Source organism: Enterobacter cloacae complex sp. 2015409, from assembly GCF_041365315.1.
Classification (GTDB): Bacteria; Pseudomonadota; Gammaproteobacteria; order Enterobacterales; family Enterobacteriaceae; genus Enterobacter; species Enterobacter pseudoroggenkampii.
The window spans coordinates 2,741,771-2,796,902 of the sequence record NZ_JBFTVM010000001.1; the positions used below are offsets into that span (position 1 = coordinate 2,741,771).

General features: G+C 54.3%; 52 protein-coding genes, 3 tRNA genes and 1 rRNA gene (1 of these 56 only partly in view). 19 read left to right on the forward strand and 37 right to left on the reverse strand.

Translation table 11 applies throughout. From position 1 onward, the window contains the following. A protein-coding gene (locus ACDO57_RS13365) for a LysR family transcriptional regulator (RefSeq protein WP_370884091.1) crosses the window boundary here: on the reverse strand, window positions 1-388 show its 5' portion. Its footprint begins 512 nt before the window's first position; only the first 388 of its 900 coding nucleotides appear in the window; the start codon lies at window positions 386-388; its stop codon lies beyond the left edge, outside the window. A gap of 109 nt (window positions 389-497) precedes the next feature. Here ACDO57_RS13365 and ACDO57_RS13370 point away from each other — a divergent pair, with 109 nt between their 5' ends. After that, window positions 498-1,703: an L-dopachrome tautomerase-related protein gene (locus tag ACDO57_RS13370; protein WP_370884092.1), complete on the forward strand. Its 1,206-nt coding sequence runs from the start codon at window positions 498-500 to the stop codon at window positions 1,701-1,703. Here ACDO57_RS13370 and ACDO57_RS13375 read toward each other — a convergent pair. Then, complete coding sequence (locus ACDO57_RS13375) at window positions 1,700-2,104, reverse strand: helix-turn-helix domain-containing protein (protein WP_048990412.1); 405 nt, start codon at window positions 2,102-2,104, stop codon at window positions 1,700-1,702. The two genes, ACDO57_RS13370 and ACDO57_RS13375, sit on opposite strands and share 4 nt — an antisense overlap. Window positions 2,105-2,227: 123 nt before the next feature. Continuing rightward, window positions 2,228-2,872, reverse strand: a complete 645-nt coding sequence (locus ACDO57_RS13380) for a TetR/AcrR family transcriptional regulator (RefSeq protein ID WP_157188660.1) — start codon at window positions 2,870-2,872, stop codon at window positions 2,228-2,230. 179 nt (window positions 2,873-3,051) lie between these two features. On the opposite strand from ACDO57_RS13380, the gene ACDO57_RS13385 reads away from it, so the two are divergent. The 8 genes from ACDO57_RS13385 to catA all read left to right on the forward strand — a co-directional run bounded on the left by ACDO57_RS13385 (window position 3,052) and on the right by catA (window position 13,026). Beyond that, window positions 3,052-4,548 (forward strand): efflux transporter outer membrane subunit, encoded by a 1,497-nt coding sequence (locus ACDO57_RS13385; protein ID WP_370884093.1) that lies wholly within the window; start codon window positions 3,052-3,054, stop codon window positions 4,546-4,548. Between the two features lie 48 nt (window positions 4,549-4,596). Further along, window positions 4,597-5,739, forward strand: coding sequence for an HlyD family efflux transporter periplasmic adaptor subunit (locus ACDO57_RS13390; RefSeq protein WP_032646109.1), 1,143 nt, complete (start codon window positions 4,597-4,599; stop codon window positions 5,737-5,739). A 13-nt stretch (window positions 5,740-5,752) separates the two neighbouring features. Further along, a complete protein-coding gene (locus ACDO57_RS13395; RefSeq protein ID WP_228117533.1) occupies window positions 5,753-7,297 on the forward strand; it encodes a DHA2 family efflux MFS transporter permease subunit in 1,545 nt (514 codons plus the stop codon). 489 nt (window positions 7,298-7,786) lie between these two features. Further along, entirely contained in the window at window positions 7,787-8,860 is a 1,074-nt protein-coding gene (locus ACDO57_RS13400; RefSeq protein WP_370884094.1) for a catalase family peroxidase, read from the forward strand. Further along, complete coding sequence (locus ACDO57_RS13405) at window positions 8,857-9,444, forward strand: cytochrome b (RefSeq protein WP_370884095.1); 588 nt, start codon at window positions 8,857-8,859, stop codon at window positions 9,442-9,444. The genes ACDO57_RS13400 and ACDO57_RS13405 overlap by 4 nt, the downstream gene beginning before the upstream one ends. A gap of 397 nt (window positions 9,445-9,841) precedes the next feature. Continuing rightward, a complete protein-coding gene (locus tag ACDO57_RS13410) occupies window positions 9,842-10,336 on the forward strand; it encodes a molybdopterin-dependent oxidoreductase (RefSeq protein WP_048990400.1) in 495 nt (164 codons plus the stop codon). Between the two features lie 17 nt (window positions 10,337-10,353). Then, on the forward strand, window positions 10,354-12,285 hold the full coding sequence (locus tag ACDO57_RS13415; RefSeq protein WP_032646104.1) for a bifunctional diguanylate cyclase/phosphodiesterase: 1,932 nt from the start codon (window positions 10,354-10,356) through the stop codon (window positions 12,283-12,285). Between the two features lie 63 nt (window positions 12,286-12,348). Further along, on the forward strand, window positions 12,349-13,026 hold the full coding sequence (gene catA, locus ACDO57_RS13420) for a type A chloramphenicol O-acetyltransferase (protein WP_370884096.1): 678 nt from the start codon (window positions 12,349-12,351) through the stop codon (window positions 13,024-13,026). Between the two features lie 49 nt (window positions 13,027-13,075). On the opposite strand, the gene ACDO57_RS13425 is transcribed toward catA, so the two are convergent. Then, entirely contained in the window at window positions 13,076-13,432 is a 357-nt protein-coding gene (locus ACDO57_RS13425; RefSeq protein WP_230581871.1) for a hypothetical protein, read from the reverse strand. A 341-nt stretch (window positions 13,433-13,773) separates the two neighbouring features. On the opposite strand from ACDO57_RS13425, the gene ACDO57_RS13430 reads away from it, so the two are divergent. Next, window positions 13,774-14,583 carry a DUF4225 domain-containing protein gene (locus ACDO57_RS13430; protein ID WP_024909473.1) on the forward strand — a complete coding sequence of 270 codons (810 nt, stop codon included), beginning with the start codon at window positions 13,774-13,776 and terminating at the stop codon, window positions 14,581-14,583. Here the strand turns inward: ACDO57_RS13430 and ACDO57_RS13435 are convergent. From ACDO57_RS13435 to proB, 4 genes are all read right to left on the reverse strand, one after another. After that, window positions 14,580-14,894: a hypothetical protein gene (locus ACDO57_RS13435; RefSeq protein ID WP_020882780.1), complete on the reverse strand. Its 315-nt coding sequence runs from the start codon at window positions 14,892-14,894 to the stop codon at window positions 14,580-14,582. The two genes, ACDO57_RS13430 and ACDO57_RS13435, sit on opposite strands and share 4 nt — an antisense overlap. A 638-nt stretch (window positions 14,895-15,532) precedes the next feature. After that, window positions 15,533-15,605: transfer RNA gene (locus ACDO57_RS13440), tRNA-Thr, on the reverse strand. Between the two features lie 111 nt (window positions 15,606-15,716). Further along, window positions 15,717-16,970, reverse strand: a complete 1,254-nt coding sequence (gene proA / locus ACDO57_RS13445; RefSeq protein ID WP_048990118.1) for a glutamate-5-semialdehyde dehydrogenase — start codon at window positions 16,968-16,970, stop codon at window positions 15,717-15,719. Between the two features lie 11 nt (window positions 16,971-16,981). Then, the gene (gene proB / locus ACDO57_RS13450) at window positions 16,982-18,085 is read right to left on the reverse strand and encodes a glutamate 5-kinase (protein WP_061715910.1); all 1,104 of its coding nucleotides are present in this window, start codon (window positions 18,083-18,085) and stop codon (window positions 16,982-16,984) included. Window positions 18,086-18,389: 304 nt separating this feature from the next. Here proB and phoE point away from each other — a divergent pair, with 304 nt between their 5' ends. Beyond that, window positions 18,390-19,442 (forward strand): phosphoporin PhoE, encoded by a 1,053-nt coding sequence (gene phoE, locus ACDO57_RS13455; RefSeq protein WP_148769531.1) that lies wholly within the window; start codon window positions 18,390-18,392, stop codon window positions 19,440-19,442. Between the two features lie 162 nt (window positions 19,443-19,604). Here phoE and crl read toward each other — a convergent pair whose 3' ends face one another. From crl to gpt, 3 genes are all read right to left on the reverse strand, one after another. After that, window positions 19,605-20,006 carry a sigma factor-binding protein Crl gene (gene crl / locus ACDO57_RS13460; RefSeq protein ID WP_024909470.1) on the reverse strand — a complete coding sequence of 134 codons (402 nt, stop codon included), beginning with the start codon at window positions 20,004-20,006 and terminating at the stop codon, window positions 19,605-19,607. A gap of 57 nt (window positions 20,007-20,063) precedes the next feature. Further along, window positions 20,064-21,308 (reverse strand): esterase FrsA, encoded by a 1,245-nt coding sequence (gene frsA, locus ACDO57_RS13465; protein WP_045909843.1) that lies wholly within the window; start codon window positions 21,306-21,308, stop codon window positions 20,064-20,066. 104 nt (window positions 21,309-21,412) lie between these two features. Then, window positions 21,413-21,871, reverse strand: a complete 459-nt coding sequence (gene gpt, locus ACDO57_RS13470; RefSeq protein ID WP_010427903.1) for a xanthine phosphoribosyltransferase — start codon at window positions 21,869-21,871, stop codon at window positions 21,413-21,415. A 260-nt stretch (window positions 21,872-22,131) separates the two neighbouring features. Between gpt and pepD the strand changes: the two genes are divergently transcribed. Continuing rightward, window positions 22,132-23,589 (forward strand): cytosol nonspecific dipeptidase, encoded by a 1,458-nt coding sequence (gene pepD / locus ACDO57_RS13475; RefSeq protein ID WP_208763525.1) that lies wholly within the window; start codon window positions 22,132-22,134, stop codon window positions 23,587-23,589. 76 nt (window positions 23,590-23,665) lie between these two features. On the opposite strand, the gene dinB is transcribed toward pepD, so the two are convergent. The 8 genes from dinB to ACDO57_RS13515 form a co-directional block, all read right to left on the reverse strand. Next, on the reverse strand, window positions 23,666-24,724 hold the full coding sequence (dinB, locus tag ACDO57_RS13480; protein WP_008500252.1) for a DNA polymerase IV: 1,059 nt from the start codon (window positions 24,722-24,724) through the stop codon (window positions 23,666-23,668). Between the two features lie 107 nt (window positions 24,725-24,831). Then, window positions 24,832-25,035 (reverse strand): (Na+)-NQR maturation NqrM, encoded by a 204-nt coding sequence (nqrM, locus tag ACDO57_RS13485; RefSeq protein ID WP_023615899.1) that lies wholly within the window; start codon window positions 25,033-25,035, stop codon window positions 24,832-24,834. Continuing rightward, complete coding sequence (gene nqrF, locus ACDO57_RS13490) at window positions 25,035-26,258, reverse strand: NADH:ubiquinone reductase (Na(+)-transporting) subunit F (protein WP_370884097.1); 1,224 nt, start codon at window positions 26,256-26,258, stop codon at window positions 25,035-25,037. Before nqrF ends, nqrM begins: the two co-directional genes overlap by 1 nt. A gap of 10 nt (window positions 26,259-26,268) precedes the next feature. Then, window positions 26,269-26,865 carry an NADH:ubiquinone reductase (Na(+)-transporting) subunit E gene (gene nqrE / locus ACDO57_RS13495; RefSeq protein ID WP_023334613.1) on the reverse strand — a complete coding sequence of 199 codons (597 nt, stop codon included), beginning with the start codon at window positions 26,863-26,865 and terminating at the stop codon, window positions 26,269-26,271. 6 nt (window positions 26,866-26,871) lie between these two features. Beyond that, window positions 26,872-27,510 carry an NADH:ubiquinone reductase (Na(+)-transporting) subunit D gene (locus ACDO57_RS13500; protein ID WP_024909466.1) on the reverse strand — a complete coding sequence of 213 codons (639 nt, stop codon included), beginning with the start codon at window positions 27,508-27,510 and terminating at the stop codon, window positions 26,872-26,874. Next, window positions 27,503-28,297 carry a Na(+)-translocating NADH-quinone reductase subunit C gene (locus ACDO57_RS13505; protein ID WP_061715913.1) on the reverse strand — a complete coding sequence of 265 codons (795 nt, stop codon included), beginning with the start codon at window positions 28,295-28,297 and terminating at the stop codon, window positions 27,503-27,505. The genes ACDO57_RS13500 and ACDO57_RS13505 overlap by 8 nt, the downstream gene beginning before the upstream one ends. Continuing rightward, complete coding sequence (locus ACDO57_RS13510) at window positions 28,290-29,525, reverse strand: NADH:ubiquinone reductase (Na(+)-transporting) subunit B (RefSeq protein ID WP_370884098.1); 1,236 nt, start codon at window positions 29,523-29,525, stop codon at window positions 28,290-28,292. Before ACDO57_RS13510 ends, ACDO57_RS13505 begins: the two co-directional genes overlap by 8 nt. Window positions 29,526-29,528: 3 nt before the next feature. Next, window positions 29,529-30,872, reverse strand: a complete 1,344-nt coding sequence (locus ACDO57_RS13515; RefSeq protein ID WP_061715915.1) for a Na(+)-translocating NADH-quinone reductase subunit A — start codon at window positions 30,870-30,872, stop codon at window positions 29,529-29,531. A gap of 298 nt (window positions 30,873-31,170) precedes the next feature. Here ACDO57_RS13515 and dpaA point away from each other — a divergent pair, with 298 nt between their 5' ends. Next, the gene (gene dpaA / locus ACDO57_RS13520; RefSeq protein ID WP_024909462.1) at window positions 31,171-31,911 is read left to right on the forward strand and encodes a peptidoglycan meso-diaminopimelic acid protein amidase; all 741 of its coding nucleotides are present in this window, start codon (window positions 31,171-31,173) and stop codon (window positions 31,909-31,911) included. Here the strand turns inward: dpaA and ACDO57_RS13525 are convergent. Together ACDO57_RS13525 and lpcA are read right to left on the reverse strand one after the other, a co-directional pair. Then, on the reverse strand, window positions 31,882-32,649 hold the full coding sequence (locus ACDO57_RS13525; protein ID WP_008500262.1) for a class II glutamine amidotransferase: 768 nt from the start codon (window positions 32,647-32,649) through the stop codon (window positions 31,882-31,884). The two genes, dpaA and ACDO57_RS13525, sit on opposite strands and share 30 nt — an antisense overlap. 46 nt (window positions 32,650-32,695) lie before the next feature. After that, window positions 32,696-33,274 carry a D-sedoheptulose 7-phosphate isomerase gene (lpcA, locus tag ACDO57_RS13530; RefSeq protein ID WP_010427884.1) on the reverse strand — a complete coding sequence of 193 codons (579 nt, stop codon included), beginning with the start codon at window positions 33,272-33,274 and terminating at the stop codon, window positions 32,696-32,698. Between the two features lie 239 nt (window positions 33,275-33,513). On the opposite strand from lpcA, the gene fadE reads away from it, so the two are divergent. Continuing rightward, window positions 33,514-35,958, forward strand: coding sequence for an acyl-CoA dehydrogenase FadE (fadE, locus tag ACDO57_RS13535; protein WP_370884099.1), 2,445 nt, complete (start codon window positions 33,514-33,516; stop codon window positions 35,956-35,958). 108 nt (window positions 35,959-36,066) lie between these two features. Further along, the gene (locus tag ACDO57_RS13540) at window positions 36,067-36,837 is read left to right on the forward strand and encodes an amidohydrolase (RefSeq protein ID WP_267217181.1); all 771 of its coding nucleotides are present in this window, start codon (window positions 36,067-36,069) and stop codon (window positions 36,835-36,837) included. 475 nt (window positions 36,838-37,312) lie between these two features. On the opposite strand, the gene ACDO57_RS13545 is transcribed toward ACDO57_RS13540, so the two are convergent. The 9 genes from ACDO57_RS13545 to dnaQ all read right to left on the reverse strand — a co-directional run bounded on the left by ACDO57_RS13545 (window position 37,313) and on the right by dnaQ (window position 46,407). Beyond that, window positions 37,313-38,914: a gamma-glutamyltransferase family protein gene (locus ACDO57_RS13545; RefSeq protein WP_370884134.1), complete on the reverse strand. Its 1,602-nt coding sequence runs from the start codon at window positions 38,912-38,914 to the stop codon at window positions 37,313-37,315. 9 nt (window positions 38,915-38,923) lie between these two features. Beyond that, the gene (locus ACDO57_RS13550; RefSeq protein WP_370884100.1) at window positions 38,924-39,799 is read right to left on the reverse strand and encodes an ABC transporter permease; all 876 of its coding nucleotides are present in this window, start codon (window positions 39,797-39,799) and stop codon (window positions 38,924-38,926) included. A gap of 2 nt (window positions 39,800-39,801) precedes the next feature. After that, window positions 39,802-40,743, reverse strand: a complete 942-nt coding sequence (locus ACDO57_RS13555; RefSeq protein WP_370884101.1) for an ABC transporter permease — start codon at window positions 40,741-40,743, stop codon at window positions 39,802-39,804. Window positions 40,744-40,761: 18 nt separating this feature from the next. Next, window positions 40,762-42,276: an ABC transporter substrate-binding protein gene (locus tag ACDO57_RS13560; RefSeq protein ID WP_370884102.1), complete on the reverse strand. Its 1,515-nt coding sequence runs from the start codon at window positions 42,274-42,276 to the stop codon at window positions 40,762-40,764. A 2-nt stretch (window positions 42,277-42,278) separates the two neighbouring features. Beyond that, complete coding sequence (locus tag ACDO57_RS13565; protein WP_267214416.1) at window positions 42,279-43,361, reverse strand: ABC transporter ATP-binding protein; 1,083 nt, start codon at window positions 43,359-43,361, stop codon at window positions 42,279-42,281. Then, a complete protein-coding gene (locus tag ACDO57_RS13570; protein WP_048990097.1) occupies window positions 43,358-44,371 on the reverse strand; it encodes an ABC transporter ATP-binding protein in 1,014 nt (337 codons plus the stop codon). Before ACDO57_RS13570 ends, ACDO57_RS13565 begins: the two co-directional genes overlap by 4 nt. Continuing rightward, window positions 44,368-45,087, reverse strand: a complete 720-nt coding sequence (locus ACDO57_RS13575) for a FadR/GntR family transcriptional regulator (RefSeq protein WP_024909454.1) — start codon at window positions 45,085-45,087, stop codon at window positions 44,368-44,370. The genes ACDO57_RS13570 and ACDO57_RS13575 overlap by 4 nt, the downstream gene beginning before the upstream one ends. A gap of 379 nt (window positions 45,088-45,466) precedes the next feature. Next, window positions 45,467-45,543: transfer RNA gene (locus ACDO57_RS13580), tRNA-Asp, on the reverse strand. A gap of 132 nt (window positions 45,544-45,675) precedes the next feature. After that, window positions 45,676-46,407, reverse strand: a complete 732-nt coding sequence (dnaQ, locus tag ACDO57_RS13585) for a DNA polymerase III subunit epsilon (RefSeq protein ID WP_055726119.1) — start codon at window positions 46,405-46,407, stop codon at window positions 45,676-45,678. On the opposite strand from dnaQ, the gene rnhA reads away from it, so the two are divergent. After that, window positions 46,361-46,939 carry a ribonuclease HI gene (gene rnhA / locus ACDO57_RS13590; protein ID WP_175557791.1) on the forward strand — a complete coding sequence of 193 codons (579 nt, stop codon included), beginning with the start codon at window positions 46,361-46,363 and terminating at the stop codon, window positions 46,937-46,939. The two genes, dnaQ and rnhA, sit on opposite strands and share 47 nt — an antisense overlap. Here rnhA and ACDO57_RS13595 read toward each other — a convergent pair. Further along, a complete protein-coding gene (locus tag ACDO57_RS13595; protein WP_024909452.1) occupies window positions 46,936-47,655 on the reverse strand; it encodes a class I SAM-dependent methyltransferase in 720 nt (239 codons plus the stop codon). The two genes, rnhA and ACDO57_RS13595, sit on opposite strands and share 4 nt — an antisense overlap. A gap of 32 nt (window positions 47,656-47,687) precedes the next feature. Between ACDO57_RS13595 and gloB the strand changes: the two genes are divergently transcribed. Both gloB and mltD read left to right on the forward strand, forming a co-directional pair. Next, entirely contained in the window at window positions 47,688-48,446 is a 759-nt protein-coding gene (gloB, locus tag ACDO57_RS13600; protein ID WP_248163432.1) for a hydroxyacylglutathione hydrolase, read from the forward strand. Window positions 48,447-48,514: 68 nt separating this feature from the next. Beyond that, entirely contained in the window at window positions 48,515-49,879 is a 1,365-nt protein-coding gene (gene mltD / locus ACDO57_RS13605) for a murein transglycosylase D (protein ID WP_032645479.1), read from the forward strand. Window positions 49,880-49,931: 52 nt separating this feature from the next. Here mltD and ACDO57_RS13610 read toward each other — a convergent pair whose 3' ends face one another. The 3 genes from ACDO57_RS13610 to ACDO57_RS13620 form a co-directional block, all read right to left on the reverse strand. Beyond that, window positions 49,932-50,705: a class I SAM-dependent methyltransferase gene (locus tag ACDO57_RS13610; RefSeq protein ID WP_048990296.1), complete on the reverse strand. Its 774-nt coding sequence runs from the start codon at window positions 50,703-50,705 to the stop codon at window positions 49,932-49,934. A gap of 75 nt (window positions 50,706-50,780) precedes the next feature. Then, window positions 50,781-51,581: an endonuclease/exonuclease/phosphatase family protein gene (locus tag ACDO57_RS13615; protein WP_024909448.1), complete on the reverse strand. Its 801-nt coding sequence runs from the start codon at window positions 51,579-51,581 to the stop codon at window positions 50,781-50,783. A 136-nt stretch (window positions 51,582-51,717) separates the two neighbouring features. Further along, window positions 51,718-52,893: an MFS transporter gene (locus ACDO57_RS13620; RefSeq protein WP_208763514.1), complete on the reverse strand. Its 1,176-nt coding sequence runs from the start codon at window positions 52,891-52,893 to the stop codon at window positions 51,718-51,720. Between the two features lie 104 nt (window positions 52,894-52,997). On the opposite strand from ACDO57_RS13620, the gene yafC reads away from it, so the two are divergent. Then, the gene (gene yafC / locus ACDO57_RS13625) at window positions 52,998-53,927 is read left to right on the forward strand and encodes a DNA-binding transcriptional regulator YafC (protein WP_370884103.1); all 930 of its coding nucleotides are present in this window, start codon (window positions 52,998-53,000) and stop codon (window positions 53,925-53,927) included. A 2-nt stretch (window positions 53,928-53,929) separates the two neighbouring features. Here the strand turns inward: yafC and dkgB are convergent, their stop codons facing one another. The 3 genes from dkgB to rrf form a co-directional block, all read right to left on the reverse strand. After that, a complete protein-coding gene (gene dkgB / locus ACDO57_RS13630; RefSeq protein WP_048990301.1) occupies window positions 53,930-54,733 on the reverse strand; it encodes a 2,5-didehydrogluconate reductase DkgB in 804 nt (267 codons plus the stop codon). Between the two features lie 160 nt (window positions 54,734-54,893). Continuing rightward, window positions 54,894-54,970, reverse strand: a tRNA-Asp gene (locus ACDO57_RS13635). Between the two features lie 56 nt (window positions 54,971-55,026). After that, a 5S ribosomal RNA gene (rrf, locus tag ACDO57_RS13640) occupies window positions 55,027-55,132 on the reverse strand; the annotation flags it as partial.

The window sequence follows — 55,132 nt, forward strand, 5'->3', positions numbered from 1 at the left end:
TCAGCTCCACCTGTACGCGCGGGTAACGTTGATTATAGTGCGCCAGCAGCGGCGGCAGGCGGTAGTGGGCATAGGTGGTCGGGACACTCATTCTCACGCGACCGGTCAGATCGCCCTCCTGACCCCGGCCAACGCGTTCGGCGTCATCGAGCAGAGAAAACGCTGAGCGCGCCTGCTCAAGATAGACGCGTCCGGCTTCAGTCAGCCCCACCCGGCGGGTCGTGCGCTGTAATAGCTGCCGTCCAAGACGCGCTTCCAGACGGGTGACCGCGCGGCTCAGTACCGAAGGGGTGGTTGAAAGGGCAACCGCTGCGGCAGTAAATGAGCCGTGCTCAACCACAGCAATGAAGACTTCAACGTCGCCGAGGTAATCGAATTTCCGGCTCATTTTGCTCTCTCAGGAACAAATGTTTTTCAATTTGGCTAATTTATCTCCCGTTGGGCGATGAGTAAAGTGGCCAGCATTCATCACCTGAACGTTCCACTGGAGCCTGTCAATGTTCAACCGTTCCCATATTCTGCCCGCCATCGCAATGGCGGCGTTGTTCTCTTTCACGAGTGTTGTCAACGCGGCGAACCACCCGCCTCTGGAGCGCTGGCGAAGCTACGCCGGCGTGAGCTGGGATACCACTCAAGACGGAAAGATGCCTGCGGCGTTTTCCGGTTCGGTCAATGCCCCTATTGCAGGTATCCACTTTGATGCAATGGACCGTGCCTTTGTCAGCACGCCCCGGCTGGTTTCCGCCGCAGCACCCGCCACGTTAAGCATTCTGGATACGACGGCGCAGTCTGGCCCTGCCCGCCTGAACGCATTTCCCTCCCGCGAGGGGAATGCGGTGAACACCGATCCCGCTCAGAGCCTGCGCAACGTGCTCGGTTTTTATATTGACCGTAAAAACGGCTGGCTATGGGCGCTGGACATGGGGTTTGTTGCAGGCGAAACAGAGTCCCCCGCGGGGGCGCAGAAACTGGTTGTACTGGATCTCCTCTCTGGCCGCACCATCAAACGCATCGCCCTGGACGGCGTAGCGGACCGCAAGGCCAGCTTTCTGAATGATGTGGTGGTCGATGAGAACCGCCGTGTCGCCTATATCTCCGACAGCGGCTCGCGGAGTGCGCCTGAAAACCAGGTGGGACTAATTATCGTCGATTTCGCTACCGGTACAGCCCGGCGCGTGCTCGATCGTCACCCTGCGCTGCAGATTGAACCAGGCGTTAACGTCGTCTCGCACGGGGTTGAAGTCTGGCCTGGTAAACCATTACTGATTGGTATCAATGGCATTGCGCTTTCACCCGATGCGGGCACGCTGTACTGGACGGTGACAACCGGCACGCGCGCCTATGCGGTACCGACTGCGATACTGAGGCAGCCTGCGTCAACCAATGCGCAAATTGCCGGGCAGATCCGCGATCTGGGTCGCGTGGGGGGCAACACCGACGGAATGGTGACAGATGTAAAAGGTAACCTCTACATTACCGATGTCACACGCAATGGTATCGTCAGATACGATCCTGAAACCCATTCCATGTCGCTAATTGCGGCAAGCGAAGAGGTGCGCTGGCCAGACACGCCGGCAATCCGTCCGAACGGGGAGATGGTATTTACCTCAAGTCGCCTCAATGACCACTTCGCGGGAGCCGTTAAACCGGGAGAAGAACGCTATGATTTGTGGCGATTGCGTCTCGATGCTTCAAAGGATTAGTCGCGCGTCACCTCAGTAATCAATATCGACAAGCCATTCATGTCATGACTTTTTTTAGCCATCTCACGGTATTTGGTTGGGGAGAGTCCATATTGATTCGAGAACGCTCTGCTGAACGTTGACGGCTCTTCGTAGCCTAACATTGTAAATATATCTGAAACAGAGAGCTGCGTATGTCTGAGCATATGCGCGGCTTTTTCAAGTTTCCGGCTTCGAATATAGAGACCGATACTTATGCCACACTCCTGGCGAAAGTTTCGTTGAATATAAGCCAATGAATAACCGGATTTTCGCGCCACATCCAGAACGGTAATAGGTCTATATAAATTCGAGTCAATCCAGTGAGTCAGGGACTTAATTACAGCTTCACGATCTTTTAAGAGAGTAAACTTTATACACATAAGTATCCACGAAATTTTATTTACAAGAAGGCCGCTGGCAACGTCATCCAATGACAATTGAAAATAATATTTCCTAAAAGAAAAATCACCCTAATAATAGGGTGAGAGAATGCTTACTGTATTTTAGTGAGATGTCTTTGCAACATTCTCATTTTGTTCAGGACCATACAGTTTCATAAACGCATTAACGGAGGCCTGCGCTTTCATGACAATTTCACTTTCGTCCGGCTGATCCTTTCGCGCTTTTAAAAGCAAGGGTTCAAGGATACCGGCCTGGAGAAGAGAGCGAAAATACTCAGCGGCCAGCACAGGGTCATCTTTTCTTAAGATATTTTGATTCATTAAATCGGTGAAAAGCGCCGATACGTTTGAACGCAGTTTTTGCATTCGCTCATAATATAATTCTCCGATTCCCGACCTTCCGGCTTCGGAAATCATTAATCTTTGCAAATCCACAATATCCGGTGAACAAATATAGCGTAAAAAGGCAACGGCAAATTGCTCGATGACCAACTGTGGTGATTTTCTGAAAAGGCGCACCTGCCCTGCAGTTTCAATAGTCATGCTCTTTATATACTGTTCAGTTTCTGAAGACATGCATTCTACAAATAGCTCTTCTTTCGAAGAAAAGTGACTGTAAATTGTCGATTTTGAGCCACCCACAATCGCGTTAATCTCTGAGATAGACGTGGCATCAAATCCCTTTTGTCGAAACAGTCCGGATGCGACTTCCAGAATCTGTTGCCGTTTAAGCGCTCTTTTATCCATATGTTTCCTCGTTAGTTTAGGTGTCTGACCGGGGCCAACACTTTTTGTTCTCTGATTTCGGAATCACGTCTGGTAGTAGGGTTCGTAATCGTACTGACGAGTACATTTTCATTTGACGACGCTCAGAAGTCAAGATATAAAGTGTACCGTACTGTACGGTACTGTATTTGGACTTCTCTATGAACAGCATGACGAGCGTACTGATGAAAGGTTTTCAGGAGACACTGCTGGGGTGTCGTATTTCCGGTTTAACCCGGTCCAGAATAGTGATGGGCTGTGTTGTCATTTCCGCCATCAGTATGAGCGGATGCGCCATGATCCCCGACCTTGGCACCCCACCGCCTATGAAGACGGTCACACAACTTAAAAGCGATCAAAGTTTCCCACATCAGAACGGCCAGTGGCCGAAAGATGACTGGTGGAAGAAATACGGTGACGAGCAGCTCAACGGGCTGATTGATGACGCGCTTAAAAATTCCCCTACGCTTAACATCGCCGAAGCTCGCGTGAAACAAGCGCAGGCGATGACGCAAAGTGCGAGCGGTTCGCTTTTCCCTGAGGTCACCGCAAACGCCAGCTTTATGCGGGACAAAATGAGTTACAACTATGTGACGCCTGAAAGCGCAACGCCTCAAAACTGGAACAGCTATGGTCGTACCACGCTGGATATGAGCTGGGAAATAGATTTTTGGGGTAAAAACCGCGCCGCGCTCGCGGCTGCAACGTCAGGTGAAATGGCGGCTGTAGCGGAAGAAGCGCAAACAAGGCTGGTGCTCTCTTCTTCTATTGTTACCGTTTACGCGGAGCTGGCGCATTTATACACCGTACGCGAAACGCTTAACGATACCCTCACTATACGAACCAGTACGCTCGCGTTGTTCCAGCAACGACATGATGCGGGGCTTGAAGATTTATCCAGCCTTCAACAGGTTGAGACGCGTCAACTCAACGCAAAAGCAAATCTGGTGGCAATAGAGGAAGCGATTGCGATCAAAAAACATGCCCTCGCTGCACTGATCGGTGATGGGCCCGACAGATCGCTGGCCATAACCGCGCCTAAGGCAACGCTTTTAGCGCATGAGGAACTTCCTCCCAATATTGCGCTGGATCTGATTGGTCGACGTCCTGATATTGTCGCGGCACGTTTACGCGCAGAGGCTGCAGCAGAGCAAATCAAACAGAAAAAAGCCGGTTTTTACCCCAGCGTTAATCTGGTTGCCTTTGCCGGGTTCCAGTCACTGGGTATTAACAACCTTACCCGGAGTGGCTCAGCAATTGGCAGTTTTGGTCCGGCCATATCGTTGCCAATATTTAATACGCAAAAGCTACAGGGTGATTTGAAATACGCCAGCGGTGAATATGATATTGCGGTGAACGTTTATAACGCCACGTTAACGAATGCACTTCGTGAAGTGAGCGATGCACTCACCAGCAGAGCCTCTCTGAAAGACGAGATGCTTTATTCTCAGGGTGCAGTCACGTCGGCAGAAAAAGCGTATTCGCTCACCAGACAAAGGTATGAAGGAAAGGTCGCTGATTATCTCGACGTTTTATCCTCGGAAGATGAGCTGGTTGCGGCCCGCAGAAAATTAGCCGATGTAAATTCCCGTGCCTTTACGATTGACGTCGCATTAGCGCGTGCATTGGGCGGCGGATATACCTCGAGCAAACAGTGATTTTTAACACCAGGTTAATTACTAAATAGTGGAAAGAAAGGAAATAAAATGAGTCATTCTGCAGCTATTGAAAATCAAAATATTGAATCATCCGATATCAAAAAGAAAAAAAGAAAACGTTTATTCTCTTATCTTGCATTAAGCATCGCGCTGGCTGGCGCAGGCTCGTTCGCATATTGGGAATTAGTGGGTTCTCGCTATGTTGAGACCGATAACGCCTATACCGATGTCGAGTCCGCTCAGCTCTCTTCCGCGATCACCGGTACGGTAAGTGCCATCCTCGTCACGGATTCTCAGGTGGTAAAAAAAGGCGATGTTCTGATCCAGCTGGATCCTACTGATGCAGAGTTAGCCCTTAATCAGGCGGAAGCAAACCTGAACCTGTCCATTCGGCGGGTAAATGGATATAAGGCCACCGACACAAAACTCGGCGCTGAAGTTGTGGCAAATGAAAAAGAGCAAAAACGTCTGCTGGCCCAGGTTGATGCCGCAAACGCTGACTTCCAGCGCGCGACGGTTGACCTCAAGCGACGCGAGGCGCTCATGCAGACAGGTGCGATTTCAGGCGACGAACTGACGCGTATTCAAAACGTTTATGCTTCCGCTCTGGCAAACCTGAATGCCGCTAAAGCCGCTGTGGCGCAAGCCGATGCAGCAAGACAGGCGGCAGTGGGTGCAAGACAGGCGAATGCCGTAATGATTGAGGATGCAAATACCGAGACCAACCCAGAAGTCGCTCTCGCCAGAGCAAAGCGCGATCAGGCCAGACTGGATCTGGAAAGAACCGTGATCCGTTCGCCAGTTGATGGCGTGGTTGCTCGTCGCCAGGTCGAGCTTGGGCAACGTGTCCAGCCTTCCACGCCGTTATTGTCCGTGGTGCCGGTACAGCAAATTCACGTCAATGCCAACTTCAAGGAAGTTCAGCTCCAGCATGTGAAAGTGGGGCAGAAAGTGGAACTGGTGAGCGATCTGTATGGCGACAACGTTCCTTTCCATGGAACGGTAGAAGGCTTTGATGGCGGCACCGGCGCAGCGTTTTCAGTTATTCCTGCGCAGAACGCAACGGGTAACTGGATTAAGGTTGTTCAGCGTTTGCCCGTGCGCATCAAACTCAATGCTGATGAGCTTGCAGCACATCCGTTGCGGGTTGGGCTGTCCATGAAAGCGACAGTTAATTTAAAAAGTGAATAACGGAAACCAGGCCATGTCTACATTCGTTATCGATAACCAGCCGCCTTCGCTGAAGGGCGGTATGTTATGGGTGGGTGCCCTGGTTCTTGCAATGGCAAACTTTTTAGCCGTACTCAATATGACCATTGCAAACGTCACTCAGCCCAACATGGCTGGCGCCCTGGGCGCAGGAACCAGCCAGGGAACCTGGATCATCACGGCCTATGCCGTGGCTGAAGCCATAACGGTGCCGCTATCAGGATGGTTAACCACCCGGTTCGGCGGCGTGCGCGTTTTCTGCATTTCCGTGTTCATGTTTGGCATTTTTTCTTTGCTTTGCGGCCTTTCCACTTCTCTGGGAATGCTGCTGATGATGAGGGTTTTTCAGGGCATGGCGGGAGGTCCCCTGATGGCCCTATCACAAACGTTGCTCCTGCGTATTTTCCCGAAAGAAAAATCCATGCAGGCGACGGGATTATGGGCAATGACGACATTGCTGGCGCCCGTTATAGGCCCGGTTCTCGGTGGCTGGATTTGCGATCATTACAGCTGGTCGTGGGTGTTTATCATCAACGTTCCGATGGCTATCGCTTTTTCAGTCATCGCGTGGTCAGTATTAAAAATCTTCGAAGATGAGCTGGTTAATAACGCTATTGATATCGTTGGGTTTGTTTTACTGGTTATCTGGGTTGGCGCACTGCAGATCATGCTGGATGAAGGGAAAGACCTTGACTGGTTTGCCTCAGAAGAAATTTGGGTTCTGGCGATTGTGGCCTGTATCGGCTTTTTAAGTTTCTGCATCTGGGAGCTGACCGCTGACCATCCGATTGTCGATATCAGCGTTTTTCGCCATCGTGGTTTTTCGGCCAGCATGTTTGTGCTCGCGCTTGCGTTTGGATGCTTTTTTGGTCTGAATGTTCTCACGCCGTTGTGGCTACAATATAACTTAGGGTATACAACAACATGGGCAGGGATTGTGGTTGCCTGGGGCGGCCTTCTGCAGGTGGTCTTCTCTCCGGTTGCCGCTAACCTTTCCAACAGAATCGATCCGCGCATTCTTATCTTCTTTGGCTGTGCCTGGCTCGGTCTCGATACCTTCTGGCGCTCCTATGCAACGACCGATATGGATTACTGGTCCATCTGTGTCCCTTTGTTATTCATGGGCGTTGGCATGCCGTTGTACTATGTCCCGATTACGGGGCTTGCAATGGGCTCTGTAGATGAAGCGGAAATGCCCTCGGCGGCCGGGTTAATGAACTTTGTTCGAACGTTATCAGGCGCGTTTGCCACATCGCTCGTGACAACGTCCTGGCAAGACCAGCGCTATATTGCGCATGACAGGCTGGCGTCCGTTGTCGATCCTACCGGCGATCTTTCACAGTACATCAACTCGGCACCTCAGCAAGGTGGGCAATTTGTGCGCGAGCTTTTTGACAAGATGGTTAACAGCCAAAGCATGATGCTTTCAACCAATAATCTGATGATGTCGATAGGCGTCATATTCTTTATCGCTGCTTTTGCTATTGCTTTAGCACCGAAACCCTCTCGCGTTGTTGATGCCGCATCTGTAGGACATTAATCGTTATTCAGCACAGGGATGTGAGCGTCAAATAAAAGAGAACATTTAATGGAAGAAATACCAGGACTTTCTGTACAGGAAAAGCGTTGCTTAATATCAGAAATATATTTTTCAATATATAAAAAAGTGGACGCTTCCCAGTGGAAGAAGCGTCCTAAATCAGGCAATTATTCAGACACAGATTGAAACCGTTAACTGACGATCTCAGCGATAATATCGCATACTCCCTTCTGTTCATTATTTACATTTTCTGCCATCGCCTACCTGTTTCGCCACTCTTTCTCGCTGGGTCACCGACTCGGTCACAACTTCCGACACGATGAGTAACCCGGCCTTTTTGACAGCGGAAAGGTTTAAACTTTTCGTGATATTCTTTCTTTACGCCCCTTAGTTCCTATACTCGAGCCATATTCGCCACTGTATTAACACCTGTCACGCGCAATACGTTGCGCATGACAGGTGAAGATATTTTTTTCTGGGAAAACGTCTATGTCGAAACTGGATTTGAGGTCCAAAAAAACCTGGGGCGCGCTGGCAGCGATCGCCGTTGTCGCCGGTACGCTGGCATCTGCTTTTGCATGGACGGCGGGCTGGCTTGGTTCACGCACGGTCAGCCAGGCACTGGTAGGGGAAACACCGAAACCCTTCCCACCGGGTTTTCGCCGCGCGCATGGAAAAGGCATCTGCTTTGCCGGCACCTTTACGCCAAACGGCTCGGCGGTTTCTATTTCTACCTCCCGCCTCTTCTCGCAGCAGGAAGTACCCGTGGTGGGTCGATTCTCTATTGGTACTGGCGATCCGCATGCCCCGGATAGTACGACCAAAACCCTGAGCATGGCGCTGCTGCTGAAGACAGATGACAAGCAACAATGGCGGATGGCGATGAACAACGAGCCTTTCTTCGCCACGCACAGCCCGGAAGGTTTTCTGGCCTTGCGAAAAGCCACGGCCGTTGATGCGGCCACCGGAAAACCGGATCCGCAGCGTCTGGCAGACTTTTTAAAAGCGTACCCGGAGGCGGAGAAATACCTTAAATGGGCGGCACAAAAACCCGCGCCCGGCAGCTTCGCAGGCGCGACGTTTTACAGCATTAACGCCTTTTACCTTGTGAACGCGCGGGGGGATCGCCAGGCCGTTCGCTGGATGATGCATCCGCACGAGCCTTTCCTGTCGATAAGCGATGAGCAACGACAGAAAGTCGATGACAACTTCCTGTTCGAAAACCTGCGTCAGCGCCTGGCGCAGAAGCCACTCTACTGGGATTACGTTTTGCAGCTCGCACAGTCTGGCGATCCGGTGGATGATCCTTCCCAGCCATGGCCGGACGATCGCAAAAAGGTGGTAGCCGGCACGCTGGAAGTGACGCGGGTCGAAGCACAATCCACAGGCGCGTGCCGCGACGTTAACTTTGATCCTTCTGTCGTTCCTGCAGGCGTTGCGGTGTCTGATGATCCCATCTTAAACGCCCGCTCCGCTGCCTACTCCCACTCTTTCAGCCGCCGTGAGCGGGAAATCGGCTACGGCAAAGCCACCGAAGCCGTGCAAAAGCAGGAGGTAAAATGAACTCAAATAAAGATATGCGAGCGCACGCGCCGCAGCATTTCAATACCCTGGCGCGAAGCCTGCACTGGCTGATGGCGGTGATGATCCTGTCCATGCTTTTCATCGGTGCCGCGATGATGACGTCGTTACATCACCGGATTTGGCTAATCGACCTCCACCGGCCGCTGGGGATCGCCATTTTACTGCTGGCACTGGTTCGTCTGGTCAACCGGCTCCTGAGCCGCACGCCCCCACTTCCTGCCGATTTGCCCGCCTCGCAGGTGCTTGCCGCAAAGGCATCACACTGGATGCTGTATGGGTTAATGCTGGCAATGCCGCTGCTGGGCTGGGCGCAGCTGTCGGCAGCGGGCCTGCCAATTGTCATGTTTGATGGCGTCAACCTGCCGGCGATTGTCCCGACCAGTCCAGCACTCTATGCCTGGTGCCACGACGCCCATAGCCTTCTGGCAAAGTTGCTTTTTGCCGTGGTGCTGGTCCATCTCTCCGCCGCACTCGTTCATGCGTGGATCTACCGGGACGCAGTGTTTGCCAGCATGGCGAAAGGAGGTAAGTCGGCGTCAGCCATCCGGGATGACGTGAAGTAAGGCAAGCGGTAGGGGACACGCACAATCAGAATGTTCGTGTCCTCGCTTATCATCATCCTGAAACAGCGCACACAACCGGGGCGCGTATTTCGTCGCCAGATTCGCGCGCCAAAAAGCCACGGACACCCCGCAATTATCGTGGAAGATAATATCTCTCAATTAAAGCGATTATTTTTTAAACAGAAGAGCATTTATGCCCGCAATTTTAGCTTTTATCAAAAAGTTAAGCGTCGCTCTAGTATCAAACACCCAGACACCCGCAACACCTAACTCATTGATTAAAATGACTTTACATCAATAAAAACGATAAAACCCCCTACTCCCCAACAAAATATATCAACTCGTGTGATATCTAAATTATAATTCTTATACTTCTGTTAAAAAGGTGGAGGTCAAAATGCGATTAACCCTACTGCTGTTATGCTGTCTGGTACAAAGTGTAACCTGGGCTGGCGACCTGCCAAAACCAGTTGGTAAACCCATTTTAACGATTTACGGTAATATAGAAAATACCAATGAAAATGGAAAAGCAGTGTTTGATCTCGCCAGTCTTGAAAAACTCGGAGTAGTGAGTTTCGAGACGACTTCCCCCTGGTATAACGGTCGTACGAAGTTTGAGGGTGTCCCAATGAGCAAGCTCATGGATTATGTGGGTGCAAAAGGTACGAACATTAATGTTATTGCGCTCAATGATTACTCAACCGTCATCCCTCTCAGCGACTTTAAAAAATACAACGCCATACTTGCCTTAAAGGTCAATGGCGAATATATGCGCATCCGCGATAAAGGCCCATCGTTCATTGTATACCCCTATGACAGTCTTCCTGAGTTGAATAATCAGATTTATTACTCACGATCAGCATGGCAGGTAAGCAAAATGAAGATTGAGTAGTCGTTCAGGAGAACATAATGAACAGGATACTGGTTGGTATCATTTTTTCTCTTTTTATCACGACAGGATATATTGCATACCTTGTTTATGATCGACAGCAGGAATTGCAAAAACTGACTCAATACACTGAGTCCTGGTCCGTGGCACAACTGGTATCAGAGTATTACCGTTTTGAATCATGGCTTGGTCTATACGCAACCGATACTGATGACGTTACGATAGACCAGGTCCGCATGCGCCTCGAAATTATGCTCAGTCAGGGCGATTTAATGAAGGGAGGCGATTTAGGTCGCTACATTGACAGCGATAAAACGCATCAGGAGCTCGCTTTACGCTTAGAAAAAATACTGGCCTATCTGGATAGTCATCTTGAAAAAATGAGCCACCCGGAGTTACAGGCATACCTGACAAATATGCATGAGCTCGATGCACCGCTCAGCCAGCTGTCTGCAACGGCATTAACAAAAGATATTAACACGGTTAATGAATCCAACAACAAAATACAAATTCTGTATTATATTTACTCCGCACTTTCTTTGCTTCTGGTGATTTTAAGCTTTATTCTTGGCTTCTTAATGATCTACCAGAATAAAAACATTCTGAAAGCACACATGCAGGTTAAAAGCCTGGCTGACGAACTTCAAATATCAAAAGAAAAACTGCAAATTCAGAACTCGAAGCTGGAATATGATGTTTATCATGACTCCCTCACCGGCATGAAAAACCGCCTTTTCTTCTGGGACGATCTCAACAAAATTAATCTTCAAGCAGATAAAAACCACGTCCCCGTCACGGTGATGTTATTTGATTTAGACCGCTTCAAAGAGGTCAACGATACCTATGGCCATGATACGGGAGATTTGCTGCTGAATCAGGTATCCCGACGGCTGACCTCGATGAGCAGCGCAACGGATACGTTTTACCGTTTAGGCGGCGATGAATTCGCCCTTCTCTCCAGCGGACTCACGGAAACCGCCGCCGTTTCGCGCGCCAAAGAAATCAGCGATCATATCAGCCAGCCCTATACGATTAATAACCAGCTGATAAAAATTGCCACCTGCGTGGGCATCGTTTTATCAGATAATGAACGACGCTCTGATTATCTTTACAAATTTGCCGACCTGGCCCTCTACGAAGCGAAAAAAGAAGGTTCGCAGCAGATCAAAGTCTTCCGGCAGTGGATGCTGCAAAGACTGCAGGAAAGCAGGACCCTTGAACATGATATGGCTCTGGCGATCGATCACAATGAATTCGTTGTGTATTACCAGCCTATTGTCGATGCATTCAGCAATGAAATTTACGGCTATGAAGCGCTTATTCGCTGGATACACCCGGTGAAAGGGATACTCGCGCCAGATTATTTTATTTCCGTCGCTGAAAAAACGGGGATGATCAATGAGATCGGCAAGTCGGTGCTTGAGATGGCCTGCCGGGAAGCGGTGTCCTGGGCGGTGCCGGCCAGGATCTCGGTGAATGTCTCACCCGTTCAGCTAGGCACTAAATCGTTTACCACGATGGTGCAGTCCATTCTGAAAGAGACGGGGCTACCGGCCAACCGACTTGAGTTAGAGGTAACAGAGTCTTCGCTCTTCAGTGACAGCAACATGCCGATCACTATTCTCAAAAAGCTCCGGGCACTGGGCGTAAAAATTTCCATCGATGATTTCGGAACGGGATATTCCTCGCTTTCACGACTGAGTGAACTTAATTTTGATAAAATTAAAATCGACAAATCCTTTGTGAACCCGATATCCACGCAGGATGATGCCCTAAATATCGTTAAGTTGATTACCGGCATGGCGAAGAGCCTCAATATGCGGGTCATTGCTGAAGGTGTTGAAACCGAAGCGCAGCTTGAACGTCTTCAGGCGCTTGGCTGCGATCTCGTGCAGGGATACCTGTTCGGAAAACCACAGGCTGAGATTGACAGGAAGATTAGATACGGTTGAAATGGTTGTGCGGTTGTTTCTGGCCCAAAATCATGTAGACGATTGATAATCAAAGGTTAAACAATGAAAAAAACAGCCCCGGCCTATACGCCTGTTGATTTATCTCGTTGGCCAAGGAAGGAGCATTTTGAAATCTTCCAGTCATTTGCTGAGTGCACAATTAACCAAACCGTTCTGATCGACATTACCGCGCTGCGAAAACATATCAAAGCGGTGGGTTGGAAGTTTTACCCCACGATCATTTTTCTCCTGTCTAACATCATGAACCGGCATCCGGAATTCCGTATGGCCATGAAAGATGATGAGCTCGTCGTCTGGAATGAAATTCATCCAAGCTATACGATTTTCCATCCCGAAACGGAGACGTTTTCGTCGCTATGGAGCCATTATGACGGCAATATTCATCACTTTCAGAACACGTATGCAGAAGATACGGCCCGCTATGGAAATAGCCTTTCTTACTGGCCGAAGGAAGAGTCCCGGGAAAATGTCTTTTTCGTGTCGTCGATTCCGTGGGTAACGTTTACGAACTTTAATATGAACATTGCGCACATGAAGAACTTCTTTTCGCCTATGTTCACGTTTGGAAAATACTACGAGCAGGATGGAAAAGTGCTGCTGCCGCTCGCGGTGCAGGTCCATCATTCGGTGTGCGATGGCTTCCATGTGGCAAGGATGTTTAATGAGTTGCAGGAGATGTGTGATGGTTTGTCGGGGCTGTCAGAGGAACCTGGCGCATGATGCCTAAGAAGTGTTGATGTTTTCCTTCTGTCAGGAGTGAGTGAGAAGCCTACCGGCCTTTCATCATTTTATGCGCTTTCCATGTGAGGCCAAGTGGAATCAGATACCAGACCGCAATAACGCCAATAATTGCAACAGGTAAGTAATATAACAGCAGCGAGGGCGTATAAAAGATGGGAAGGAAAATCAGCGGTGCAAGGATAAGCATCAGACAGATAATCCCTCCATAAAAACGCTTGCTCAGTTCATCTATTAATGTTGAAAGCGTTTCGCCAGTATTTTCATTACTACTCAATACCTCTTTCAGACGAGACAATTGCTTATTCGAAAAACCATTATCCAGTAGATCTTTTTCCGTTAGTTCACTGGTCATTTGCTCGCCTATCTTCATGGTAGTTATGTTCATGCAAGAATACCCTTAAGATGTGCTTTTTTAAACACTAGCCCAACTGAGGAATTACCAGAGATAGCAGACAGGATTGAGGATCAATAAGCACTATGAATCGCCACAGGTTTAACAGACGCCTCAGAGTCATGTTGGACTGACCCCATCCCGGTAGACGATCCTGCACGTACTCCAGGACGTTTGATACGTCGGACAATGAAAAATAGAGAATTACCGCGTGGAGTCCCAGAGTTTGATTATGTGTTCGTTCCGCTAAAATCAGACGTTGGGAAAGCATTTCCTGTTGTCTTCGACCTTATTGCACGTAAAATGACCAGACACATTTTGGGAAGGAGTCTTTAATGGATATTGCGCTGCTCAACAGGGGCTGGAACAGAACATGGTCAGATACCATGGTGAATCTGGAAGCCCGGAAACTCGTCGAAACAGCAAATCGGCTATCAGCATTCTATTTGCAAGATGGGATAACACGTATCAAGTTTGTTGGAGAGATAAAACAGGTTGTAGATAAAGAATTTGAAACAGCACGACGAGCTAAAACCGATGAAGAATGTATTGTATGCATCAAAAATCTTCGTGCTGAAACAGACAACCTGCTTGAACAAGAGCGTCTATTAAAAACCAAGTCCGCACAGCTTTACGCGAAGGTCGAGTTTGTTAAGGAAAATAATAAAATCGTCGGTTATGTTATATCCGCTGTAAATGTGGTGCTATCAGGCGTGGTTCTCTTTGGTGGCTTTATGATGTTATCCACTATGGGGCCGATTGGTATGCTGGCTGGGGCAGTCCTGATTGCCGATGGAATGAACGGATTAACGAAAGAAGTGCTCAACTTTGATCAGCCAGCAGGACATATACCCTCGCAAGGTATCATTGCTGACTCCGCGATGCATACGGCCCAGTTCATGGGATTTAATCCTAACACGGGCTTGGCTCTCTATAATGGTGTTACTCTTGGTGCCAGTGTGTACAGCATTGTTGGACTCGCTCGAAAAACTGGAGCCTGGAGATTATTCCGCTGGCTTCCACACGATTACTATCGCAAAGTCAGCACAATGAGCACTCCTAAGCTAACAATGAAGATTGTCGGTTATGGTGTTAAAGCAAAAGTGATTTTCGATCTATTGACAACCGAAAATGGAACCAGTTAATCCTTGATAGTTTTTCGGTAACGCCAGGATTTATAGGAAATTACCGGCGGCTGTGCAAAGGACATAATGGCAACCCCAAAGATCATCGCCAGCCCCCATGCAAATGCTCTATCAGGTGAGCTGAAGACGATAAGTAGCAGTAGGATTAAGGCACACACAGCCACCACTCCCGCTAAGGTAACAAATCGCCTAGCGAGGTCATTTATGGCCTCTCCAAGCGTTCCTCCATATTTTTCAATATTGCTTTTTATCTTCTGCAATTCGGGCTGCGTAAACCCTGAACGTAACAAAGCCTCATCAGTCACTTTCATATCGTCTCGTCCCTTATCTTCCAGAAGTGCTTTCCCAATCGCTGATTGTACAAGCAATCATACTGATGAACTTTACAGCAATCCACATGATGTTTGTGCAATGTATCAGATTTAAGACAATAGAAGCCATAAAGCCCCGTTAGTGGTACAAGCAACAAGCGGAGCGTAGCGACTTCATCAGGCCAACCTAGTTGGTTTCGCTTTGCGAAAGTCACCAGTGACCAAATCAGATTGTCAGAGAGATCACACCTTATCAGGGTGCTCGTGTACCTTTCGGAGCGTGAGCGAAGCGCTGGCAGAGCCGGATCTGTTGCTACCGGGGCATTACCACTATTCACCTGTTTACGCAGCCACAAGGCCGCACATCGGGCTTAAATGCGTGTGATCAATCTGTTTCGGGATGGTTTAGAGACGTTGGCAGCGTCATCAGCTTCGAGTTGATAGCGGTTCGTGGGGACTGTTCACGCTTTGTACCTGTTCGAGCTTTACAACTACAGGCCGCTACGTGCTAACATCCCTGAATAGCCACTGTTAACCATAGCGGCAACTGTTGGTCATAGAATCCCTTAAAAAAAGGTTGTATCTTGAGAACAAAAATCGTCTTAACTTATTGTTTTTAAAGGATTTTGTTGTGTGAGTGCCGATAATAGGAGTCGAACCTACGACCTTCGCATTACGAATGCGCTGCTCTACCAACTGAGCTATATCGGCCCTGAGAGGCCGGTTACGAATGTAACCACGGGGCAAAAGGTTAGATCTATCCGGGTGATGCGTCAATGCCCTTTTGAATCAAACGGCTACTTTTGCATCACCCGTGATTATTTACGCACGAATCGTATCGTCACCGAAGCCGATCCACTTGTACGTGGTCAGCGCTTCCAGCCCCATCGGACCGCGCGCGTGCAGTTTCTGCGTGCTAACCGCCACCTCAGCGCCGAGGCCGAACTGGCCGCCGTCGGTGAAGCGGGTGGAGGCATTAACGTACACCGCAGAGGAATCCACTTCGTTCACGAAGCGATCGGCATTGCGCAGCGTACGCGTCAGGATGGCGTCAGAATGCTGCGTCCCATGCTCACGGATGTGTGCAATGGCGTCGTCAAGGTCGGTAACGATTTTCACGTTCAGATCCAGTGACAGGAACTCGTCGTCGTACTGCTCCGCGTTGACGGGAACCACGTTAGCCGGGCCATCCTGAAGCAGCGCGAGCGCACTGGCGTCAGCATGCAGCGTCACGCTGCTCTCTGCCATCTGTTTGCTCAGAGCCGGCAGGAAGGTGTTCGCAATATCCTGATGCACCAGCAGCGTTTCAACGGTGTTACAGGTGCTTGGACGCTGGGTTTTCGCGTTAACGATAATCTTCAGCGCCGGTTCAATCTCAGCGCTGTCGTCGACCACGATGTGACACACGCCAATACCGCCGGTGATCACCGGAATCGTGGACTGCTCGCGGCACAGCTTGTGCAGGCCCGCGCCGCCGCGTGGGATCAGCATGTCGATGTATTTGTCCATGCGCAGCATTTCGTTGACCAGCGCGCGGTCCGGGCTCTCAATTGCCTGCACGGCACCAGCCGGTAATCCACACTCTTCCAGCGCCTGCTGAATGACTTTCACCGTCGCGGCATTGGTGCGCCAGGTCTCTTTCCCACCGCGCAGAATAGCGGCGTTGCCGGTTTTCAGGCACAGGGAGGCGACATCCACCGTCACGTTTGGACGGGCTTCATAAATAACGCCGATAACGCCGAGCGGCACGCGGCGGCGCTCTAGGCGTAAACCGCTGTCGAGCAGCCCGCCGTCGATTACCTGCCCTACCGGGTCGGCCAGATTGCAGACCTGACGAACATCGTCGGCAATGCCTTTCAGGCGGGCCGGGGTCAACGCCAGACGGTCGAGCATGGCTTCGCTCAGACCGTTTCGACGCGCCTCAAGTAAATCCTGCTCGTTGGCGAGCAAAATCTCCTGGGACTGTGATTCCAGATAATCAGCGATTTTTTCCAGCACGCGGTTTTTCTCGCGGCTGGAAAGGAGCGCCAGTTTATAAGAGGCGGCCTTCGCGGCGGCGCCCATTTGTTCCAGCATGTTCTGGCTCCTTAACGAATAATCATGTCATCGCGATGTACGGCAACCGGGCCATATTCATAGCCCAGAATGGCGTCGATCTGCTGTGAGTGGTGACCCGCGATGCGGCGCAGGGCATCGCTGTTATAACGGCTTACGCCGTGGGCGATGTCGCGGCCTTCGAGGTTACGGATACGGATCACTTCACCACGGGAGAAGTTGCCTGTCACGCTTTTAATTCCTTTAGGAAGTAATGAACTTCCTCGTTCCAGAATCGCGGCGGTTGCCCCTTCATCGACGACGAGTTCGCCCGCAGGCGGCGCGCCAAATATCCAGCGTTTACGGTTTTCCAGCGGGGATTCCTGAGCGTGGAAGCGGGTGCCGACCGAGATGCCTTCCATCACGTCACCAATCACGCCTGGGCGGCTGCCCGCCGCAATGATGGTGTCGATACCGGCGCGGCACGCCACGTCAGCGGCCTGCAGCTTGGTCCCCATGCCGCCCGTTCCGAGGCCGGACACGCTGTCACCGGCGATGGCGCGCAGCGCATCGTCGATACCGTGAACGTCGGTAATCAGCTCGGCATCCGGGTTAGAGCGCGGATCGGCAGTGAACAGCCCCTGCTGATCGGTCAGAAGCAGTAATTTATCGGCACCGGCCAGAATGGCGGCCAGCGCAGAGAGGTTATCGTTATCGCCTACTTTGATTTCAGCGGTAGCAACGGCATCGTTCTCGTTAATGACCGGAACGATATTGTTGTCCAGCAGCGCGCGCAGGGTATCGCGGGCGTTCAGGAAGCGCTCTCTGTCTTCCATATCCGCACGCGTCAGCAGCATCTGCCCGACGTGGATGCCATAGATAGAGAACAGCTGTTCCCAGAGTTGAATGAGTCGGCTTTGCCCCACGGCGGCCAGCAGCTGTTTGGAGGCTATCGTCGCGGGGAGTTCGGGGTAACCCAGGTGTTCACGCCCGGCGGCAATCGCCCCGGAGGTCACAATCACAATACGATGCCCTGCGGCATGTAACTGAGCGCACTGACGTACAAGCTCAACAATGTGGGCGCGATTTAGGCGGCGCGATCCGCCTGTTAAAACACTGGTACCGAGTTTTACCACCAGCGTCTGGCTGTCACTCATGATTCTCTGCCGTTCAACGATAAGGGAAAGTAATGTCGAACGAACGTTTTAGCAGGAGTCAGCCCCGTTGCCAACTGCCTTAGCACATCGCGAAACACTTTGTTGCGCGGGATCAGGAAGCGTAGCGGGAGAATTTGACACTTTTATTACCGAAATAATAAATCACAGTTTTTTAAAATTATTCTTAGTTTGTCATAAAAGTTTCATTCCAGAACGATAAAACCCTTCCTGTTTTTTCACGGGACTTAAGCATGAGCTTATCGTCCAGCGAATTTTTTAGCGCGTTTATAAGACAGGATCGAAAATGAAAAAGAGCACTCTGGCATTAATGGTTATGGGCGTAGTGGCTTCTGCATCCGTTCACGCAGCTGAAGTTTATAATAAAGATGGTAATAAGCTGGACGTGTACGGCAAAGTGAAAGCCATGCACTACATCAGCGATGATGCCACCAAAGATGGCGATCAGACTTACGTTCGTTTCGGTTTTAAAGGCGAAACCCAGATTAACGATCAGCTGACGGGCTATGGCCGTTGGGAATCTGAATTTGCGGGTAACAAAGCCGAGAGCGACTCCTCTCAGAAAACCCGTCTGGCGTTCGCGGGCCTGAAGCTGAAAAACTTTGGTTCTCTGGATTACGGTCGTAACCTGGGTGCCCTGTATGACGTTGAAGCATGGACCGACATGTTCCCTGAATTCGGCGGCGACTCTTCCGCGCAGACCGATAACTTCATGACTAAGCGTGCTACCGGTCTTGCTACCTATCGTAACACCGACTTCTTCGGCGCGGTTGACGGCCTGGACATGACCCTGCAGTACCAGGGCAAAAACGAAAACCGTGACGCCAAGAAACAGAACGGTGACGGTTTTGGTACCTCTCTGAGCTATGACTTCGGCGGCAGCGATTTCGCCGTCAGCGGCGCTTACACCAACTCTGACCGCACCAATGCGCAGAACCTGTTGGCGCGTGGCCAGGGCCAGAAAGCAGAAGCCTGGGCAACCGGTCTGAAATATGACGCGAACGATATTTATCTGGCAGCGATGTATTCAGAAACCCGCAATATGACGCCAATTTCTGGCGGATTTGCAAATAAAGCGCAAAACTTTGAAGTGGTCGCACAATATCAGTTCGACTTTGGTCTGCGCCCGTCCCTGGGTTATGTCCAGTCTAAAGGCAAAGATATCGAAGGTATTGGTGACGAAGATCTGGTGAAATACATTGACGTTGGCGCGACCTATTACTTCAACAAAAATATGTCCACCTTTGTTGATTATAAAATCAACCAGATTGACGACAAAAATAAACTGGGCGTGAGCAGCGATGACATCGTTGCCCTGGGTATGACCTACCAGTTCTGATGATGCGAAATAAAAAACCGGCCTGTGCCGGTTTTTTTTTTATTTCGGGGATTAATGCGGACTGGTGCCCTCACCCCGGCCCTCTCCCACGGGGAGAGGGAGAAAACCATCATTTTTTGTAGGCCGGGTAAGGCGAAGCCGCCACCCGGCGCTGTGACACCATCAGGCAGTCAGCTTCACCGCTTCGCTGGAAAAGTTATCTGCGGGCTCGAGCTTGAGATCCAGAGTCGCCAGCAGTGCGCGTGCCTTATCATGGAACTCTTTTAGCGTATATTCCAGGCGGTCAATCACTTCCTGATCTTTAATCGAGGTCGCCTGCCAGTTGCCGTCTTTATTAAACAGGCCAAACTGGTAGCTATACGTAAAGCGTTTTTCCTCTGCTTCCATTTCCATCCACCAGCCCCAGAATTCACGTTTTTCGGGTGCAGGCTTCACGTTGACGCATACAGCCAGGCAGTCGAAAAAAAAGCGATTCTCTTCACACTGCTCTTCTCGAATATACGGGCCGAGAGCCATAAACTTCTTAATCAGTCTACTTTTCGGGTGTCCACTCGGTAACGTCATTACGATCTCCTTTTGTGAAGCCACTGTTTTACCAAACCAGCAAAATTTAGCAATCTATTAACACAATCTCTGAGCGATCCAGCGCGTAATCTCTTTCAGCGCTTTATCGAAATTCTGATAGACCGGGCTGAACGGCACTTCTAGCAATTTGCCATCCGCAGATGACGACGTGATTAAGCGCGACTCTTCTTCCGGACTGAACGGATCGTTTTTCCAGAATCCCGACAGCATCGGCGTTGGGCAGCGACGTCCCAGCAACCCTTGCGTTTTTAACGAGTAGCGATTGAGCTCAACGCGCAGCGCTTCGTCTGATGCATCATGCATGCCAAGACGGCTGGCCAGCACATCAAGGTACATTTCAGGTACGCTCCCCTGGCGTGCAGGATCGCTGAGCAGGGCGTGAACGACCGGACCAAGGCAGGCGACGGCTTTCAGGCGAGAAGATTCAAGGTAAGCCAGACGCACCGCGACGTTTGCACCAAAGCGGAAGCCAAATGCCGCCACGCGGGTGTGGTCGACCCACGGAATGTTTTCCAGCGCTTTTAGCGCATGCTGGTGCAGCAGGCTGGAATCCTGAGTCAGTTTCCATTTGGAGGAGAAGCCGATTGAGGGCATATCCAGCGTCAGCATGGCGATCCCTTTTGGTGCGAAGTAACGCTCATACAGGCTGTAATAATCGATCTGCAACGAATCCAGCCCACCGCACATAAGGACGGTCGGGAACGGGCCTTCACCTTCAGGCATATGCAGGAACCCGGTAATGGATGACCCACCCGGAATGGTAAACTCGAGTTCGCGCATCTGGCCCGGCAGGCGTTGAGCCGCCTCTTCATAGGCGCGATTCGCCAGCGCCTGTGCCTGCTCGGCCAGCTCATCACCTTTCAGATGTGGATACGCGGCAATGGCGTAGAGATTGGCCGCATGCAGCCAGTGCTTGCCGCTGCGCGTGGCATCCTCTTCCTGGGTGGCTTTCTGCTGCCAGAGCATTGCCTGTTTAGACCACTCGTAGATCCAGTTTCCGCCGCGATAGCCCACTACCGTATCATAGAGTTCGCTGTCGGTACGCTCGGCTTCACTCATCACGATACGTGCCTGCACATCAAGGATTTCACGGGGGTCGATACCGCGCCAGACCCACATCAGGCGGTTAATCATACGATACCAGTGGGGCACGTTTTTACCGTCTAACGCGGACTGGACGGCAGGCTGTGTCCCCGGATTAAAGCGACGCACCAGCGTCGACGTTTCAGGGTGTTTGAAACGGGGTTTGAAAAGTGTCTCGGTGAGATTCGCCTGCGTCATTGCGTTGCCTCCATGAATACGTCATATGAAGACTATTGTAACGCGTGGCAGGCCAAAAAGAACAACGCCCGGCATTGCCGGGCGTGTAAAGTTACGTACTGGGATTAACGGCCTGAAATCGGCGGTACGAAGACCACGCCCATATCCCATGGCTGTTCAATCCAGGTATCCTGCGGGATATCAATCACGTAATCGTCAACCAGCGGGCGGCCCGCCGGTTTCGCGAAGATAGTGACGAAATGTGCTTTCGGATACATTTCGCGGATAGCGACCGCAGTACCGCCGGTATCTACCAGGTCATCAATCACGATGAAACCTTCACCGTCGCCTTCCGCGCGTTTCAGCACGGTCAGCTCACGCTGGTTGTCATGGTCATAGCTGGAGATGCAAACGGTATCGACATGACGAATACCCAGCTCACGTGCCAGCAGCGCCCCCGGTACCAGACCGCCACGGCTGACGGCAATAATGCCTTTCCACTGTTCGGAAGGCATCAGACGCGCAGCCAGTTTGCGTGCGTGAATCTGCAACATGTCCCAGGTGACGACGTATTTTTCGCTCATGTGAAGTGTCCCAGCCTGTTTTTATACGGCTTAAAAAGTGTTCGAGGGGGAAATAGGTTGCGCGAGATTATAGAGATCTGGCGCACTAAAAACCAGTGTTTAGCGCCCTCTGCCTGTGTTTTTACATGCTTTATGCTACCAGCCAGCAGAGAAAGTGGTATTCTCAGTTTCATCTCGCAAGCCTGACTTGTGGTAACTATTAACCTGCTAACCCTGTGACCTGCAACCCTGTTTGCAGCGCCTCGACAAGGAGACTTATCGTGTCTGAACTGTCTCAACTATCTCCGCAGCCGCTGTGGGATATTTTTGCCAAAATCTGCTCCATTCCACACCCTTCCTACCATGAAGAACAGCTTGCCGAACATATTATGGGCTGGGCGAAGGAAAAAGGTCTGCATGCGGAACGCGACCAGGTTGGCAACATTCTGATCCGCAAACCCGCCACCGCAGGCATGGAAAACCGCAAACCGGTTGTGCTGCAGGCGCACCTGGACATGGTGCCACAGAAGAACAACGACACCGTTCACGACTTCACCAAAGACCCAATCCAGCCGTACATCGACGGCGACTGGGTGAAAGCACGCGGCACCACCCTGGGCGCGGATAACGGCATCGGTATGGCCTCTGCGCTGGCGGTACTGGCTGACGACAGCGTTGAGCACGGTCCACTGGAAGTGCTGCTGACCATGACCGAAGAAGCGGGCATGGACGGCGCGTTCGGTCTGCAGGCGAACTGGCTGCAGGCGGATATCCTGATCAACACCGACTCTGAAGAAGAAGGTGAGATCTACATGGGCTGCGCGGGCGGGATTGATTTCATCTCTACCCTGCCGCTGTCACGCGAAGCGATTCCTGCCGGTTTCCAGACCTTCAAGATGACGCTGAAAGGTCTGAAAGGCGGCCACTCCGGCGGCGATATTCACCTGGGTCTGGGCAACGCCAACAAGCTGCTGGCGCGCTTCCTGGCAGGCCATGCGGCTGAGCTGGATCTGCGTCTGGTTGATTTCAACGGCGGTACCCTGCGCAACGCGATCCCACGCGAAGCCTTCGCCACAGTGGCAGTACCGGCGGCAAAAGCCGACGAGCTGAAAAAACTCTCCACCGTATATCTGGATATCCTGAAAAACGAACTGTCAGCGAAAGAGAAGAACCTGACCGTGGTGCTGGAATCCGTCTCCACGGATAAAGCCGCGCTGACCGCGAAGTCTCGTGACACCTTCGTTCAGCTGCTGAACGCGACGCCAAACGGCGTGATCCGCAACTCTGACGTGGCGAAAGGCGTGGTGGAAACCTCGCTGAATGTGGGCGTGGTGACCATGAGCGACGACAGCGCGGAGATCATCTGCCTGATCCGCTCCCTTATCGACAGCGGTAAAGAGTACGTGGTGAGCATGCTGGAATCGCTGGGTACGCTGGCGGGCGCGAAAACGTCTGCAAAAGGCAGCTACCCGGGCTGGCAGCCGGATGCAAGCTCTCCGGTGATGGCACTGGTGCGTGAAACCTACCAGCGTCTGTTCAACAGCACCCCGAACATTCAGGTGATCCACGCCGGTCTGGAATGTGGTCTGTTCAAGAAACCGTATCCGGACATGGACATGGTTTCTATCGGGCCAACCATTACCGGTCCACACTCGCCGGATGAGCAGGTTCATATCGAAAGCGTCGGTCACTACTGGACACTGCTGACTGAACTGCTGAAAGCGATCCCCGTTAAGTAATTCCCTCACCCCAGCCCTCTCCCACAGGGAGAGGGTGAACAACGCAGGCCCGGTAAGCGTAGCGCACCGGGCTTTTTTACAATCCTAATACCAGCTGTCGCTCTAACTGCGGATCCAGCAGCGTGACGTGCAATCCCACCAGCCTCACCCCTCGCCCGCCTCGTCTTTCTTCCCATGCCTTTTTTGCCGTCGCGATAAGATCGTCTTTATTCAGTCGCGGCCAGACGTGTTCCTGCGTGGTCTGCTGGAAGTCATTGAATTTTAATTTGATACCCTGACGGGCAATCAGCAGGTCCGGCTTCACCTTGCTTAAGCGTCGCTCCAGCTCCGGGTAAAGCTGTTCCGTGATAATGGTTTCGCATTCGGACCAGTCATGAATATCTTCAATGAGGGTGCGCTCAACGCCGACGGATTTCCGTAGCCGTTCACTGTTCACATCGCGATCGTCAATCCCCTGGCTGCGCTCCCACAGCACGCGGCCAAACTTCCCAAAGCGCTTCAGCAGCATGGCGAGGTCGCTTCGCTGCACGTCTTCACAGGTCCGTAGCCCCATGCTTTCCAGCTTTGCAGCGGAGACTTTCCCGACGCCGGGGATTTTACCGAGCGGTAGCGTTTTCAAAAACGCAGGCACCTCTTCCGGCGTGATGACGTACTGACCGTTGGGCTTATTTAAATCGGAGGCGATTTTGGCGAGGAATTTAACGGGCGCCACCCCCGCCGATGCCGTCAGATTCAGCTCGTTGAAAATCGTCTGGCGGATCTCCTGCGCCATCAGGGTGGCGGAGCCGTGGCAATGCACGCTGTCGGTCACATCGAGATAGGCTTCGTCCAGCGACAGCGGCTCTATCAGAGAGGTATAGCGGGAGAAGATTTCCCGAATATGAAGGGAAGCCTCTTTATAGGCGTCGAACCGCCCGGGCAGAAGCGTGAGATGAGGGCAAAGCTTTAAGGCCATCGCCGTCGGCATGGCGCTGCGCACGCCAAATTTGCGCGCAGGATAGTTGGCGGTGCTGATGACACCACGCTGAACGCGGCTGCCGCCAATGGCGATGGGAATATCCCGCAGCGCCGGGTTGTCACGCATCTCCACTGCGGCAAAAAAGCAGTCCATATCGACATGGATTATTTTGCGCATAGTAAGCCCTCACTCATCACTGGATAAGTATACAGTAAACAAATGAGGATTGAGAAGTGTACGTGTGAATCGTCGGGTGGTGGCTTCGCCTTACCCGACCTGGCAGATTAAATGATGCGCTGCTGCTCGCGGGCCATTCTTTTTTTCCGCGCATCGCACGGTTCCGGGCAGTCGCAGACCTTTTCCATCCCAATGGAGGAAATACCGCCGCAGCTGCCCTGAATGCTTTTCCGTTTAACTATCCAGCCTAACGACATGCCGAAGATGACAAGCACAAACACCACAAAGGTTGCCAGAAACGTCAGCATCATCAGCCTCCAAAATCATCGAGCATGATGTTCTCATCTTCAACGCCGAGATCTTTCAGCATCTTAATCACGGCGGCGTTCATCATCGGCGGACCACACATATAGAACTCGCAGTCCTCGGGTGCAGGGTGCTGTTTGAGGTAGTTTTCATACAGCACGTTGTGGATGAACCCCGTATAGCCCGTCCAGTTATCTTCCGGCTGCGGATCGGAGAGCGCCACATGGAAGGTAAAGTTCGGGTTTTCACGCGCCAGCTGTTCAAACTCGTCGTCATAGAACATTTCGCGCAGCGAACGCGCCCCGTACCAGAAGCTGATTTTACGCTTGCTGCCGAGCCGCTTGAGCTGGTCAAAAATGTGCGAGCGCATCGGGGCCATACCGGCACCGCCGCCGATAAAGACCATTTCCGTGTCGGTATCTTTCGCGAAGAACTCCCCGAACGGACCGGAGATGGTCACCTTATCTCCCGGCTTCAGAGACCAGATATATGACGACATCACGCCCGGCGGTGCATCCGGCACATTCGGTGGCGGCGTGGCGATACGCACGTTGAGCATAATAATGCCCTTCTCTTCCGGATAGTTAGCCATGGAGTAAGCGCGCAACGTCGGCTCTTTTACCTCGGATACAAAGCGGAAGAGATTGAATTTGTCCCAGTCGGCGCGGTACTCCTCAGGCACGTCGAAGTCCGCATACGCCACGGTATGCTCAGGACACTCAATCTGAATGTAACCCCCGGCGCGGAACGGAACATCTTCCCCTTCCGGTACCCGCAGCTTCAGCTCTTTAATAAAGGTGGCTTTGTTATCATTGGAGATAACCTCGCACTCCCATTTTTTAACGCCGAAGATCTCTTCCGGCAGCTCAATCTTCATGTTCTGGCGCACCGCGACCTGGCAGGCCAGACGGCAGCCCTCTTTTGCCTCACGCTTAGTGATATGCGCCAGCTCGGTGGGCAGAATATCGCCACCGCCCTCTTTTACCGTCACGCGGCACTGTCCGCAGGAGCCGCCGCCGCCGCAGGCTGAGGAGACAAAAATACCGTTACCGGAGAGCGTGTTGAGCAGTTTATCTCCCGCAGGCGTGCGGATCTGATTCTGCGGATCGTCGTTAATATCAATCACCACGTCGCCGGAATTCACCAGCTTCGCGCGCGCCGCCAGAATGAGTCCTGACAGCACCAGTACAATCAGCGTGAACATCACCACGCCAAGGATAATTTCCATCTGTTAGCCCTTATAGCTGCACACCGGAGAAGGACATAAAGCCCAGCGCCATCAGCCCGGTGGTGATAAAGGTGATCCCTAAGCCACGCAGACCCGCAGGCACGTTGGCATATTTCATTTTCTCGCGGATCCCCGCCATGGTGACTATCGCCAGCATCCAGCCGATGCCGGAACCAAAACCGTACACCACGGATTCACTGAAGTTGTAATCACGCTGAACCATAAACGAGACGCCGCCAAAGATGGCGCAGTTCACCGCGATCAGCGGCAGGAAGATCCCCAGCGCGTTGTACAGCGACGGGAAGTACTTATCGAGGATCATCTCAAGGATTTGCACCAGCGCCGCGATCACCCCGATAAAGGTGATGAAGTTCAGGAAGCTGAGATCAACCCCTTCCACCAGCGCGCCGTCCCGCAGCACGAAGTTGTACACCAGATTGTTAATCGGAACCGAAAGCCCCAACACAACCGTGACCGCCACCCCCAGCCCAAATGCCGTGGAGACCTTTTTAGACACGGCGAGGAACGTACACATGCCGAGGAAAAACGCGAGCGCCATGTTTTCAACAAACACCGCGCGCACAAACAAACTCAGGTAATGAGCCATCGTCGGTTACTCCTTTTCCTGCTGTTCTGGCTTCAGCGTACGAATCAGCCAGATCAGCAAACCGATAATGAAGAATGCGCTAGGGGCCAGCAGGAACAGGCCGTTTGGCAGATACCAGCCGCCGTTTTGCACCGTATCCAGCACCGTGATGCCAAACAGCTTGCCGCTGCCAATCAGCTCGCGCAGGAACCCCACGGTCAGCAGGATCGCGCCGTAGCCCAGGCCGTTGCCGATACCGTCCATAAAGCTCGCCAGCGGCGGCATTTTCATGGCGTAGGCTTCCGCACGCCCCATGACGATACAGTTGGTGATGATCAGCCCGACAAACACCGAGAGCTGTTTGGAGGTTTCATAGGCGAAGGCGCGCAGCAGCTGATCGACCACGATCACCAGCGAAGCGATGATCGCCATCTGCACGATGATCCTCACGCTGTTGGGAATGTGGTGGCGGATCATCGAGATAAACATGCTCGAAAACGCCGTGACCAGCGTGACGGCCAGCGTCATCACCACCGCCGTTTCCAGCTTGGTCGTTACCGCCAGGGCCGAACAGACGCCCAGCACCTGCAGCGTGATCGGGTTATTGGCGAGCAGTGGGCCAATGAGCACCTTTTTCACTTCTTTCAGTTCACCGGTATCAGCCATTGTTCAGCGCTCCTTCACGTACGTTTTTCAGGAAAGGACCAAAGCCCAGCTCGCCCATCCAGAAATCAAAACTGTGCTGCACCCCGTTTGAGGTGAGCGTGGCGCCGGAAAGCCCGTCGACCGCGTAGTCGTCACCGGGACGTGCCGCCCCTTTCATCACCTTCAGCGCAGGCAGACCGTTATCGTCGAGCACTTTCTTGCCGACAAACTGTGCCCGCCAGTTCGGATTTTCCACTTCGCCGCCCAGCCCCGGCGTTTCGCCCTGGTCATAATACGCAATGCCTTTAACGGTGCGGCCATCCGTATCAAGGGCCACAAAGGCATACATCATTGACCACAGGCCGTTGCCGTAGACAGGAAGCACCACTTCCTGAATGCGTTTTTGGGGGTCACGCACCAGGTAAATTTCGGCCAGGTTGCTGCGACGCTTAATCCCGGCCGGATCTTGCGATGCCTCGAGCGTCACGCTCATCTGCGGATCTTTCAGCGCCAGCGCCTGGTTGAAGGTTGCCGGGTCTTTATCCAGCAGTTCACCCGTTTTTAAATCCACCAGCCGCGCGGAAATACGTTCGGCAAAGACGGCCGAAACGTCGTCTGCGCTCATTCCTTCCTGCATCAGCCCGGCCACGGCCAGAATGTTGCGCTGTTTATCCAGCGCGCGTTGCTCCTGCTGCAGAGGTTTTAACCCGACGGCAGAACCGGCCACGACGATGGAACAGACCAGACAGAGCACCAGCACCACCAGCAGCGTTTTGCTGATGCTGTCGTTATTTTTTACCTCAGCCACGCGCCTTCCTCCGCTTGATGTTGGCCCGCACCACCAGGTAGTCGAACAGCGGCGCAAACAGGTTGGCAAACAGAATGGCCAGCATCATCCCTTCCGGATACGCCGGGTTGACCACGCGGATCAGGACACACATCGCGCCAATGAGCACGCCATAGCTCCATTTACCTTTGTCTGTAAACGAGGCCGAGACCGGGTCCGTCGCCATGAACATCATGCCGAACGCGAAGCCCCCCAACACCAGATGCCAGTACCACGGCATGGAGAACATCGGGTTGGTAGTAGAACCAATAACGTTGAACAGGGTGGCGGTCAGCACCATGCCGATCATCACGCCCGCCACAATCCGCCAGGAGGCCACACGTCCGAAAAGAATGATCGCCCCGCCAAGCAAAATCATCAGCGTCGAGACTTCACCGATGGAGCCCGGAATGTTGCCAATAAAGGCATCAAACCAGGTGACTGGCTGACCCGTCGCGTTGTTCACCAGCGTTTCGCCACCGTGGGCTGCCCACTGTGAAAGCGGCGTCGCGCCGGAAAAACCGTCTGCCGCCGTCCAGACCAGATCGCCTGAGATTTGCGCCGGATAGGCAAAGAAGAGGAACGCACGTCCCGCCAGCGCCGGGTTGAGGAAGTTCCGCCCGGTGCCGCCGAAGATCTCTTTGGCAATCACCACGCCGAAACTGATGCCCAGCGCCGCCTGCCAGAGCGGTAAGGTTGGCGGGACAATCAGGGCAAACAGAATCGAGGTCACGAAGAAGCCTTCGTTGATCTCGTGTTTACGGATGATGGCAAACAGCACTTCCCAGAAGCCGCCCACGATAAATACCGTGAGGTAAATCGGCAGGAAGAAAACCGCGCCCAGCGTCATCATACTGATCCAGCCCGCGTCTGCAGCGAAGCTCACCCCTAACGAATGGGCCAGACGGTAGTGCCAGTCAGACTGAAGCACCTGCGCCAGCTGCTGTGCATCGTACATGTGGTGCAGCGCCGGAATGGTCTGCAGACCGACGTTGTACATCCCCCAGAACATCGCCGGGAAGACCGCAAACCACACCAGGATCATCATCCGCTTAAGGTCGATGGCGTCGCGAACGTGCGCCGCGCCTTTCGTCACCAGCCCCGGCGTGTAGAAAATGGTCGCCGTTGCTTCATACAGCGGGTAGTACTTTTTGAGCTTCCCTTCGGTAAAGTGCGACTCAATTTTTTCAAAGAGGTGTTTTAAGCCCATCGGTTATCCTTCCTGCTCAATGCGGGTTAACACCTCGCGCAATACCGGTCCATATTCGTATTTTCCAGGACAGACATAGGTACAGAGCGCCAGATCTTCTTCGTCCAGCTCCAGACAGCCCAGCGCCTGCGCGCTGTCGGTATCACCGGCGAGCAGATCGCGCAGCAGCATGGTCGGCAGAATATCCAGCGGCATGACGCGCTCGTAGTTACCAATCGGGACCATGGCGCGCTCGCCACCGTGCGTACTGGTCGAGAAGCTAAACAGCTTATTACGCAGGAAATGGCCCAGCGTGGTGCGGGTGACGGAATATTTTTCCGCACCGGGCAGCACCCAGCCGAACAGCTCTTTCTCACGCCCTTCCTGCACAATGCTGACCTGAAGATGAAAACGTCCCAGATACGCGTGTGCATTGGCAGCATGGCGTCCGCTGAGGACCGAACCGGAAATCAGGCGGTTTTCCCCCTCTTTGGTTTCCCCCACCAGCAGTTCATTGATGTCTGCGCCCAGCAGCGTCTTCACCAGGCGCGGGTGTGCAGCCTGCGGTCCGCCGATGGCAACGATCCGTTCAGCGCAGAGTTCACCCGTAGTAAAAAGCTTACCGATGGCGATGACGTCCTGATAATTCAGATGCCAGACCCGTTTCGTCAGGCTTACCGGCTCAAGAAAGTGGATGTGCGTTCCGACCAGACCCGCCGGATGCGGGCCAGCAAACTCATTAAACGTGACCTGCCCCTGCGGATGCCCGCCAAGCTTGCCGCCGCCGGCCTGGCAAACGTGGACTTTCCCTGACGTGAGGCGGGTTAAAACGGTCAATCCGGCATCGAAGGCTTTGCGCTGTGCCAGGATAACCGGCTGCGGGTCCACGCTAAGCGGATTGGTGTCGATGGCCGTGACGAAAATCGCGGCCGGTTCCGTGCCCGGAACAGGGGATTTGCTGAAGGGACGCGTACGAAGCGCGGTCCATAAACCGGACGCCAGAAGCTGAGCCTGAACGGCGTCACGGCTCAGCGACGCGAGGTCTGCGGCATCGTAATGGGCGAATTCACGCTGTTCGTTGCCTTCAATGCGAATAACCACCGACTGCAGAACGCGTCGTTCGCCACGGTTAATCGCCACAACGGTGCCACTTGCGGGGGCCGTGAACACCACGCCGGGATTTTTTTTGTCCTCAAAGAGCGCCTGTCCTTTGATCACGCGATCGCCTTCCTGTACCAACATAGAAGGTCGCATTCCCAGGTAGTCGTCGCCCACAATGGCGACATGATGGATGCTTGCGCCTGTCGAAACGTGCTGCGCGGGCACGCCTGCAATCGGCAGATCAAGTCCTTTTTTTATTTTAAACATGTGGTTAGCAGGTTTCCATGAACAACAATCCAGTGGCCGCGAAGTGTAACATTTTCCCCTTCTCGCGGGCAGGGAATCCGCCGTCGCGCGCGCCAAATTGCGAGCTAATGCGCAAAGTTCCTGGAGCCATCGCGATTTTGATGGTTTATAAAGTAAAACTAATTTGTAAACTCACCGCCCGGCTCTTGCGAAAATCTATAGCGGTGCTAATGTGAGCGCTCCTAACAGAATAATCTGATTTCGGGTCTCTTTTGCCGTCCTGGCAAGTTGGTCATGGTTTTATCAAGGAACTAGTAGTATGCGTAAAATCGCATTGTTCATTGCGATGCTTCTGATTCCGTGCATGTCGTTTGCCGGACTGCTCAGCAGTAATAGCTCAACGACGCCGGTCAGCAAGGAATATAAACAGCAGTTAATGGGATCGCCGGTTTATATTCAAATCTTCAAGGAAGAACGCACTCTCGATCTGTTTGTGAAAATGGGCGAGACCTATCAGCTGCTTGATAGTTACAAAATTTGTAACTACTCCGGCGGGCTGGGGCCAAAACAGCGTCAGGGCGATTTCAAAAGTCCGGAAGGGTTCTACAACGTTCAGCGCAGCCAGCTCAAGCCTGACAGCCGCTTCTATAAAGCCATTAACATCGGCTTCCCGAATGCCTATGACCGTGCTCACGGTTATGAAGGTAAATACCTGATGATCCACGGTGCCTGCGTGTCTATCGGCTGTTATGCGATGACCGATTCCGGCATTGATGAGATATTCCAGTTCGTGACCGGCGCGCTGGTCTTTGGGCAGCCTAGCGTACAGGTCAGCATCTATCCGTTCCGCATGACGGACGCCAACATGGCGCGTCACAAGTACTCATACTACGCGGATTTCTGGAAACAGCTGAAGCCAGGTTACGACTACTTTGAGCAGACCCACAAGCCGCCGGTGGTCTCTATCGTAGATGGCCGTTACGTGGTCAGCAAACCGCTGAGCCACGAAGTCGTCCATCCACAGCTGGCGTCAAATTACACGGTCCCCGAGACAAAATAGCACCCACTCGCCTGGCATAATCTTTTGCCAGGTTTCGTTGCCCGTCAGCGGCTGCGTTGCAATGACTGTGACCACATCGTTCGGTGTGGTCTCCTTCTGAAAGTCTATCTCCACATCCTGATCCAGCAGCGTCGCCACGCCAAACGGCGCACGGCGGGTGATCCAGAACAAATTCGTCGAGCAGAACGCCATCACATAGCGGCCGTCAGAGAGCAGCATGTTGAACACGCCTTTTTCGCGCAGCTCTGTCGCCAGCGTCGCGATGTATTTGAACACGGCAGCCATGTTGCCGGGCGTGCGGGGATAGCGCTCCGTCAGCTTGTGCAGCAGCCAGCAGAAGGCTTTTTCGCTATCCGTTTCGCCGACCGGGCGGAAATTGCCCGTCTCCAGCGACTTATAGCCCGTGAGTTGCCCGTTGTGCGCGTAGGTCCAGTTACGGCCCCACAGCTCGCGGGTAAACGGATGGGTATTTTCCAGCGCCACTTCGCCACGGTTAGCCTGACGGATGTGGGCGATCACCGAGCGGGACTTGATGGGGTAGTCCTGCACCAGTTTGGCAATCGGTGAGTTAAAGCTGGGCTGTGGATCTTTGAACGTGCGACACCCTTTGCCTTCGTAGAAGGTGATGCCCCAGCCGTCTTTATGCGGCCCGGTTCCTCCACCGCGCTGAACCAGCCCGGTGAAACTAAAGCAGATATCGGTTGGCACATTGGCGCTCATCCCGAGCAGTTCGCACATACGTCACCTCCACAACAGCGGGGGCAAGAGTGCCCCCAGCGAAGTCTTACTTAACCATCTCTTTTTCGATCAGCTGGATCAGGATGTGGATCACTTTGATGTGAATTTCCTGAATACGGTCAGCATAACCGAAGTGCGGAACGCGAATTTCAACATCCGCAGTACCGTCCATCTTACCGCCATCTTTGCCGGTCAGGGTGATGACTTTCATCCCTTTTTCACGCGCGGCGGCGATCGCTTTGATCACGTTGCCGGAGTTGCCGGAGGTAGAAATCCCCAGCAGCACGTCGCCTTCACGGCCTACCGCTTCAACGTAGCGGGAGAAGATGTGATCGTAACCGAAGTCGTTGCCTACGCAGGAGATGTGGCTCACGTCGGAAATCGCAATCGCCGGGTAGCCCGGGCGGTTTTCGCGATAGCGTCCGGTCAGCTCTTCTGCAAAGTGCATCGCGTCGCAGTGGGAACCGCCGTTACCGCAGGAGAGCACTTTGCCACCGGCTTTGAAGCTGTCGGCCAGCAGGACCGCTGCGCGCTGAATAGCGTGAATATTGGCATCATCTTTCAGAAAGTTCGCCAGCGTTTCCGCCGCTTCGTTCAGTTCGTTACGAATAAGATCCTGGTACATGAGGATAATCCTTCAGTATTGATGAAATAACACAGTGGAGTGTACCGGATAGCGCGAAAAGCGAGAAGCTAAAGCCATGCGAATCGTCCGGCGTTTTGATTTTTTGTGCCGGCTAAAACACGAACAATGTGAACCAGGTTGTAATTATTTTGTAAACACATTGCTAAAGGAATTTACATCAACTACAACCATATCATCACAAGTGGTCAGACCTCCTACAAGCAAGGGAGCTTTTCTTTATGATGATTTTGAGCATTCTCGCAACCGTTGTTCTGCTCGGTGTGTTGTTCTATCACCGCGTAAGTTTATTCCTGAGCAGCCTGATTCTTCTGGCTTGGACGGCTGCGCTTGGCGTCGCAGGTCTCTGGAATATCTGGCTTTTAGTCCCTCTTGCCATCATTCTTCTGCCGTTTAACCTGGCGCCGATGCGTAAATCCATGATCTCTGCGCCGGTGTTCAAGGGCTTCCGCAAAGTGATGCCGCCAATGTCGCGTACCGAGAAAGAAGCGATTGATGCGGGCACTACCTGGTGGGAAGGCGACCTGTTCCAGGGCAATCCGGACTGGAAAAAGCTGCATAACTATCCGCAGCCGCGCCTGACCGCGGAAGAACAGGCGTTTATTGACGGCCCGGTAGAAGAAGCCTGCCGTATGGCAAACGACTTTGCCATCACCCACGAAATGGCCGATCTGCCGCCAGAGCTGTGGGCGTACCTGAAAGAGCATCGCTTCTTCGCGATGATCATCAAGAAAGAGTACGGCGGTCTGGAGTTCTCCGCTTACGCTCAGGCTCGCGTCCTGCAGAAGCTGGCGGGCGTTTCCGGGATCCTGGCGATTACCGTTGGCGTACCTAACTCCTTAGGGCCGGGCGAACTGCTGCAGCATTACGGTACGGAAGAGCAGAAAGATCACTACCTGCCGCGTCTGGCACGCGGTCAGGAAATCCCGTGCTTCGCGCTGACCAGCCCGGAAGCAGGCTCCGATGCGGGCGCGATCCCGGATACCGGCGTGGTCTGCATGGGCGAGTGGCAGGGCGAGCAGGTGCTGGGCATGCGCCTGACCTGGAACAAGCGTTATATCACCCTGGCGCCTATCGCCACCGTGCTGGGTCTGGCCTTTAAGCTCTCTGACCCGGAAAAACTGCTGGGCGGTGAAGAAGATCTGGGCATTACCTGTGCGCTGATCCCAACCTCTACCCCAGGCGTCGAGATTGGTCGTCGTCACTTCCCGCTGAACGTGCCGTTCCAGAACGGTCCGACCCGCGGTCAGGATATCTTTGTGCCGATTGACTACATCATCGGTGGCCCGAAAATGGCCGGTCAGGGCTGGCGTATGCTGGTGGAATGTCTGTCGGTGGGCCGCGGCATTACCCTGCCGTCGAACTCAACCGGCGGTCTGAAGTCGGTCGCGATGGGGATTGGTGCCTACGCTCACATCCGCCGTCAGTTCAAAATCTCCATCGGTAAGATGGAAGGTATCGAAGAGCCGCTGGCGCGTATCGCGGGCAACGCCTACGTGATGGATGCCGCTGCTTCTCTGATTACCTACGGCATTATGCTGGGCGAAAAACCAGCCGTACTGTCGGCCATTGTGAAGTACCACTGTACCCACCGCGCGCAGCAGTCAATCATTGACGCGATGGATATTGCAGGCGGTAAAGGCATTATGCTCGGCGAAGGCAACTTCCTGGCGCGCGGCTATCAGGGCGCACCGATTGCCATCACCGTGGAAGGCGCAAACATCCTGACCCGCAGCATGATGATCTTCGGTCAGGGCGCAATTCGCTGCCATCCTTACGTTCTGGAAGAGATGGCCGCCGCGCAGAACAACGACGTGGATGCCTTCGATAAGCTGCTGTTCAAACATATCGGTCACGTGGGCAGCAACAAGGTGCGCAGCTTCTGGCTGGGCCTGACGCGCGGCCTTACCAGCGCCACGCCGACCGGCGATGCGACCAAACGTTATTACCAGCATCTGAACCGTCTGAGCGCCAACCTGGCCCTGCTGTCTGACGTTTCCATGGCGGTGCTGGGCGGCAGCCTGAAGCGTCGCGAACGTATCTCTGCCCGTCTGGGCGATGTGCTGAGCCAGATCTTCCTGGCCTCTGCGGTCCTGAAACGTTACGACGATGAAGGCCGTCAGGAAGCGGATCTGCCGTTGGTGCACTGGGGCGTGCAGGATGCGATGTATCAGGCTGAACAGGCGATTGACGATCTGCTGGCGAACTTCCCGAACCGCTTTGTGGCAGGCGCCCTGCGCGTGGTGATCTTCCCGACCGGTCGTCACCACCTGGCGCCGTCCGACAAGCTGGACCACAAGGTGGCGAAGATCCTGCAGGTTCCGAGCGCAACCCGCTCCCGCATCGGTCGCGGTCAGTACCTGGCACCGACGCCGCATAACCCGGTGGGTCTGCTGGAAGAAGCGCTGCTGGACGTGATGGCTGCCGATCCGATTCACCAGAAGATCTGTAAACAGCTGGGCAAAAACCTGCCGTTTACCCGTCTGGACGAACTGGCAAAACAGGCGCTCGCCGGTGGCATTATCAATAAAGATGAAGCCGCTCTGCTGGTGAAAGCCGAAGAGAGCCGTCTGCGCAGTATTAACGTGGATGATTTCGAACCGGACGAACTGGCGACGCAGCCGGTAAAGCTCCCGGAGAAGCACCGTAAACCTGAAGCGGCGTAACGCGTTTCGCTTATACAAACCCCGCCGCGCGCGGGGTTTTTTATTGCCACATTTTCTCGTTATGTCGTGCTACAGTGTCAAAAAGTGGTCGTTTGAGGAGTCTGAATTGTGCCTGGTCTGAAGATTTCTATTTTGCAGCAACCTTTAGTGTGGATGGATGGCCCCGCCAACCTGCGCCACTTTGATCGTCAACTGGAAGACATTACCGGGCGTGATGTGATTGTCCTGCCGGAAATGTTCACCACCGGCTTCGCCATGGAAGCGGCACAGCAGTCAATGCCGCAGGATGAGGTGGTCGCCTGGATGCATGTCAAAGCGCAGCAGACTAATGCGCTGATCGCTGGCAGCGCCGCCCTGCAGACCGAACGCGGGCCGGTGAACCGCTTCCTGCTGGTGGAGCCGGAAGGAAAAGTGCATTTTTACGATAAACGCCACCTGTTCCGCATGGCGGATGAGCATCATCACTATGAAGCCGGTAACGAGCGCGTGGTGTTCGAGTGGCGAGGCTGGCGTATTCTGCCGCTGGTTTGCTACGACCTGCGTTTCCCGGTGTGGTCGCGTAACCGCAACGATTACGACCTGGCGCTGTATGTCGCCAACTGGCCTGCGCCGCGCTCCCTGCACTGGCAGTCGCTGCTGGTGGCGCGCGCGATTGAGAACCAGGCGTACGTGGTGGGCTGTAACCGCGTGGGAACGGACGGCAACGGACATCACTACCGCGGCGACAGTCGGGTGGTGAATCCGCAGGGCGAGATCATCGCCACCGCCGAGCCGCACCAGGCGACGCGCATTGATGCGGAGCTGTCGTTAACGGCGCTGAAAGAGTACCGGGAGAAGTTTCCGGCGTGGCAGGATGCGGATCCGTTTAGCATCGGCTGAAATTTTCCCCTCACCCAAAGGGTTGAGAGATCCCCATAAAATAATGCCAGCAAAGACGACTCCCTCTCCCTTGAGGGAGAGGGCTGGGGTGAGGGGGAACATACGACTGCGGAGGTTATTCCGTTCACTTTATGTTCCTCGCTACTCTGTAACGACACAACCTGTGAACGTGCCAGGGTGGCTCAGTCGCCACCACCCTGGCGACCCGGGCTCCCGGCGGTAAATCGCCGCTTCGCGGTGCCCTCGGCTTATTCCTTCCGGCTTGTCGGGGACGGGCGGAGGCAACGTCCATGTAAAGCCCGCCCTCTCGGCGCATCCCTGCGCCTCGCCCCGGCCTACAGGAAACGCCTCAGCGATTTACAGCCGGATCAGGGCATCGCTGTAAGTCATTAATTATCCTGAAACAATATTTATCGCTTCCGGCTAAAAAATTACCGGGGATCCCTCAGCCCAAAGGGAGAGGGAGGATAAAACATTAACTCACCAACGCCTGCCCGTCTTTGCGGCTTTCCGTCGCGGCCACGTAGTGCCCTTCCGGCAGGCGATAGATCACCTGTGCCCCGCCAAAGTTGTAATCCTGCAGCGGATCTTCCACCACGATCTGATGCCCGCGTTCGCGCAGCGCGGCAATCGTATTGCGATCGAACGTTGATTCAACGATCACCTCCCTGCCCTGCACCACGCGCCAGCGCGGGGCGTCGATTGCCGCCTGCGGGTTTTGCCCGTGCAGCATGATGCGCAGCGCCATCTGCATGTGCCCCTGCGCCTGCATCGGGCCGCCCATCACGCCGAAGGACATCAGCGGCTGGCCGTTGCCGTCCATCGCAAAGCCCGGAATGATGGTGTGGAACGGACGCTTGCTGCCCGCCAGCGCGTTCGGGTGATTAGGATCCAGCACAAACCCGCAGCCCCGGTTTTGCAGGCTGATCCCGGTATCCGGCACCACGATGCCTGAACCGAAGCCCATATAGTTGGACTGAATAAACGAGACCATCATCCCGCTGGCATCCGCGGTGCTGATGTAGACCGTGCCGCTCTGCGTCGGGGAACCGTAGACAAAATCAGATGCGCTGTCGTGGTTGATCAGCGCCGCGCGCGACTTCAGGTAATGGTCGCTCAGCAGCTCTTTCGCCGCGAACGCCATGTGCTCTTCGTCCGCCACGTAGCGGTCGAGATCCGCCAGCGCCAGCTTCATCGCCTCAATGGAGAGATGCAGAGACTGCACGGAATCTGGATGATGCTTCTCAATGCCGCACTGCTCAAGAATGCCGAGCGCAATCAGCGTGGCGATCCCCTGACCGTTAGGCGGCAGCTCCTGCACCGAACCGCCCGCGAAGTCGCGCGACAGCAGCTCGACCCAGTCCACGCGGTGGTTGGCCAGATCTTCAGCCGTCAGGTGCGCGCCATGTTCTTTGGCGAAGGCAGCAATTTTCTGCGCCAGCTCGCCGCGGTAAAAGGCTTCGCCGTTGGTGCGGGCGATCAGCTCCAGCGAGTTCGCCTGCGCCGGGTTGCGGAAGATCTCCCCCACGCGCGGGGCGCGGCCTTCCGGCGCGAAGCAGGCGCTGAAGCCCGGCTGATCTTTCAGCTTGCTATAACCGCGCTGCCAGAGATGCCCAATCAGCGGCGAGACCGGGAAACCGTTGCGCGCATAGTCAATGGCGGGCTGCGCCAGGGTGGTAAACGGCAGCGTGCCGAAGCGTTCCGCCAGCGCGACCCAGCCGGATACCGCCCCCGGCACGGTCACCGCGTCCCAGCCGATTTCCGGCACCGTGGTTTTACCGGCAAACAGATCCGCATGCCAGCTCGCAGGCGAACGACCGGACGCGTTCAGGCCGTGCAGCTTTTCGCCGTCCCAGACGATGGCAAAGGCATCGCTGCCAATCCCGTTGCCGGTCGGCTCGACCACCGTCAGCGCCATCGCGGTGGCAATGGCCGCATCCACGGCATTCCCGCCCAGCTGCAGCATCTTCATGCCCGCCTGCGCCGCCAGCGGCTGAGACGTCGCAACGGCGTTATGGCCCAGCATCGGCGGGCGGCGTGAATCGTAACCGGACGTAAAATCAAGCGCTTTGGTCATCATGACTCCTTAGTCATGGCGCGGATCGAGCGCATCGCGCAGCCCGTCGCCGAGTAAATTAAAGCCCTGCACGGCAAGAAAAATCGCCACGCCGGGGAAAATGGACATCCACGGGGCCTGCTCAAGAAACCCTTTCGCGGTGTTAAGCATGGACCCCCAGGACGGATTGGGCGGCTGCTGCCCCAGCCCCAAAAACGACAGGCTGGCTTCAGCGATAATCGCCGAGGCAATGGCCAGCGTGGCCTGCACCAGGATCGGCGACATCACGTTGGGCAGGACGTATTTAATGATGATCCAGCGATCCGGCAGGCCAATCGCCCGCGCGCCGTCGATATACTCTTCGTTGCGAATGGCGATTACCTGGCCGCGCGTCAGGCGGGCGAAGATCGGCATCGCCGAAAGGCCGATGGCGATCATCGCGTTGGTCAGGCTTGGGCTCAAAAATGCCCCCAGCGCGATCGCCATGATCAGGAACGGACAGGCCAGCAGCGCCTCGATAAAGCGCGAGATCACGCCGTCCCACATCTTCTGGAAGTAGCCCGCCACCAGCCCCAGCGGCACGCCGATAACCACCGCAATCACCACCGACATACAGCCCGCCATCAGCGAGGTGCGAGCCCCCCAGATAATGCGGGATAAGATGTCGCGCCCCAGCTCGTCGGTGCCGAACCAGTACATCGCCGACGGCGCTTTGCGCACCGCCAGGAAGTTGGCTTTCACCGGATCGAACGGGGCGATCCACGGCGCCAGCAGCGCCACCAGCACAAAGAACCCCACCGCCACCGCGCCAATGACCGCGCTTTTATTGCCGAGGAATTTCTTCAGTACCCGGTTCTGCGCGCGCGGCAGCGCGGGCGTAACGGTTTGCGTCGTCAGTTCCGCCATGGTTAACCTCGCATTTTCGGGTTGATAAGGACGTAGAGCACGTCGGCCAGCAGGTTGAGCATCAGGAAGCCGATTGCCACGATCAGCACCACGCCCTGCACCACCGCGTAGTCACGGTTAAATACCGAGTCGACGATCATCTTGCCGAAGCCCGGAATGGTGAAAACCTGTTCGGTCAGCACCGCGCCGCCCAGCAGCTCGCCAAACAGCAGCGTGGTGAGGGTAATCACCGGCACCAGCGCGTTGCGAAACGCGTGCTTTAAGATCACCGCCTTCGGCAGCAGCCCCTTAGCGCGCGCGGTGCGGATGTAATCCGCCTTTAGCACCGCAATCATCGAGGCGCGGGTGTGGCGCATCAGCGTTGCCGCGAGGCCCGTTCCGAGAACGGACGCGGGCAGCAGCAGCGTACGCAGGTTCTGGATCGGATCTTCACTGAACGGCACGTAGCCGGAGGCGGGTAGCCACTGCAGGTTCACCGAAAAAACCAGAATCAGCAGGATCCCCAGCCAGAAGTGCGGGATCGAGATCCCCGAGATCGCCACTAAGTTCGCCCCGTGATCGACCCAGCTGTTTTTGTTCACCGCCGCGAGGATCCCCATGCTGATGCCAAACACCAGCGCGATAATCATCGCCAGCAGCGACAGCTCCAGCGTGACCGGCAGCTTGCTGGCAATCAGCTGCGTCACCGGCTCGTGCGTGCGTAAGGAGACGCCCAGATCACCCTGCAGCGCCCGCGTCAGCCAGTGGAAATACTGCACGGGGATCGGCGCATCGAGGTTCAGCTCCGCACGCAGCTGAGCGATGACCGCCGGATCGCGCTCCTCGCCGGCCATGGCGATCAGCGGGTCGCCGGGCAGCAGCTTTTGCAGCCCGAACACCATCATGCTCACCAGCAATAGCGTCGGGACGGCCAGCAGCAGACGTTTGCAAATCAGTTCCAGCATGGGCTCTCCTCAGGACGGTTATTTCGCCAGCGTCAAACCCGCCAGACGCACGATGCCGTCCGGGTAAGGCTTAAAGCCCTGCACGCTTTTATTCAGGCCAAAAATGCGCGGCTCGAAGTAGAGGTAGGCAATAGGCATGTCGGTTTGCAGCTGCTTCACCACCTTGTCGTACAGCGGCTGGCGCGCGGCCTGGTCGGTGCTCTGGCGTGCCTGGGTCAGCCATTCGTCAACCTGCGCGTTGCTGTAGCGGCCGTCGTTCAGGGTGCCTTTACTGTTGATAAAGCCGTAGATACTGCCGTCCGGATCCGGGCGTCCCGACCAGCCGGAGAAGCTCAGCTGATAGTCTCCGCTCTGCTGGCGATCCAGCAGCGTGGCAAATTCGGTCATCTGCAGGTTCAGGGTGAAGCCCGCCTCGGCCACCATCGCCTGCAGCACCTGTCCCACCTGCTGCGAGGTAGGGTTGTTCGGCACCAGCAGGTTGACGGTCAGCGGCGTGGTCACACCGGCGGCTTTCAGCAGCGCTTTGGCTTTGTCGACGTCACGCGGCGGGACCGGCAGGTTGACGTGATACGGGCTGACCGGTGAAAACGCCTGGTTGGCCGGGGTGTAGAGCCCTTCAAAGACCACCTGGTTTAGCGCATCGCGGTCGATAGCCTGCGAGAAGGCCTCGCGCACGCGGGCATCCTTAAACGGATCGTTCGCCGGCACCTTGCCGTTGTTGATGTTAAAGGTGATGCCCTGATAGCCCAGGCCCGTTACCTTCGCCAGCGCCAGCTTGCTGTCAGCCTCGACGGTTTTCACATCGCTGGCGGCGATGCCTTCGGTCAGGTCGAGATCGCCCGCACGCAGGTTCGCCAGACGCACGGAGGCATCCGGGATCGGCAAATAGATGATTTTGTCGAAGTGGTAGGCGTCTCTGTTCCAGTAGTTGTCGAAGCGGGTCAGGACGATGCGGTCCTGGGACACGCGGCTGTCGAATTTATACGGGCCGGAGCAGACCGGATGGGCGGCAAAGTCAGGCTTTTTCGCCGCCTCGGGGGCCATCATCGCGCCCGCGCGGTCGGTGAGCTGCATCAGCAGCGCGGCATCGGGGGTCTTCAGGTGCAGCGCAATCTGCATCGGGCCGGTGACCTCGACCGATTCAACGGAGGAGATCTCGCTCTTACGCAGGGAGCCTTTCAGGGTAAGGGCGCGGTCGAGGTTGTATTTTGCCGCGGCTGCATCGAATTTCTCACCGTCGTGGAAGGTGACGCCTTCGCGCAGATTGAGCGTTAGGGTTTTACCGTCCTCACTCCACGCCCAGTCTTTAGCCAGACCGGGAACAACCTTCAGATTTTCATCCACGTCCACCAGCCTGTCGCACAGGGAGGCAAACACGAAGCGGCCATAGTAGGTGCGCGCCAGGTGCGGGTCGAGCATGTCCGGGTCAGCGCCCAAGCCGATTCGCAGCACGCTTTCAGAATGGGCGGGCAGCGCCGCGCCAAGCAACATAACACTTCCCAGTACGGTCAAAAGAGAATTACGCATTGTCATTATCATGAGTTCCTTGGAGGAAGGGGCGAGTGAGTGGCCGCGTGTTCAAACAGCGCGCGGCGGCGCAGAAAAGCGGCGGATGGCGGTGCAATCTGGATAACGCTGCGATCGCGGTTGATCTCCTGCCAGCGGTGGCAGGCAACCTGACGCCCGCCGTCGAGCACCTGATTGATCGGCTCGACCTGACGGCATTCGTCGGTGACGTACGGGCAGCGGGTGTGGAAACGACAGCCGGACGGCGGGCTGGCTGGGTTGGGCAGATCCCCCTGCAGCAGCGGCGCATCTCGCTCAATGCCCGGCTGCATCTGCGGCGCCGAGGCGATCAGCGCCTGGGTATAGGGATGCAGCGGCGCGTCAAAAATCTCATCCACGGTGGCAAGCTCGACGATTTGCCCAAGATACATGACCGCCACGCGGTCGCTCATATGGCGGATCACCGCCAGGCCGTGGGCGACAATCACCATCGTCAGCCCCAGCTGGTGCTTCAGGCTTTCCAGCAGGTTGACCACCTGCGCCTGAACGGAGACGTCCAGCGCGGATACCGGCTCATCACCCAGCAGCAGCTTCGGTCCCGAGGCCAGCGCGCGCGCAATGCCGATACGCTGGCGCTGCCCGCCGGAAAACTCGTGCGGATATCGGCCGGCCCAGGCGGCGGGCAGGCCTACAGTCTTGAGCAACTCGGCAACGCGGTACTGGCGATCCGCTTTTTTCATGTTCTGATGCAGCCACAGCGGCTCGCCGACGATCTGCTCCACCGTCATGCGCGGGTTGAGCGAGGCGAAGGGATCCTGAAAGATGATCTGCAGCTCGCGCCGGAGCTGATTGAGGCGCGCCCCCGAGGCATGCGTGATCTCTTCCCCCTGGTAAAACACGCGCCCTTCGCTGGCGGCCAGCAGGCGCAGCAGCAGACGGCCAAGCGTGGATTTTCCGGAACCGGACTCGCCGACGATCGCCAGCGTTTCGCCCGGCATCACAGCAAGCGAAACGCGATCGACCGCCGTGACAAACCGTGCCGGAGTAAAGAGCTTTTTGGGGCCGGGGAAAAGCTTGCTGAGGTCACGGGCTTCAAGAATGGGCGTGGTCATGCGATTTCTCCCAGGGCAATGTGCTGTTCGAGCGGCACGCGGAAGCAGGCGACCTGATGGCCCGCGCCGAGCGTGGTGAGCTGCGGTTTTTCAGCGTGGCAGCGGGTCTGCGCAAACGGGCAGCGCGTCGCGAAACGACAGCCTTTCGGCATGGATTCCGGGAGCGGGACCGCGCCGGGAATGGTGGAGAGCTGGCCCTTGCGTGCCCCCAGCGAGGGGATCGAGCCCATCAGGCCGATGGTGTACGGGTGCTGCGGGTCGGCAAAGATGGCCTCCACGCTCCCCTGCTCCACCACCTGCCCGGCATACATCACCGCTACCTGCTGGGCGACTTCTGCCACCACGCCTAAATCGTGGGTGATCATCAGCACTGCCGTGCCGGTTTCCTCTTTTAAGGCGTTGAGCAAGGCAAGGATTTGCGCCTGGATGGTGACGTCGAGCGCGGTGGTGGGCTCGTCAGCAATCAGCAGTTTGGGACGGTTAATCAGCGCCATCGCAATCATCACGCGCTGGCGCATGCCGCCGGAAAGCTGGTGGGGATACGCTTTCAGGCGCATCTCAGCCGCCGGGATCTGCACCTTCTCGAGGATCTGCAGCGCGGCCTTCATCGCCCCTGCACGCGAGACGTTCTGGTGTCGCATAACCGCTTCGCTAAGCTGATCGCCCAGCGTAAACGCCGGATTGAGCGAGGTCATCGGCTCCTGAAAAATCATCGCCAGCTCGCTGCCGCGCAGATCGGCATATTCCCGCGGTGAGAGCTTTAGCAGGTCGTGGCGGCGAAACTGCATCTCCCCGCTGACGATCCGCGCGCTGGCAGGCAGTAACCCCATCAGCGCCAGTGAGGTGATACTTTTCCCGCAGCCGGACTCCCCCACCAGCGCGAGCGTTTCGCCCGCCCTGACGGTCAGAGAAATACCATCAAGCACGCTAACCGGCGAGCCAGCAAACGTAACGTTGAGGTTTTGCACTCGCAATACAGGCGTGGCGTCCTTAAAGGGTATTGTCGTCATGGCGTGAAGTCGTCCTCGAGGTGGATCGCCTGAATCAGGGCGGTTTGCAGGCTGAGCAGGTGTTCGCGCATGGCGGCCGCGGCTTCATTAGGCTGGCGATGGATAATCGCAGCCATGATCTTATGGTGGTGGTCGTTATAGCTGTCGACACGTTCGGGGGTGCGAGCCAGCTCGCGCAGATGCTGCCAGCCCGGTTCACGCCGCACGGCATCAATGGCATCAAACAGGCCGAGCATCAGGCGGTTGCCCGCCGCCTCGGCAATCGCACGGTGAAAGGCGCTATCCCACAGTTCGTTGAGATCGCGGTCATCCGGGCTGACCTTATCGATGCGTTCCAGCATGCGCTGCATGAGCGCGAGGTTTTCCCTGGTGGCACGCAGTGCCGCAAGCCGGGCTAAGCCGGGTTCGAGCTGTAGACGAGCTTCCATCACTTCCAGAAGGTTGGTCTGCTGAACCAATCCCTGAAGGGCCAGCGGTTCAACAGGTGCCGCCGGACCAATAAAGGTCCCTTTGCCCTGCTTACGCCAGATGCGCCCCTCTTCTTCCAGCACGTCCAGCGCACGACGCACTTCACGTCGCCCTACGCCGAGAGTGTCCGACAGCTCACGTTCCGTGGGCAGCGGTATGCCTGGTGTTGACTCATGCTGGTTGATTAGCCCGCGCAGCTGCTCAAGCGCGGTGCTGGAATTGGCCAGAAACCGTGACGGTTTTTCCATATTGGTTCGCTCGCTTTCATCATAATTTTATTTTTATTAACGATAAGTTATTGATATGAAATGAAGCTTATCGTGCTAATGATTAAGCAATAACCAAACCAATACGCAATTGGTTCGGTGTTTTTTTGGAAAGCGGGAGATAACCAAATGATTCTGCGTGAATTATTTTTACACTAAGACACATTCTGACTGAGGTCTGAAAGGAGGTTCGGTGGTTAATTGCACAATATCAGTGCAGATAACGCACTATATTTGTGCAATTGTTAATTAATTGCACCATAGATATTAACTTTTTGTTAACGATAGTTGAGGGGATGAGATTACAGAATGCTGAAACGACGAAGGCCTGAATCATTTCTGATTCAGGCCTTCTGAATAGTGGCGGAACGGACGGGACTCGAACCCGCGACCCCCTGCGTGACAGGCAGGTATTCTAACCGACTGAACTACCGCTCCACTGTTCCCGTTTGGGGAACGAGGCGCATATTACGGTGCGCCTCCGATCTCGTCAACGCTTTTTCTCGCGTTTTGAATCGTTTGCTGCAAAAATCGCCCAAACGATGATTTTACAGGCATTCCGGCGTTTTTTCAGGCGCGCCACATACAGCTACCGCCCTTCTTCTGGACCAGATCAAGCCGGGATTCGTGGTTATGAAGCTCTTCATCACTGGCTAAAACAACCCGCAACCGGCTTGCCTGACGGACAACACGCTGAATGCCCGCTTCGCCTTGCGTCTGCTGGGATTCATTTTCCATACTGAACTTCATTGAGGTCTGCCCGCCGGTCATCGTCAGATAGACATCCGCCAGGATCTGGGCATCAAGCAACGCCCCGTGGAGCGTTCGTTTGGTATTGTCTATCTCGTAGCGCGAGCAGAGCGCATCCAGGCTGTTACGCTTGCCGGGAAACATCTTCCTTGCCAGCGCCAGGCTGTCCGTCACCTTACAGAAGGTGTTCGTCTTCGGGATATCACGATTAAGCTTGCTGAATTCATAATCCATAAAGCCGATATCGAACGAGGCGTTATGGATGACAAGCTCGGCACCCTTGATATATTCCAGGAACTCGTCAGCGACATCCGCAAACGTCGGCTTATCCAGCAAGAACTCATCGGCAATCCCGTGAACGCCGAACGCTTCCGGATCCACCAGCCGATCGGGTTTGAGGTAGACGTGGAAGTTGTTCCCCGTAAGACGACGGTTCACCACTTCAACGGCGCCGATCTCGATGATCTTATGCCCTTCGTAGTGCGCGCCGATCTGGTTCATACCGGTGGTTTCGGTATCGAGGACAATCTGGCGAGTAATTGCAGTGCTCATAGCGGTCATTTATGTCAGACTTATCGTTTTACTGAACGTTTCGAATACAGGAAGTCTACCAGAGATGCGTAAACAGGTAGAAATTTTCACCGATGGATCTTGTCTCGGTAACCCAGGACCCGGCGGTTACGGCGCGATTATGCGCTATCGCCAGCACGAAAAAACTTTTAGCGAAGGCTATTTTCTGACCACCAACAACCGGATGGAGTTGATGGCGGCCATCGTGGCGCTGGAGGCATTAAAAGAACATTGTGACGTGGTGTTAAGCACCGACAGTCAGTACGTGCGCCAGGGGATTACCCAGTGGATCCACAACTGGAAAAAACGCGGCTGGAAAACCGCCGATAAGAAACCGGTCAAGAACGTCGATCTCTGGAAACGTCTTGATGCTGCGCTGGGCCAGCACCAGATTAAGTGGGAGTGGGTTAAAGGCCACGCAGGCCACCCGGAAAACGAACGCTGCGACGAACTGGCGCGTGCTGCGGCATCCAATCCCGCTCATGAAGATGCGGGCTATCAGCCCGACGTTTAATCGGTTTTTTTGTACTGCCGCGTGGCACCGACGGTCTGGCGGATGGGCGTTTTCGACTTGCTCTGCTTCATGGGGTTAAGCGTAAGGGGAATGGTTCGCTTACGCGCGACGATAAACTGCAAACAGCCCAACGCGGGGAGGTGGGTACTCAGTACAACGCCCCCCTGCCGCGCCCAGGGCAGCACCTGAAAACCACCGTAGCAGAGCACTTCAAAGTTCAGCAGCGAAAGCCAGTCGAGCTGGCGCATCATGGTGAACATCCGGCTGTTGTAAGGTGGGGCCCGGCGTAGTACCGGTACCAGCTTACGCAGGCCCATCAGGCTTAGCGGATTAAATCCGCTCAGTACCAGCCAGCCGTCATCAATCAGCACGCGATCGGCTTCGCGAAGCAGACGATGCGGATCGCTGCACCAGGGCAGCGTGTGGGCGAGCAAACAGGCATCAACGGATTTCTCTGCAAACGGCAGATGCAACGGGTCTGCTTTCACCTGAACCGGCGCTCCACCGAGAGAGACGTTGACCTGATGCGAGATAGCGCAGCTTTCGGTATTGATTTCCGCGCTGAGATTGCCAATCTTAAGCAGGTGAAAGCCATACATTTTCGCCAGCCAGGGCTTCAGCTGTTGTTCTAACGCTTCGCGATAGTATTCACCCCAGGGCAATTCCGCCCAACGTTCCGGTGCTGCGACAGTCTGAGGTATCCTTGCCGGTTTCATCAAAACACCCGCCACGCTATAAGAGGTAATGTATGAATCTTATCAGTATTCCAGCCTTTGAGGACAATTACATCTGGGTTTTGGTTAACGACGATCGCCGATGCGTCATTGTCGATCCCGGAGAATCCTCCCCCGTTCTGCGCGCAATAAAAGAGAACGGCTGGCAGCCGGAAGCCATTCTGTTGACGCATCACCATCACGATCATACTGGCGGCGTGCCTGAACTGCGCGCTCATTTTCCGCATCTGGTGGTTTACGGACCGGCGGAGGCACAAGATAAGGGCGTCACGCAAGTAGTCGAAGAAGGCGAAACTATCCTCATACGCGAGTGGGAGTTTTCCGTATTTGCTACACCAGGTCACACTTTGGGACATCTGTGTTTCTACAGTAAACCTTATCTTTTTTGCGGCGACACGTTGTTCTCCGGAGGCTGCGGAAGACTGTTTGAAGGCACGCCAGCTCAAATGCACCAGTCTTTACAGAAGATTAATGCGTTACCCGATGACACCATTATTTGTTGCGCCCATGAGTATACATTAGGAAATATGAAGTTTGCCGTGAGCCTCTTACCCGAGGATCGGGCGATTCAGGATTATTATCACAAAGTGAAGGAGTTACGTGCAAAAGACCAAAAAACACTACCCGTAATTCTGAAAAATGAGCGCCAAATTAATTTATTTTTACGAACAGATGATCTTGATTTAATTAATAAAATTAACCAAGAAACAAATTTGCAACAACCAGAACAGCGATTTGCATGGTTAAGGTCAAAGAAAGATAACTTCAGATAATTGCGGGTTGCCTTTTCAAAATTTCGCCGTTATTATCGCTCGTCTTTTAAGCAACTATTGACACACACATGAAGGCAAAAGCGATATTACTCGCCTCTGTCCTGCTTGTAGGTTGCCAGTCGCAGAACGGCAGCAACGTACAACAGCACGCACAGAGCCTTTCTGCAGCTGGTCAAGGGGAAGCAGGGAAGTTTGCAAGTTCGGCGCGCTGGATGGACGATGGAACATCTTTCGCGCAGGATCAAGACTTGTGGACCTCTATTGGCGACGAGCTAAAGATGGGAATTCCGGAAAATACCCGGATTCGCGAACAGAAACAGAAGTATTTAAGTAATAAGAGCTATCTCCACGATGTAACGTTACGGGCAGAGCCGTATATGTACTGGATAGCCGGGCAAGTTAAGAAACGTAACATGCCTATGGAGCTGGTACTCCTACCCATAGTGGAGAGCGCTTTTGACCCACACGCGACGTCTGGCGCCAATGCCGCAGGCATTTGGCAGATCATTCCGAGCACCGGGCGAAACTATGGTCTGAAACAGACCCGCAACTATGATGCGCGTCGCGATGTTGTCGCTTCAACGACAGCCGCTCTCGACATGATGCAACGTCTGAACAAGATGTTTGACGGTGACTGGCTGTTAACGGTCGCAGCGTACAATAGCGGCGAAGGTCGTGTACTGAAGGCAATGAAAGCGAATAAAGCACGGGGTAAATCCACCGATTTTTGGTCGCTCTCACTGCCACAGGAAACAAAGATTTACGTACCGAAAATGCTGGCATTGAGCGATATTCTCAAGAACAGCAAGCGTTACGGTGTACAACTGCCAACACCAGACGAAAGTCGTGCACTGGCGCGTGTTCGCCTCAGCAATCCGGTTGATATTCAACAGGTTGCTGATATGACGGGTATGTCGGTAAGTAAATTGAAAACCTTTAATGCTGGCGTTAAAGGCTCAACCCTGGGGGCAAGTGGCCCGCAGTATGTAATGGTTCCGCAGAAACATGCTGAGCAGTTACGTGAGTCTTTAGCTTCGGGTGAAATCGCCGCCGTTCAGTCAACGCTGATCGCGGATGTCTCATCAGTTAACAGCCGTAGTTATAAGGTTCGTTCAGGTGATACGCTTTCGGGCATTGCGTCACGTCTTGGCGTGAATGCAAAAGATCTGCAGCAGTGGAATAACCTGCGCAGTTCAGGCCTGAAAGTGGGTCAGACTCTGACGGTAGGTGCAGGTAGCAGCGCACAGCGTCTCGCCAGCAACAGTGATAGCATTACCTATCGCGTGCGCAAGGGCGATTCACTGTCCAGTATCGCAAAACGACACGGCGTGAACATCAAGGATGTGATGCGCTGGAACAATGATACTGACAATCTGAAACCTGGCGACCAGCTGACGCTGTTTGTGAAGAACAGCGCGACGCCAGACTCCTGATAGCACGATCGAAAGATAAAAAGGCACCGATTCCCCTCGGTGCCTTTTTTGTTTATCCCGCTTTTTGCGCTTCAGCCATGATGGTATCGCTGGTAAACGAGCCATCGTCCTGCAGTTCAAAGTATGCCTTTACCTCTGCGGACGCACTCTCCTGATACAGCCTGATTGCCTGGCTTAATGCTTCCGGGGTGCGCATACGCGCGATCCACGAGCTGAACTCAAGCGGTAAGCGGTCTGTAATCAACGCACGCGCGATCAGCCCCGCTTCAGTGATAAATGACAACCACTCTCCGCCGGCGTAGTTTTGCACGTGCGAGGTATCGCGCAGCGCTTCGACCGTCTGCAGCCAGATATTGCGTACCGGATGTCCAGGGGACATCACATCCATAATAATGAAGATGCCACCCGGCTTCAGAACACGTCTGACTTCGCGTAATGCCTGGCCAACATCATGCCAGTGGTGCGCGGAGTAACGGCTGATCACCACCTCAAACGACGCATCATCAAAAGGTAATGATTCGGCATAGCCCTGACGCGTATCAATGTTGTCCAGCCCCTTAGCTTTCGCCGCCTCGGCAACGACGTCCAGCATCTGGCTTGATAAGTCATACGCGGTAACGTGCGCGACATGCTGTGCAGCCGTAAAGCTGGCATGCCCTGCCCCGCAGCCTAAATCCAGCACGTGGGCCTGCGGGAATGCCGCCAGACGTTCACCGAGACGCACCAGATCGCGGCCAGAAGCATGCACGGCGCTGCTCAGATAGGCATTTGCCTGAGAACCAAACTGTTTTTCTACGTTGTCATGATGGGAGTGTGTTGTTGTCATCGTACTGTCCTTTGTGAGTGGAAAATAAAGGGCAGCACCCGCGCAGGCCTGCCCCACGGCAGACCTGACACACCATTATTTATCAGGTTTGCCGGGACTGAATTCAACTAGTAGAGGGTTATGATCCGAGGCGCGCGTCACCAGAACAGAGGCGTCATGCACGCTCAAACCACGATAGAAGACAAAGTCGAGAGGACGACCAAAGGCTTTTTTGCGCTGGTCATCGCTAAAACGAACTTCACGCAGCGACATTTCACGCGCAAAGCGATACAGCGCGTTCATGCGTGGACGGCTCCAGGCATTGAAATCGCCCGCCATAATAATGGGCCCGCTGTGATGCGCAATCTGATCGCCAATGGGAAGTAACTGCTTACTGTAGACATCCACGCCCAGGCTGAAATTGACCGCATGGATGTTCACGACCATCAACATACGGGTATCCGGCAGCGGATAGACCGTCACCAGTGCCGATTTTGCCAGACGCAGAATAGGTTCACGTTCGCGCAGAGGACAGCAATAGACGGGATGTGCTGCTGAAAGCGTCATCACGCCTGAGGGGTGTTGTGGCAGAACAAATGCAGGCACCTGGTCGGCGGCAAGATAGTTCGTGGTGGCAAACCGGACCAGCTCAGGGGTGGTTTGCGCCTCCTGGAGCAGAACCAGATGGGCATCTTTGCCAAAATTCTTGAGGACCGATAACCACTCCGCACGCTGCTGCTTAAAGATATTCCACACCAGTACACGGATTTTTTCATCGCTGCTTAACGGAGTGCCGGCGGGTAATGCCTGGCTTATGCTCGCAAATGACCCCGGAGGCAAGATCCTCTCCGCGGGCATTCCGGCAACATAACGCATGGCATAGGTATTTTTTCGCACTTTTGGAAACAGCCTCTGTAACATGAACCAGCCCGGAAAACGGACTGGTTCTAATGTTATAGGGACTTTAGGTCATACTTTCAACGCAATTTCTGAGAAACCGCTTTCCAGTTTTGTAAGCAAGCACTTACTGATTTTATCCCAGCGCGACGCGAGCGGGTTTATCAAGACGTCCACTCAGACCAATCAGCAGGAAGGCGACCAGGACAATCACCGCGCCAATCCATGGGGTCTGAGTTAATCCAACATGCGCTACGGTTTGTCCGCCAATGATGGAGCCCAGCGCGATGCCGATATTAAATGCGGCAATGTTCAGACCCGATGCCACATCCACCGCATTGGGCGTATAGAGCTCGGCTTTCTGGACAACGTAAACCTGAAGCCCGGGCACATTACCAAAGGCAAAGATCCCCATGACCAGCACCGTGACCAGCGCGGCGTAGTGTAGCGAAGCCGTGAACTGGAAAATCATCAGCAGGACAACCAGGGCGGCGAAGATGAATTTCAGCGCCGGTACCGCACCATGATTATCCGCAAGCTTGCCGCCCCAGATATTGCCAATCGCAACGGAAATACCGTATCCCAGCAAAATCCAGCTCACGGCATTGGGGGAGAAGCCTGCCAGGTCCTGCATCATCGGTGCAAGGAAGGTGAAGGCGGTGAATACGCCGCCATAGCCCAGTGCCGTGACCGCGTAGATGATCAGCAAACGCGGATGCGTGAGCACCTTCAGCTGATCGCGCAGGCTGGCGCTGGCCCGGCCAGGAATATTCGACGGTACCAGCAGCAGGCTGGTCACCAGGGCAATGACGCCCAGTAAGGAGACGGCCAGGAACGTTTCACGCCAGCCGAAGTGCTGTCCGATAAACGTGCCCAGCGGTACGCCCGTAACGAGAGCGACGGTCAGCCCACCGAACATGATCGCAATGGCAGACGCCGCTTTCTCCTTGGGTACCAGGCTGGTTGCAATAGTGGAACCAATCGAGAAGAACACCCCGTGTGCAAGGCCGGTCAACAGACGAGCGATGACCAGCGTGGTGTAGTCCGGTGCCTGCCAGGCCAACACGTTGCCGGCGGTGAACAGCACCATCAGCGCGACTAACAGCTGCTTACGCGGAAAACGTCCGGTCAGGGCCGTCAGCACGGGCGCACCGACGGCGACGCCCAGGGCGTAGATGGACACCAGCAGCCCGGCGGAGGGCAACGAGATCGCAAGCTGGTTAGCAATAGTGGGAACCAGCCCCACGATAACAAATTCGGTCGTGCCAATTGCAAAGGCACTGATCGTCAGGGCAAGAAGCGCCAGTGGCATAAAATACTCCGTATCAACAGGATTAAGATGACAGGCAGTATGCGCCAGTGCTTAAATAACAAAAATGGTCAAAATATCAATAGAATTTTGCGGGTGGTGCAACAATGAAAGCAACGTCAGAAGAGCTGACAATCTTTGTCGCCGTCGTTGAAAGCGGCAGCTTTAGCCGCGCGGCCGAACAGCTGGGACAGGCTAACTCAGCCATCAGCCGCTCGGTAAAAAAGCTGGAGATGAAGCTTGGGGTGAGTCTGCTCAACCGAACGACGCGTCAACTGAGCCTGACGGAAGAAGGAGAGCGTTATTTTCGCCGCGTGCAGTCGGTACTGCAGGAGATGGCTGCAGCGGAGACGGAGATTATGGAGACCCGCAGCACGCCGCGTGGGTTACTGCGCATTGATGCGGCCACGCCGGTGGTGCTTCACTTTCTGATGCCGCTGATTAAACCTTTCCGCGAACGTTATCCGGAGATGACGCTCTCTCTGGTCTCCTCAGAGACGTTTATCAACCTCATCGAGCGTAAAGTGGATGTGGCTATCCGGGCAGGAACCCTGACCGATTCAAGCTTGCGTGCCCGCCCTCTGTTTGCCAGCTACCGCAAAATTATCGCATCACCAGAGTATATTGCTGAACATGGTAAACCGGAGACGGTTGAAGAACTGAAGCAGCATCTGTGTCTGGGCTTTACGGAGCCGGTGTCACTGAACACCTGGCCTGTCGCCTGTCATGATGGTCAACTTCATGAAATTACCTGCGGATTATCCTCAAACAGCGGGGAAACGTTGAAGCAGCTGTGCCTTACCGGGAATGGCATCGCCTGTTTATCGGATTACATGATTGATAAAGAAATTGCGCGCGGTGAACTTGTGGAGTTAATGGCCGATAAGCGTCTGCCGGTAGAGATGCCTTTTAGCGCAGTGTATTACAGTGACAGAGCGGTAAGCACGCGCATACGGGCCTTTATTGACTTCCTGAGCGAACATATAAAAACAGCTCCGAAGGAGCTGTATGAGGGTTTAGAGTACAGAGGGGGTTAATATCAGTCCCAGTGAGGCGCTAAGCCTTCTGGGCTGACCAGGCGATCGTTGCACTCCAGGGCTGCGATCGCTTTTTTATCGTCAGCATCCAGCTGAAGATCCGTTGCTAACAGGTTGCTCGCCAGGTTTTCACGCTTAGTTGATGATGGGATCACGGCATAACCTTCCCCCATTGCCCATGCCAGAATCACCTGCGCGGCAGTCGCGCTATGTTTCTCAGCGATACGCGTAATCACTTCATCTTTCAGCGCTTTACCGTAGGCCAGCGTCATGTATGACGTGATGTGGATCCCGTGCTGTTTTGCCCAGTCCACGACTTTGCGGTTCTGCAGGTATGGAGACAGTTCAATCTGGTTGGTCGCAATATTTTCTGCACCAACAGCAGCAATGGCTTTTTCCATCAGCGGAATGGTGAAGTTGGAGATCCCAATTTCGCGGGTTAAGCCCTGCTTTTTCGCTTCCAGCAGCGCCTGCATGAATTCTTCCACGGAGACGGCATCGTTTGGTGATGGCCAGTGGATCAGCGTCAGATCGACGTAGTCAGTACGCAGTTTTTTCAGGCTCTCTTTCAGGCTAGGGATAAGCTTGTCTTTGCTGAGATTCTCAATCCAGATTTTCGTGGTAATGAACAGCTCATTACGCGGTACACCGCTCTCTTCGAGAGCTTGTCCAACGGCAGCTTCGTTTTCATAGATCTGTGCCGTATCAACTGCGCGATAGCCCAGTTCGAGTGCGGTTTTAACTGATGCGATAACAACGTCGTCTTTCAGGCGGAAAGTGCCCAAACCAAATGCAGGGAGAGTCATAATATTCCTCAATCGTTATGTTCGTAAACTGAGGAAGATTATCGCTGGCGGTGTTATAGAGAAAAAGATCGCAAAACGCAGAGGATTTTTGCTAATTTCGCAATAATTAAACGTCAGATAAGAAAAAAGCCCTGAGCGTTAGCTCAGGGCTTTTAATAAGTGGCGGAACGGACGGGACTCGAACCCGCGACCCCCTGCGTGACAGGCAGGTATTCTAACCGACTGAACTACCGCTCCACCGAAGACTGCTTGTAACCACCGGATTTATGCACCGGCTTACTACTTAATTTGATGCCTGGCAGTTCCCTACTCTCACATGGGGAGACCCCACACTACCATCGGCGCTACGGCGTTTCACTTCTGAGTTCGGCATGGGGTCAGGTGGGACCACCGCGCTAA

What these genes read in the sequence shown, in the direction of transcription:
- ACDO57_RS13390 (WP_032646109.1), top strand. Translation starts at nt 4,597, where the DNA reads ATGAGTCATTCTGCAGCTATTGAAAATCAAAATATTGAATCATCCGAT.
- dkgB (WP_048990301.1), bottom strand. Translation starts at nt 54,733, where the DNA reads ATGACTCTCCCTGCATTTGGTTTGGGCACTTTCCGCCTGAAAGACGAC.
- ACDO57_RS13595 (WP_024909452.1), bottom strand. Translation starts at nt 47,655, where the DNA reads ATGAAACCGGCAAGGATACCTCAGACTGTCGCAGCACCGGAACGTTGG.
- ACDO57_RS13435 (WP_020882780.1), bottom strand. Translation starts at nt 14,894, where the DNA reads ATGAAAGTGACTGATGAGGCTTTGTTACGTTCAGGGTTTACGCAGCCC.
- ACDO57_RS13555 (WP_370884101.1), bottom strand. Translation starts at nt 40,743, where the DNA reads ATGCTGGAACTGATTTGCAAACGTCTGCTGCTGGCCGTCCCGACGCTA.
- ACDO57_RS13620 (WP_208763514.1), bottom strand. Translation starts at nt 52,893, where the DNA reads ATGCCACTGGCGCTTCTTGCCCTGACGATCAGTGCCTTTGCAATTGGC.
- ACDO57_RS13375 (WP_048990412.1), bottom strand. Translation starts at nt 2,104, where the DNA reads ATGTGTATAAAGTTTACTCTCTTAAAAGATCGTGAAGCTGTAATTAAG.
- gpt (WP_010427903.1), bottom strand. Translation starts at nt 21,871, where the DNA reads ATGAGCGAAAAATACGTCGTCACCTGGGACATGTTGCAGATTCACGCA.
- mltD (WP_032645479.1), top strand. Translation starts at nt 48,515, where the DNA reads ATGAAGGCAAAAGCGATATTACTCGCCTCTGTCCTGCTTGTAGGTTGC.
- ACDO57_RS13405 (WP_370884095.1), top strand. Translation starts at nt 8,857, where the DNA reads ATGAACTCAAATAAAGATATGCGAGCGCACGCGCCGCAGCATTTCAAT.
- ACDO57_RS13545 (WP_370884134.1), bottom strand. Translation starts at nt 38,914, where the DNA reads ATGACCAAAGCGCTTGATTTTACGTCCGGTTACGATTCACGCCGCCCG.
- ACDO57_RS13410 (WP_048990400.1), top strand. Translation starts at nt 9,842, where the DNA reads ATGCGATTAACCCTACTGCTGTTATGCTGTCTGGTACAAAGTGTAACC.
- nqrM (WP_023615899.1), bottom strand. Translation starts at nt 25,035, where the DNA reads ATGATGCTGACGTTTCTGGCAACCTTTGTGGTGTTTGTGCTTGTCATC.
- nqrE (WP_023334613.1), bottom strand. Translation starts at nt 26,865, where the DNA reads ATGGCTCATTACCTGAGTTTGTTTGTGCGCGCGGTGTTTGTTGAAAAC.
- ACDO57_RS13395 (WP_228117533.1), top strand. Translation starts at nt 5,753, where the DNA reads ATGTCTACATTCGTTATCGATAACCAGCCGCCTTCGCTGAAGGGCGGT.
- ACDO57_RS13525 (WP_008500262.1), bottom strand. Translation starts at nt 32,649, where the DNA reads ATGTGCGAACTGCTCGGGATGAGCGCCAATGTGCCAACCGATATCTGC.
- catA (WP_370884096.1), top strand. Translation starts at nt 12,349, where the DNA reads ATGAAAAAAACAGCCCCGGCCTATACGCCTGTTGATTTATCTCGTTGG.
- lpcA (WP_010427884.1), bottom strand. Translation starts at nt 33,274, where the DNA reads ATGTACCAGGATCTTATTCGTAACGAACTGAACGAAGCGGCGGAAACG.
- ACDO57_RS13425 (WP_230581871.1), bottom strand. Translation starts at nt 13,432, where the DNA reads ATGAACATAACTACCATGAAGATAGGCGAGCAAATGACCAGTGAACTA.
- fadE (WP_370884099.1), top strand. Translation starts at nt 33,514, where the DNA reads ATGATGATTTTGAGCATTCTCGCAACCGTTGTTCTGCTCGGTGTGTTG.
- ACDO57_RS13380 (WP_157188660.1), bottom strand. Translation starts at nt 2,872, where the DNA reads ATGGATAAAAGAGCGCTTAAACGGCAACAGATTCTGGAAGTCGCATCC.
- ACDO57_RS13575 (WP_024909454.1), bottom strand. Translation starts at nt 45,087, where the DNA reads ATGGAAAAACCGTCACGGTTTCTGGCCAATTCCAGCACCGCGCTTGAG.
- dinB (WP_008500252.1), bottom strand. Translation starts at nt 24,724, where the DNA reads ATGCGCAAAATAATCCATGTCGATATGGACTGCTTTTTTGCCGCAGTG.
- ACDO57_RS13510 (WP_370884098.1), bottom strand. Translation starts at nt 29,525, where the DNA reads ATGGGCTTAAAACACCTCTTTGAAAAAATTGAGTCGCACTTTACCGAA.
- gloB (WP_248163432.1), top strand. Translation starts at nt 47,688, where the DNA reads ATGAATCTTATCAGTATTCCAGCCTTTGAGGACAATTACATCTGGGTT.
- ACDO57_RS13430 (WP_024909473.1), top strand. Translation starts at nt 13,774, where the DNA reads ATGGATATTGCGCTGCTCAACAGGGGCTGGAACAGAACATGGTCAGAT.
- ACDO57_RS13370 (WP_370884092.1), top strand. Translation starts at nt 498, where the DNA reads ATGTTCAACCGTTCCCATATTCTGCCCGCCATCGCAATGGCGGCGTTG.
- proA (WP_048990118.1), bottom strand. Translation starts at nt 16,970, where the DNA reads ATGCTGGAACAAATGGGCGCCGCCGCGAAGGCCGCCTCTTATAAACTG.
- crl (WP_024909470.1), bottom strand. Translation starts at nt 20,006, where the DNA reads ATGACGTTACCGAGTGGACACCCGAAAAGTAGACTGATTAAGAAGTTT.
- yafC (WP_370884103.1), top strand. Translation starts at nt 52,998, where the DNA reads ATGAAAGCAACGTCAGAAGAGCTGACAATCTTTGTCGCCGTCGTTGAA.
- ACDO57_RS13610 (WP_048990296.1), bottom strand. Translation starts at nt 50,705, where the DNA reads ATGACAACAACACACTCCCATCATGACAACGTAGAAAAACAGTTTGGT.
- ACDO57_RS13570 (WP_048990097.1), bottom strand. Translation starts at nt 44,371, where the DNA reads ATGACGACAATACCCTTTAAGGACGCCACGCCTGTATTGCGAGTGCAA.
- nqrF (WP_370884097.1), bottom strand. Translation starts at nt 26,258, where the DNA reads ATGGAAATTATCCTTGGCGTGGTGATGTTCACGCTGATTGTACTGGTG.
- proB (WP_061715910.1), bottom strand. Translation starts at nt 18,085, where the DNA reads ATGAGTGACAGCCAGACGCTGGTGGTAAAACTCGGTACCAGTGTTTTA.
- ACDO57_RS13565 (WP_267214416.1), bottom strand. Translation starts at nt 43,361, where the DNA reads ATGACCACGCCCATTCTTGAAGCCCGTGACCTCAGCAAGCTTTTCCCC.
- ACDO57_RS13385 (WP_370884093.1), top strand. Translation starts at nt 3,052, where the DNA reads ATGAACAGCATGACGAGCGTACTGATGAAAGGTTTTCAGGAGACACTG.
- phoE (WP_148769531.1), top strand. Translation starts at nt 18,390, where the DNA reads ATGAAAAAGAGCACTCTGGCATTAATGGTTATGGGCGTAGTGGCTTCT.
- ACDO57_RS13550 (WP_370884100.1), bottom strand. Translation starts at nt 39,799, where the DNA reads ATGGCGGAACTGACGACGCAAACCGTTACGCCCGCGCTGCCGCGCGCG.
- frsA (WP_045909843.1), bottom strand. Translation starts at nt 21,308, where the DNA reads ATGACGCAGGCGAATCTCACCGAGACACTTTTCAAACCCCGTTTCAAA.
- ACDO57_RS13515 (WP_061715915.1), bottom strand. Translation starts at nt 30,872, where the DNA reads ATGTTTAAAATAAAAAAAGGACTTGATCTGCCGATTGCAGGCGTGCCC.
- ACDO57_RS13500 (WP_024909466.1), bottom strand. Translation starts at nt 27,510, where the DNA reads ATGGCTGATACCGGTGAACTGAAAGAAGTGAAAAAGGTGCTCATTGGC.
- dnaQ (WP_055726119.1), bottom strand. Translation starts at nt 46,407, where the DNA reads ATGAGCACTGCAATTACTCGCCAGATTGTCCTCGATACCGAAACCACC.
- ACDO57_RS13415 (WP_032646104.1), top strand. Translation starts at nt 10,354, where the DNA reads ATGAACAGGATACTGGTTGGTATCATTTTTTCTCTTTTTATCACGACA.
- ACDO57_RS13560 (WP_370884102.1), bottom strand. Translation starts at nt 42,276, where the DNA reads ATGACAATGCGTAATTCTCTTTTGACCGTACTGGGAAGTGTTATGTTG.
- ACDO57_RS13400 (WP_370884094.1), top strand. Translation starts at nt 7,787, where the DNA reads ATGTCGAAACTGGATTTGAGGTCCAAAAAAACCTGGGGCGCGCTGGCA.
- dpaA (WP_024909462.1), top strand. Translation starts at nt 31,171, where the DNA reads ATGCGTAAAATCGCATTGTTCATTGCGATGCTTCTGATTCCGTGCATG.